The organism is Streptomyces sp. S4.7, assembly GCF_010384365.1.
Lineage (GTDB): Bacteria > Actinomycetota > Actinomycetes > Streptomycetales > Streptomycetaceae > Streptomyces.
In genome coordinates, this window is sequence record NZ_CP048397.1 from 5,713,624 (window position 1) to 5,771,294 (window position 57,671).

At 69.2% G+C, this 57,671-nt stretch carries 40 protein-coding genes, 1 tRNA gene and 3 rRNA genes (1 of these 44 running past the window's edge); 30 read left to right on the forward strand and 14 right to left on the reverse strand.

Annotation, left to right across the window (positions count from 1 at the left end; translation table 11 throughout):
- Positions 1-173: 173 nt before the first annotated feature.
- Genes SSPS47_RS25545 through SSPS47_RS25560 form a run of 4 tightly spaced genes read left to right on the forward strand, consistent with a single transcriptional unit; the run spans position 174 to position 5,048 of the window.
- Positions 174-2,408, forward strand: a complete 2,235-nt coding sequence (locus SSPS47_RS25545) for a polyribonucleotide nucleotidyltransferase (protein WP_147878811.1) — start codon at positions 174-176, stop codon at positions 2,406-2,408.
- Positions 2,405-3,784 carry a pitrilysin family protein gene (locus SSPS47_RS25550; protein WP_078074766.1) on the forward strand — a complete coding sequence of 460 codons (1,380 nt, stop codon included), beginning with the start codon at positions 2,405-2,407 and terminating at the stop codon, positions 3,782-3,784. The genes SSPS47_RS25545 and SSPS47_RS25550 overlap by 4 nt, the downstream gene beginning before the upstream one ends.
- A gap of 35 nt (positions 3,785-3,819) precedes the next feature.
- Positions 3,820-4,584 (forward strand): 4-hydroxy-tetrahydrodipicolinate reductase, encoded by a 765-nt coding sequence (dapB, locus tag SSPS47_RS25555; protein WP_164253022.1) that lies wholly within the window; start codon positions 3,820-3,822, stop codon positions 4,582-4,584.
- A gap of 5 nt (positions 4,585-4,589) precedes the next feature.
- Positions 4,590-5,048, forward strand: coding sequence for a tetratricopeptide repeat protein (locus tag SSPS47_RS25560; protein ID WP_147878809.1), 459 nt, complete (start codon positions 4,590-4,592; stop codon positions 5,046-5,048).
- Between the two features lie 207 nt (positions 5,049-5,255).
- Here SSPS47_RS25560 and SSPS47_RS25565 read toward each other — a convergent pair whose 3' ends face one another.
- The gene (locus SSPS47_RS25565) at positions 5,256-5,804 is read right to left on the reverse strand and encodes a hypothetical protein (protein ID WP_164253023.1); all 549 of its coding nucleotides are present in this window, start codon (positions 5,802-5,804) and stop codon (positions 5,256-5,258) included.
- Between the two features lie 95 nt (positions 5,805-5,899).
- The gene (locus SSPS47_RS25570; RefSeq protein WP_147878807.1) at positions 5,900-6,139 is read right to left on the reverse strand and encodes a hypothetical protein; all 240 of its coding nucleotides are present in this window, start codon (positions 6,137-6,139) and stop codon (positions 5,900-5,902) included.
- A 264-nt stretch (positions 6,140-6,403) separates the two neighbouring features.
- On the opposite strand from SSPS47_RS25570, the gene thyX reads away from it, so the two are divergent.
- The 7 genes from thyX (at position 6,404) to SSPS47_RS25605 (ending at position 16,120) form a co-directional block, all read left to right on the forward strand.
- Complete coding sequence (gene thyX / locus SSPS47_RS25575) at positions 6,404-7,141, forward strand: FAD-dependent thymidylate synthase (RefSeq protein WP_164253024.1); 738 nt, start codon at positions 6,404-6,406, stop codon at positions 7,139-7,141.
- A gap of 302 nt (positions 7,142-7,443) precedes the next feature.
- Positions 7,444-8,343: a 4-hydroxy-tetrahydrodipicolinate synthase gene (gene dapA, locus SSPS47_RS25580; RefSeq protein WP_147878805.1), complete on the forward strand. Its 900-nt coding sequence runs from the start codon at positions 7,444-7,446 to the stop codon at positions 8,341-8,343.
- Between the two features lie 206 nt (positions 8,344-8,549).
- Entirely contained in the window at positions 8,550-10,235 is a 1,686-nt protein-coding gene (locus SSPS47_RS25585) for a ribonuclease J (protein WP_078074758.1), read from the forward strand.
- Positions 10,236-10,750: 515 nt separating this feature from the next.
- A 16S ribosomal RNA gene (locus tag SSPS47_RS25590) occupies positions 10,751-12,274 on the forward strand.
- Between the two features lie 325 nt (positions 12,275-12,599).
- Positions 12,600-15,723 (forward strand): 23S ribosomal RNA (locus tag SSPS47_RS25595).
- An 81-nt stretch (positions 15,724-15,804) separates the two neighbouring features.
- Positions 15,805-15,921: ribosomal RNA gene (gene rrf / locus SSPS47_RS25600) — 5S ribosomal RNA — on the forward strand.
- The 16S, 23S and 5S rRNA genes sit together here with 1 tRNA gene alongside, the layout of an rRNA operon.
- Before the next feature lie 123 nt (positions 15,922-16,044).
- Positions 16,045-16,120, forward strand: a tRNA-Thr gene (locus tag SSPS47_RS25605).
- A gap of 61 nt (positions 16,121-16,181) precedes the next feature.
- Here SSPS47_RS25605 and SSPS47_RS25610 read toward each other — a convergent pair.
- Entirely contained in the window at positions 16,182-18,833 is a 2,652-nt protein-coding gene (locus SSPS47_RS25610) for a SpoIIE family protein phosphatase (protein ID WP_164253025.1), read from the reverse strand.
- Between the two features lie 281 nt (positions 18,834-19,114).
- On the opposite strand from SSPS47_RS25610, the gene SSPS47_RS25615 reads away from it, so the two are divergent.
- The 10 genes from SSPS47_RS25615 to SSPS47_RS25660 all read left to right on the forward strand — a co-directional run bounded on the left by SSPS47_RS25615 (position 19,115) and on the right by SSPS47_RS25660 (position 34,338).
- The gene (locus SSPS47_RS25615) at positions 19,115-24,676 is read left to right on the forward strand and encodes a HAMP domain-containing protein (protein ID WP_164253026.1); all 5,562 of its coding nucleotides are present in this window, start codon (positions 19,115-19,117) and stop codon (positions 24,674-24,676) included.
- A gap of 279 nt (positions 24,677-24,955) precedes the next feature.
- On the forward strand, positions 24,956-25,621 hold the full coding sequence (locus tag SSPS47_RS25620; RefSeq protein ID WP_164253027.1) for a response regulator: 666 nt from the start codon (positions 24,956-24,958) through the stop codon (positions 25,619-25,621).
- 208 nt (positions 25,622-25,829) lie between these two features.
- A complete protein-coding gene (locus tag SSPS47_RS25625) occupies positions 25,830-28,727 on the forward strand; it encodes a DNA translocase FtsK (RefSeq protein ID WP_164253028.1) in 2,898 nt (965 codons plus the stop codon).
- Positions 28,728-28,910: 183 nt separating this feature from the next.
- Positions 28,911-29,792 carry a helix-turn-helix domain-containing protein gene (locus SSPS47_RS25630; protein ID WP_239065045.1) on the forward strand — a complete coding sequence of 294 codons (882 nt, stop codon included), beginning with the start codon at positions 28,911-28,913 and terminating at the stop codon, positions 29,790-29,792.
- Positions 29,793-29,967: 175 nt separating this feature from the next.
- Entirely contained in the window at positions 29,968-31,500 is a 1,533-nt protein-coding gene (gene rimO, locus SSPS47_RS25635) for a 30S ribosomal protein S12 methylthiotransferase RimO (RefSeq protein WP_164253029.1), read from the forward strand.
- A complete protein-coding gene (gene pgsA, locus SSPS47_RS25640) occupies positions 31,497-32,162 on the forward strand; it encodes a CDP-diacylglycerol--glycerol-3-phosphate 3-phosphatidyltransferase (RefSeq protein WP_164253030.1) in 666 nt (221 codons plus the stop codon). The genes rimO and pgsA overlap by 4 nt, the downstream gene beginning before the upstream one ends.
- 77 nt (positions 32,163-32,239) lie before the next feature.
- A complete protein-coding gene (locus SSPS47_RS25645; RefSeq protein ID WP_203558107.1) occupies positions 32,240-32,731 on the forward strand; it encodes a CinA family protein in 492 nt (163 codons plus the stop codon).
- 109 nt (positions 32,732-32,840) lie between these two features.
- Positions 32,841-33,224: a helix-turn-helix transcriptional regulator gene (locus SSPS47_RS25650; protein ID WP_078074750.1), complete on the forward strand. Its 384-nt coding sequence runs from the start codon at positions 32,841-32,843 to the stop codon at positions 33,222-33,224.
- A gap of 195 nt (positions 33,225-33,419) precedes the next feature.
- Positions 33,420-33,890, forward strand: coding sequence for a DNA starvation/stationary phase protection protein (locus SSPS47_RS25655; RefSeq protein ID WP_164253031.1), 471 nt, complete (start codon positions 33,420-33,422; stop codon positions 33,888-33,890).
- A gap of 163 nt (positions 33,891-34,053) precedes the next feature.
- On the forward strand, positions 34,054-34,338 hold the full coding sequence (locus SSPS47_RS25660; protein WP_164253032.1) for a hypothetical protein: 285 nt from the start codon (positions 34,054-34,056) through the stop codon (positions 34,336-34,338).
- Here SSPS47_RS25660 and SSPS47_RS25665 read toward each other — a convergent pair.
- Both SSPS47_RS25665 and SSPS47_RS25670 read right to left on the reverse strand, forming a co-directional pair.
- Complete coding sequence (locus SSPS47_RS25665; protein WP_164253033.1) at positions 34,299-35,048, reverse strand: Fpg/Nei family DNA glycosylase; 750 nt, start codon at positions 35,046-35,048, stop codon at positions 34,299-34,301. The two genes, SSPS47_RS25660 and SSPS47_RS25665, sit on opposite strands and share 40 nt — an antisense overlap.
- Positions 35,049-35,153: 105 nt before the next feature.
- Complete coding sequence (locus SSPS47_RS25670; protein ID WP_164253034.1) at positions 35,154-39,845, reverse strand: ATP-dependent helicase; 4,692 nt, start codon at positions 39,843-39,845, stop codon at positions 35,154-35,156.
- A gap of 103 nt (positions 39,846-39,948) precedes the next feature.
- On the opposite strand from SSPS47_RS25670, the gene SSPS47_RS25675 reads away from it, so the two are divergent.
- From SSPS47_RS25675 to SSPS47_RS25695, 5 genes are all read left to right on the forward strand, one after another.
- Entirely contained in the window at positions 39,949-40,779 is an 831-nt protein-coding gene (locus SSPS47_RS25675; protein WP_164253035.1) for an AraC family transcriptional regulator, read from the forward strand.
- Positions 40,780-41,177: 398 nt separating this feature from the next.
- Positions 41,178-41,846, forward strand: a complete 669-nt coding sequence (locus SSPS47_RS25680; RefSeq protein ID WP_164254993.1) for an AzlC family ABC transporter permease — start codon at positions 41,178-41,180, stop codon at positions 41,844-41,846.
- On the forward strand, positions 41,843-42,154 hold the full coding sequence (locus SSPS47_RS25685) for an AzlD domain-containing protein (protein ID WP_147878200.1): 312 nt from the start codon (positions 41,843-41,845) through the stop codon (positions 42,152-42,154). The genes SSPS47_RS25680 and SSPS47_RS25685 overlap by 4 nt, the downstream gene beginning before the upstream one ends.
- Positions 42,155-42,227: 73 nt before the next feature.
- Positions 42,228-42,422 (forward strand): DUF3046 domain-containing protein, encoded by a 195-nt coding sequence (locus tag SSPS47_RS25690; RefSeq protein ID WP_147878199.1) that lies wholly within the window; start codon positions 42,228-42,230, stop codon positions 42,420-42,422.
- A 115-nt stretch (positions 42,423-42,537) separates the two neighbouring features.
- Positions 42,538-43,698, forward strand: a complete 1,161-nt coding sequence (locus SSPS47_RS25695; RefSeq protein ID WP_164254995.1) for an AI-2E family transporter — start codon at positions 42,538-42,540, stop codon at positions 43,696-43,698.
- A gap of 30 nt (positions 43,699-43,728) precedes the next feature.
- Here the strand turns inward: SSPS47_RS25695 and SSPS47_RS25700 are convergent, their stop codons facing one another.
- Both SSPS47_RS25700 and SSPS47_RS25705 read right to left on the reverse strand, forming a co-directional pair.
- Positions 43,729-44,373: a response regulator transcription factor gene (locus SSPS47_RS25700; protein WP_203557925.1), complete on the reverse strand. Its 645-nt coding sequence runs from the start codon at positions 44,371-44,373 to the stop codon at positions 43,729-43,731.
- Positions 44,373-45,728 (reverse strand): sensor histidine kinase, encoded by a 1,356-nt coding sequence (locus tag SSPS47_RS25705; RefSeq protein ID WP_164253036.1) that lies wholly within the window; start codon positions 45,726-45,728, stop codon positions 44,373-44,375. The genes SSPS47_RS25700 and SSPS47_RS25705 overlap by 1 nt, the downstream gene beginning before the upstream one ends.
- Before the next feature lie 189 nt (positions 45,729-45,917).
- On the opposite strand from SSPS47_RS25705, the gene SSPS47_RS25710 reads away from it, so the two are divergent.
- From SSPS47_RS25710 to recX, 4 genes are all read left to right on the forward strand, one after another.
- The gene (locus SSPS47_RS25710; protein WP_164254999.1) at positions 45,918-46,697 is read left to right on the forward strand and encodes an ABC transporter ATP-binding protein; all 780 of its coding nucleotides are present in this window, start codon (positions 45,918-45,920) and stop codon (positions 46,695-46,697) included.
- Complete coding sequence (locus SSPS47_RS25715; RefSeq protein WP_164253037.1) at positions 46,691-49,270, forward strand: ABC transporter permease; 2,580 nt, start codon at positions 46,691-46,693, stop codon at positions 49,268-49,270. Before SSPS47_RS25710 ends, SSPS47_RS25715 begins: the two co-directional genes overlap by 7 nt.
- Positions 49,271-49,541: 271 nt before the next feature.
- A complete protein-coding gene (gene recA, locus SSPS47_RS25720; protein WP_164253038.1) occupies positions 49,542-50,672 on the forward strand; it encodes a recombinase RecA in 1,131 nt (376 codons plus the stop codon).
- 9 nt (positions 50,673-50,681) lie between these two features.
- On the forward strand, positions 50,682-51,263 hold the full coding sequence (gene recX, locus SSPS47_RS25725; RefSeq protein ID WP_164253039.1) for a recombination regulator RecX: 582 nt from the start codon (positions 50,682-50,684) through the stop codon (positions 51,261-51,263).
- Between the two features lie 123 nt (positions 51,264-51,386).
- On the opposite strand, the gene SSPS47_RS25730 is transcribed toward recX, so the two are convergent.
- The 7 genes from SSPS47_RS25730 to SSPS47_RS25760 form a co-directional block, all read right to left on the reverse strand.
- Positions 51,387-51,797, reverse strand: coding sequence for a rhodanese-like domain-containing protein (locus SSPS47_RS25730; protein WP_203557926.1), 411 nt, complete (start codon positions 51,795-51,797; stop codon positions 51,387-51,389).
- Between the two features lie 56 nt (positions 51,798-51,853).
- Positions 51,854-52,471 (reverse strand): cysteine dioxygenase, encoded by a 618-nt coding sequence (locus tag SSPS47_RS25735; protein ID WP_164253040.1) that lies wholly within the window; start codon positions 52,469-52,471, stop codon positions 51,854-51,856.
- Between the two features lie 195 nt (positions 52,472-52,666).
- Positions 52,667-54,349, reverse strand: coding sequence for an FAD-dependent monooxygenase (locus SSPS47_RS25740; protein WP_164253041.1), 1,683 nt, complete (start codon positions 54,347-54,349; stop codon positions 52,667-52,669).
- A 173-nt stretch (positions 54,350-54,522) separates the two neighbouring features.
- Complete coding sequence (locus tag SSPS47_RS25745) at positions 54,523-55,461, reverse strand: amino acid ABC transporter permease (protein ID WP_164253042.1); 939 nt, start codon at positions 55,459-55,461, stop codon at positions 54,523-54,525.
- A complete protein-coding gene (locus SSPS47_RS25750; RefSeq protein ID WP_164253043.1) occupies positions 55,458-56,126 on the reverse strand; it encodes an amino acid ABC transporter permease in 669 nt (222 codons plus the stop codon). Before SSPS47_RS25750 ends, SSPS47_RS25745 begins: the two co-directional genes overlap by 4 nt.
- A gap of 106 nt (positions 56,127-56,232) precedes the next feature.
- Positions 56,233-57,075, reverse strand: coding sequence for a glutamate ABC transporter substrate-binding protein (locus SSPS47_RS25755; protein WP_187280360.1), 843 nt, complete (start codon positions 57,073-57,075; stop codon positions 56,233-56,235).
- A 38-nt stretch (positions 57,076-57,113) separates the two neighbouring features.
- Positions 57,114-57,671: the 3' portion of an amino acid ABC transporter ATP-binding protein gene (locus SSPS47_RS25760; RefSeq protein ID WP_078074730.1), read on the reverse strand. It continues 228 nt past the right edge of the window; only the last 558 of its 786 coding nucleotides appear in the window; its start codon lies beyond the right edge, outside the window — the gene reads right to left on this strand; its stop codon occupies positions 57,114-57,116.

The following is a 57,671-nucleotide window of genomic DNA, read 5'->3' on the forward strand; positions in this document are numbered from 1 at the left end:
GGTCCTCGGTAGTGGCCCCCGGAACGGCGCGGCGAACGCCGCCCGCGGCCCTCGCCGCCGCCCCGGGAGCTTCGATCGAAGACCGGCCCGCACCAAGGAGCGCTTCTCCGCCTGTCCCCCGCCACACGGGCGCGGGACGAAAGACGACAACGACAAGCAACGGAGAACCACTGGTGGAGAACGAGACCCACTACGCCGAAGCCGTTATCGACAACGGCACGTTCGGCACCCGCACCATCCGCTTCGAGACGGGCCGCCTGGCCAGGCAGGCCGCCGGCTCCGCCGTCGCGTATCTGGACGACGACACCATGGTGCTGTCGGCCACCACCGCTTCCAAGAAGCCCAAGGACCAGCTCGACTTCTTCCCCCTCACGGTGGACGTCGAGGAGCGGCAGTACGCGGCCGGCAAGATCCCCGGCTCGTTCTTCCGCCGCGAGGGCCGGCCCTCCGAGGACGCGATCCTCACCTGCCGCCTCATCGACCGGCCGCTGCGCCCCTCCTTCAAGAAGGGCCTGCGCAACGAGATCCAGATCGTCGAGACGATCATGGCGCTCAACCCCGACCACCTGTACGACGTGGTCGCGATCAACGCCGCCTCCTGCTCCACGCAGCTGGCCGGCCTGCCCTTCTCCGGTCCGATCGGCGGCACCCGTGTCGCCCTGATCAAGGGCCAGTGGGTCGCGTTCCCGACGCACACCGAGCTCGAGGACGCCGTCTTCGACATGGTCGTCGCCGGCCGCGTCCTGGAGGACGGCGACGTCGCGATCATGATGGTCGAGGCCGAGGCCACCACGAAGACCATCCAGCTCGTCGCCGACGGCGCGGACGCTCCCACCGAGGAGATCGTCGCCGCCGGTCTGGAAGCCGCGAAGCCCTTCATCAAGGCGCTCTGCAAGGCCCAGGCCGACCTCGCCGCCAAGGCCGCCAAGCCCACCGGCGAGTTCCCGGTCTTCCTCGACTACCAGGACGACGTCCTGGAGGCCCTCACCGCCGCCGTGAAGAGCGAGCTGTCCCAGGCGCTCACCATCGCCGGCAAGCAGGACCGCGAGGCCGAGCTGGACCGCGTCAAGGAGCTCGCCGCCGAGAAGCTGCTCCCGCAGTTCGAGGGCCGCGAGAAGGAGATCTCCGGTGCGTACCGCGCGCTGACGAAGTCCCTGGTCCGCGAGCGCGTCATCAAGGACAAGGTCCGCATCGACGGCCGCGGCGTCACGGACATCCGTACGCTCGCCGCCGAGGTCGAGGCCATCCCGCGCGTGCACGGCTCCGCGCTGTTCGAGCGTGGCGAGACCCAGATCCTGGGCGTCACCACCCTCAACATGCTCCGCATGGAGCAGCAGTTGGACACCCTCTCGCCGGTGACCCGCAAGCGCTACATGCACAACTACAACTTCCCGCCGTACTCCGTGGGTGAGACCGGCCGCGTCGGTTCGCCGAAGCGCCGCGAGATCGGCCACGGAGCGCTCGCCGAGCGCGCCATCATGCCGGTGCTGCCGACGCGCGAGGAGTTCCCGTACGCGATCCGCCAGGTCTCCGAGGCGCTGGGCTCCAACGGCTCGACGTCCATGGGCTCGGTCTGCGCCTCCACCATGTCGCTGCTGAACGCCGGTGTGCCCCTCAAGGCCCCCGTCGCCGGTATCGCCATGGGCCTGATCTCCCAGGAGATCGACGGCAAGACGCACTACGTCGCCCTCACCGACATCCTCGGTGCGGAGGACGCCTTCGGCGACATGGACTTCAAGGTCGCCGGTACGAAGACGTTCGTCACCGCGCTCCAGCTCGACACCAAGCTCGACGGCATCCCCGCCTCGGTCCTGGCCGCCGCGCTGAAGCAGGCCCGCGACGCACGCCTCCACATCCTCGATGTGATGAACGAGGCCATCGACGTCCCGGACGAGATGTCCCCGAACGCCCCGCGGATCATCACCGTCAAGATCCCCGTGGACAAGATCGGTGAGGTCATCGGCCCCAAGGGCAAGATGATCAACCAGATCCAGGAGGACACCGGCGCCGACATCACGATCGAGGACGACGGCACCATCTACATCGGTGCCGCCGACGGACCGGCCGCCGAGGCCGCCCGCGCCACGATCAACGGCATCGCCAACCCGACCATGCCGGAGGTCGGCGAGCGCTACCTGGGCACGGTCGTCAAGACCACCACCTTCGGTGCGTTCGTGTCGCTGCTTCCCGGCAAGGACGGTCTGCTGCACATCTCGCAGATCCGCAAGCTCGCCGGCGGCAAGCGCGTGGAGAACGTCGAGGACGTCCTCGGTATCGGCCAGAAGGTCCAGGTCGAGATCGCCGAGATCGACCAGCGCGGCAAGCTCTCCCTGATCCCCGTGGTCGAGGGCGAGGACGAAGAGAAGAACGACAAGCAGGACGACCAGAAGGACGAAGCCTCCCAGTGACGTTTCGTAGTTCCACGACGACGGCCCGCACCTCCTCGGAGGTACGGGCCGTCGCCCGTACCCAAACCCTCCTGGAGGGGCAGAACGGCATCGGCACCGTCCGCCGCACGACCCTCCCCGGCGGCCTGCGCGTCGTCACCGAGACCCTGCCGTCCGTACGGTCGGCGACCTTCGGCATCTGGGTACAGGTCGGCTCACGCGACGAGACGCCCACGCTCAACGGCGCCACGCACTATCTGGAACACCTCCTCTTCAAGGGCACCAAGAAGCGCAGCGCCCTCGACATCTCCTCCGCCATAGACGCGGTGGGCGGCGAGATGAACGCCTTCACGGCGAAGGAGTACACCTGCTACTACGCGCGCGTGCTCGACACCGACCTCCCCCTGGCCATCGACGTCGTGTGCGACATGCTCACGGGCTCGCTCATCGAGGCCGAGGACGTCGACGCCGAGCGCGGCGTCATCCTCGAAGAGATCGCCATGACCGAGGACGACCCGGGCGACTGCGTGCACGACCTCTTCTCGCACACCATGCTCGGCGACACCCCCCTCGGCCGCCCCGTCCTGGGCACCGTCGACACCGTCAACGCCCTGGACCGCACCCGGATCGCCCGCTTCTACAAGAAGCACTACGACCCGACGCACCTGGTCGTCGCCGCCGCCGGCAACGTCGACCACGCCACCGTCGTACGGCAGGTACGCCGCGCCTTCGAGAAGGCCGGCGCCCTCTCCCGTACGGACGCCGTCCCGGTCGCTCCGCGCGAGGGCCGCCGCGACCTGCGCACCGCCGGCCGCGTCGAGCTGCTGAACCGCAAGACGGAGCAGGCCCACATCGTCCTCGGTATGCCGGGCCTCTCCCGCACCGACGAGCGCCGGTGGGCCCTCGGGGTCCTCAGCACGGCCCTCGGCGGCGGCATGAGCTCACGGCTCTTCCAGGAGGTGCGGGAGAAGCGTGGCCTCGCCTACAGCGTGTACTCGTACACCTCCGGCTTCGCCGACTGCGGACTCTTCGGCGTCTACGCGGGCTGCCGCCCCAGCCAGGTCCACGACGTGCTGAAGATCTGCCGCGACGGGCTGGACCAGGTCGCGTCCGAAGGACTCGGCGACGAGGAGATCGGCCGCGCCGTCGGGCAGCTCTCCGGCTCCACCGTCCTCGGCCTGGAGGACACCGGCGCGCTGATGAACCGCATCGGCAAGAGCGAGCTGTGCTGGGGCACCCAGATGTCCGTGGACGACATGCTCGCGCGGATAGCGGCCGTCACCCCCGACGACGTGCGCGCCGTGGCACGCGACGTACTGGGACAGCGCCCCTCGCTGTCGGTGATCGGGCCTCTCAAGGACAAGCAGGCCGACCGCCTCGACGAGGCAGTCGCCTGACCCCCGTCCTCCCAGCCTCCTAAGGAAGCGAAGCGATGAGCACCAAACTGCGGGTGGCCGTTCTCGGCGCCAACGGCCGGATCGGCTCCGAGGCCGTACGGGCCGTCGAGGCCGCCGACGACATGGAACTGGTCGCGGCCCTCGGGCGCGGCGACAAACTGGAGACCCTCGTCGACACGGGAGCCCAGGTCGCCGTCGAACTGACCACTCCCACCGCGGTGATGGGCAACCTCGACTTCCTCGTACGCCACGGCATCCACGCCGTCGTCGGCACCACCGGCTGGACCGACGACCGACTGGCGCAGCTGGAGACGGTGCTGGCGGGCTCCCCGGAGACGGGCGTGCTCATCGCGCCCAACTTCTCCGTCGGCGCCGTCCTCACCATGAAGTTCGCGCAGGCGGCGGCCCGTTACTTCGAGTCCGCCGAGGTCGTCGAGCTGCACCATCCCAACAAGGCCGACGCCCCGTCGGGCACCGCCGCCCGCACTGCCCAGCTGATCGCCGCCGCCCGCGCCGAGGCCGGCTCCCAGCCCCAGCCCGACGCCACGGTCACGTCGCTGGACGGGGCGCGCGGCGCGGACGTCGACGGGGTCCGGGTGCACTCCGTACGGCTCCGGGGGCTGCTCGCCCACCAAGAGGTCCTGCTCGGCGGCGAGGGGGAGACCCTCACCATCCGCCACGACTCCCTGCACCACAGCAGCTTCATGCCGGGGATCCTCCTCGGCGTCCGCCGGGTGGGCCGCACACCGGGCCTCACCTTCGGCCTGGAACGCTTCCTCGATCTGAACCTGCCGGACTGACCACCGTGCGCGCCAAGATCATGTATTTCGTCATGGCCACCGTCCTCGTCGGCTTCTTCGTCCTGGCCGGTGGCCGCGGCGTCGCGCTCATCGGCATCGGTACGCCGCTGACCGTCACGTTCGGGATCGCGGTGCTGGTCCTGCCGGTGATCGGAGCCTGGTTCCTCTGGCAGAACACCCGGTTCGTCCAGCGGGCCAACCGGCTCGCCGCCGAGCTGGACGCCGAGGGCGGTCTGCCGGTCGACGAACTGGTGCGCACCGCGAGCGGCCGCGTCGACCGGGCGTCGGCCGACGCCGTGTTCGCCGCCCGCCGCGCCGAGACCGAGGACACCCCGGGGGACTGGCGCTGCTGGTTCCGCCTCGCGGTCGCCTACCGCGACGCCGGCGACACTCCCAGGGCCCGTGAGGCGATGCGCCACGCCATCGCGCTGCACGGGGCGATCCCGGCGACGGCCGCGGAGTGACGAGGAACTGAAGCCCGCGGCAGGACGAACAGAGGGCGCCGCGATGTCACGGCGCCCTCGGTCGAACAGCTCCAAGACCGATCGGCCCGGCGTGATCCGTCCCGTCAGTCCCCGGTACAAGGCGCCCGTTCGGTGCCCGATCGGCGTCCGTTCAGGGTCCGTTCCGCTGTCCGTCCTTCGGCCAACTCGCGACCACGGTGCGCCGGTTCAGCCGCGCCGGTACTCGTCGCCCCACGCCTCGACGGAGTCCGCAGCCCGGTCGAAGGCCCCGGGGCGCGACAGGAAGTCCGCGTTGTGATCCGTGAGCAACAGCCGCTTCTCGCCGTCACGGAGCACGAGCAGGAGCGCCTGCCCCTGCACCGTCCGCGGCAGCCCCAGCCAGCGCACCGGCTGCTGCACCGTACGGACCTCCACGGCCTCTCTCCACGGCACGGTCTTGGTCGTGAGCAGCCCCACGCGCCGTACGCCGTGGAGGCTGACCCACGCGCCCACCCGCAGCAGTCGCAGCGCTGCGGCGATCATCACCAGCGCGATGCCGAGGCACACGGCGGCGCCGGACGCCGCCCCGGCGAACGCGATGATCATCGTCGCGAGCAGTACGAACGAGGCGAGCAGCAGGAGCAGCGCGGACGCGCCCACCCGCCACGGTCCCGGACGGTACGGGCGGCGCCAGCTGTCGTGGTCGTCGAACGGGAGCGCGACGTCGTCGCCGGTCGCGTCAAACGCACGGTCGGCCGTCAGGAAGGGCAGGGGCACGACTGATCCTCACTCACAAGCACGCTCGATCGGGCGGTGCTGGCTGAGGTTATCGAGGAGCCCCCGGGCAGGACCACTCAGGGGGGCCGGACGGGTCAGCGGCCCTGGGACGCCGTGGGCTGCTGCGTCTGCCCGGAGGACCGACCCGATTCGAGGGACGGCAGCCCGAACAACAGCGAACCCGTGAGCCCGGCCGCGATGACCAGCCCGATGAGTGTGCGACTCATCAGCTCGGATCGGCTGATCCGTTGCCTGGGAGGTGGAGTGACGTTACTGCGGAAGCGGTCGGCCTCGGCGACGAATGCGAACGGGACGGCTTCACGCCGGCGGAACATGGGGGCGAACTCCTTGCGGTCGTGCGAGGGAAGGTCGGGCGGTGGCGGGCGAGGTGCTGCGGCGCCGCTACTGAGTCAGACGCGTGGAACGGTCATTTGGTGCCCGATTCCGCCGAACTGACGAACAACCGCACGACCTGCGGACGCGCGTCGGCTACGTCCACCCGTACGGTGCCGCGTGTGACCGGAGCCGTCGGCAGTGGCTCGAGTGCCTGGTCGTAGAGTGGGCGCCGCCCGTTGGACGTGACAGGAAGGACCCCGCCGGTGAGTGAGATCTCCGCCGAGACCAAGCCCAGCTTCCGCAGTGAGGTGACCGTCGACCTGGTGAAGCACAGCGCGGGCGACTCGGACGTCCTGTGGGCGGCTCGCGTCTCCACGGCGGGCGAGCAGTCCCTGGAGGAGCTCTCGAAGGACCCCGAGCGTTCCAAGGGCCTCATCAACTTCCTGATGCGCGACCGCCACGGCAGCCCCTTCGAGCACAACTCGATGACCTTCTTCGTCAGCGCCCCGATCTTCGTCTTCCGCGAATTCATGCGGCACCGGGTCGGCTGGTCCTACAACGAGGAATCCGGGCGTTACCGGGAGCTCCAGCCCGTCTTTTACGTCCCCGACACCTCGCGCAAACTCGTCCAGGAGGGCCGCCCCGGCAAGTACGTCTTCGTCGACGGAACCCAGGAGCAGCAGAACCTCACCGAGCGCACGATGACGGAGTCGTACCGCCGGGCGTACGAGGCGTACCAGGAGATGCTGGCGGCCGGTGTCGCCCGCGAGGTGGCCCGCGCGGTGCTGCCCGTGGGCCTCTACTCGTCGATGTACGCGACGTGCAACGCACGCTCGCTCATGCACTTCCTCGGGCTGCGCACCCAGCACGAGGCGGCGAAGGTGCCGTCCTTCCCGCAGCGGGAGATCGAGATGGTCGGCGAGAAGATGGAGGAGCAGTGGGCGCGGCTCATGCCGCTCACGCACGCCGCCTTCAACGGCAACGGCAGGGTGGCGCCGTAGGGTGTCGTGGCCCCGCAGGGCTGGCATTGCGCACAGATGTGCCACCGAGGTGCCCAGTGTCCGGATTGCGGCGTTTCGAGTAGTTCATCTAGGCTGATCAGACGGACCCGGCACTGCCTGAACCCCCGAGCAGTCAGTGCCGGGCTCCGTACACCGCCCCTCAAGGGGATTCGTCACCGCGAGTCACGGGCAGCCCCACGGCTCCCGTCATCCCAGAGCCCGCGCCGTCACCGCGGGCCCACGACCTGCCCGTGTGCCCCCGAGGGGACACGCCGAGCCGAGCAGCGAGTAGCGTGTTACCCATGGCTCCGATCTCCACTCCGCAGACCCCCTTCGGGCGGGTCCTCACCGCCATGGTCACGCCCTTCACGGCGGAAGGCGCGCTCGATCTCGACGGCGCCCAGCGACTCGCCTCCCATCTGGTGGACGCAGGCAACGACGGCCTGATCATCAACGGCACCACCGGCGAGTCCCCGACCACCAGCGACGCGGAGAAAGATCAGCTCGTACGGGCCGTGCTGGAGGCGGTCGGAGACCGCGCCCATGTCGTCGCCGGCATCGGCACCAACGACACCCGGCACAGCATCGAGCTCGCCCGCACCGCCGAACGGACCGGCGCGCACGGCCTGCTCGCGGTGACCCCGTACTACAACAAGCCCCCGCAGGAAGGCCTCTTCCAGCACTTCACGGCCATCGCCGACGCCACCGGGCTGCCGGTGATGCTGTACGACATCCCGGGCCGAAGCGGCGTCCCCATCGACACCGAGACACTCATCCGTCTCGCCCAGCACCCGCGTATCGTCGCCAACAAGGACGCCAAGGGCGACCTCGGCCGAGCCAGCTGGGTCATCGCGCAGAGCGGTCTGCCCTGGTACTCGGGCGACGACATGCTCAACCTGCCGCTCCTCGCGGTCGGCGCCATCGGCTTCGTCTCCGTCGTCGGCCACGTGGTCACACCGGAACTGCGCGCCATGCTCGACGCGCACGTCTCCGGCGACGTCCAGAAGGCCACGGAGATCCACCAGAAGCTGCTCCCCGTCTTCACCGGCATGTTCCGTACGCAGGGAGTCATCACCACCAAGGCGGCGCTCACCCTGCAGCAGCTGCCGGCCGGCCCGCTGCGTCTGCCGCTCGTCGAGCTCACGGAGCACGAGACGGCGCAGCTCAAGATCGATCTCGCGGCCGGCGGGGTAGAGCTCTGATAGAGGCATCGCCTTCACGGACACGATTCATGGACCAGGCTTCATGGATATCGGAGATTTCGAACTTCACAACTGAATAACCGAACACCGAAAGTGCAGGGCATTCCGCCCCACTCGGACAACAAGCAAGTGCAACAGCAAGTGCACGAATGTCATGCGCGCCACGTGCCTCACCGGTACGTGGCGCGTGTGGTGAGGAGAGTCTTTTGAGTCATCCGCATCCCGAACTCGGCGCCCCGCCGAAGCTGCCCAAGGGCGGCCTGCGCGTCACCCCGCTCGGTGGCCTCGGCGAAATCGGCCGCAACATGACGGTCTTCGAATACAACGGCCGGCTGCTGATCGTCGACTGCGGCGTCCTCTTCCCCGAAGAGGAACAGCCGGGCATCGATCTGATCCTGCCGGACTTCACCACCATCCGTGACCGCCTCGACGACATCGAGGGGATCGTCCTCACGCACGGCCACGAGGACCACATCGGTGGAGTCCCCTTCCTGCTCCGGCTGAAGCCGGACATCCCCCTCATCGGCTCCAAGCTGACCCTCGCCCTGATCGAGGCCAAGCTCCAGGAGCACCGCATCCGCCCGTACACCCTCGAAGTCACCGAGGGCCACCGCGAGCGCATCGGCCCGTTCGACTGCGAGTTCGTCGCGGTGAACCACTCGATCCCGGACGCGCTGGCCGTCGCCATCCGCACCCCCGCGGGAATGGTGGTCCACACCGGCGACTTCAAGATGGACCAGCTCCCGCTGGACCGCCGGCTGACCGACCTGCCGACCTTCGCGAGACTCGGCGAGGAGGGCATCGATCTGCTGCTCTCCGACTCGACCAACGCCGAGGTCCCGGGCTTCGTCCCGCCCGAGCGGGACATCTCGAACGTCCTGCGGCAGGTCTTCGGCAGTGCCCAGAAGCGGATCATCGTGGCGAGCTTCGCCAGCCACGTCCACCGCATCCAGCAGATCCTGGACGCGGCCCACGAGTACGGCCGCAGAGTCGCGTTCGTCGGCCGCTCCATGGTCAGGAACATGGGGATCGCCCGGGACCTGGGATACCTCAAGGTCCCGGCCGGTCTCGTCGTGGACGTCAAGACGCTCGACGACCTGCCGGACAGCGAGGTCGTCCTCGTCTGCACCGGCTCCCAGGGCGAGCCGATGGCCGCGCTCTCCCGCATGGCCAACCGCGACCACCAGATCCGGATCGTCCCCGGCGACACGGTGATCCTGGCGTCGTCCCTCATCCCGGGCAACGAGAACGCGGTCTACCGCGTGATCAACGGCCTGACCCGCTGGGGCGCGAACGTCGTCCACAAGGGCAACGCGAAGGTACATGTCTCGGGCCACGCCTCGGCCGGCGAGCTCCTGTACTTCTACAACATCTGCAAGCCGAAGAACCTCATGCCGGTGCACGGCGAATGGCGCCACCTGCGCGCCAACGCCGAACTGGGCGCGCTGACCGGGGTCCCCAAGGACCACATCGTCATCGCCGAGGACGGAGTGGTCGTCGACCTGGTCGACGGCAAGGCCAGAATCGTCGGCAAGGTCCAGGCGGGTTACGTGTACGTCGACGGGCTCTCGGTCGGCGATGTGACCGAGACCTCGCTCAAGGACCGCCGCATCCTCGGCGACGAGGGCATCATCTCCGTGTTCCTGGTGGTGGATTCGACGACCGGCAAGGTCGTGGGCGGTCCGCACATCCAGGCGCGCGGCTCCGGCATCGAGGACTCCGCGTTCGCCGCCGTCATCCCCAAGATCGAGGAGATCATCGGGAAGTCGGCATCGGACGGCGTCGCCGAACCGCACCAACTCCAGCAACTGGTGCGGCGATCGGTGGGCAAGTGGGTCTCGGACACCTACCGCCGGCGCCCGATGATCCTGCCTGTGGTCGTCGAGGTCTGACCTCGGTCCGACCTCAACACTGGAGCGGGGCCCCCGATTTGCTTCGGGGGCCCCGCTCCAGTAGGTTTACGGCTCCACCTGAACGGGAGCGCCGAGGCAGACACTTGCCGGGAGTCGAGTACCGGACCGGGTGGGAATTCCGACTCAGAATCTCTGATAAAGTCGGATTCGCCGAAAGGGAAACGCGAAAGCGGATATCTGAAAGCAACTCCCGCCGACCGGGAATCGGACACCGAAAGGTTCTGATAGAGTCGGGAACGCAAGACAGCAAGACCGAAGGGAAAGCCCGGAGGGGCCCGGAGACGGGACCGAAGGAAGCGTCCGTTCCTTGAGAACTCAACAGCGTGCCAAAAGTCAACGCCAGATATGTTGATACCCCGACCTCGTCCACTTGTGTGGATTGGGTTGAGGTTCCTTTGATAGAAACACAGCGAGGACGCTGTGAACGACTGGTCTTATTCCGACCGGTTGTTCCGCTCTCGTGGTGTCCACCTGACCTTCGGGTCGGGAATACATTCACGGAGAGTTTGATCCTGGCTCAGGACGAACGCTGGCGGCGTGCTTAACACATGCAAGTCGAACGATGAAGCCTTCGGGTGGATTAGTGGCGAACGGGTGAGTAACACGTGGGCAATCTGCCCTGCACTCTGGGACAAGCCCTGGAAACGGGGTCTAATACCGGATAATACTGTGCCCCTCATGGGGGACGGTTGAAAGCTCCGGCGGTGCAGGATGAGCCCGCGGCCTATCAGCTTGTTGGTGGGGTAATGGCCTACCAAGGCGACGACGGGTAGCCGGCCTGAGAGGGCGACCGGCCACACTGGGACTGAGACACGGCCCAGACTCCTACGGGAGGCAGCAGTGGGGAATATTGCACAATGGGCGAAAGCCTGATGCAGCGACGCCGCGTGAGGGATGACGGCCTTCGGGTTGTAAACCTCTTTCAGCAGGGAAGAAGCGAAAGTGACGGTACCTGCAGAAGAAGCGCCGGCTAACTACGTGCCAGCAGCCGCGGTAATACGTAGGGCGCAAGCGTTGTCCGGAATTATTGGGCGTAAAGAGCTCGTAGGCGGTCTGTCACGTCGGGTGTGAAAGCCCGGGGCTTAACCCCGGGTCTGCATTCGATACGGGCAGACTAGAGTGTGGTAGGGGAGATCGGAATTCCTGGTGTAGCGGTGAAATGCGCAGATATCAGGAGGAACACCGGTGGCGAAGGCGGATCTCTGGGCCATTACTGACGCTGAGGAGCGAAAGCGTGGGGAGCGAACAGGATTAGATACCCTGGTAGTCCACGCCGTAAACGTTGGGAACTAGGTGTTGGCGACATTCCACGTCGTCGGTGCCGCAGCTAACGCATTAAGTTCCCCGCCTGGGGAGTACGGCCGCAAGGCTAAAACTCAAAGGAATTGACGGGGGCCCGCACAAGCAGCGGAGCATGTGGCTTAATTCGACGCAACGCGAAGAACCTTACCAAGGCTTGACATACACCGGAAAGCATCAGAGATGGTGCCCCCCTTGTGGTCGGTGTACAGGTGGTGCATGGCTGTCGTCAGCTCGTGTCGTGAGATGTTGGGTTAAGTCCCGCAACGAGCGCAACCCTTGTTCTGTGTTGCCAGCATGCCCTTCGGGGTGATGGGGACTCACAGGAGACCGCCGGGGTCAACTCGGAGGAAGGTGGGGACGACGTCAAGTCATCATGCCCCTTATGTCTTGGGCTGCACACGTGCTACAATGGCCGGTACAATGAGCTGCGATACCGCAAGGTGGAGCGAATCTCAAAAAGCCGGTCTCAGTTCGGATTGGGGTCTGCAACTCGACCCCATGAAGTCGGAGTTGCTAGTAATCGCAGATCAGCATTGCTGCGGTGAATACGTTCCCGGGCCTTGTACACACCGCCCGTCACGTCACGAAAGTCGGTAACACCCGAAGCCGGTGGCCCAACCCCTTGTGGGAGGGAGCTGTCGAAGGTGGGACTGGCGATTGGGACGAAGTCGTAACAAGGTAGCCGTACCGGAAGGTGCGGCTGGATCACCTCCTTTCTAAGGAGCACTTCTCACCAGAGCCTTTCGGGGGTCTGGTCAGGGGCCAGTACGCCGGCGAATGTCCGGTGCTGGTTGCTCATGGGTGGAACGTTGACTATTCGGCACAGTGAGTTGGTTGTGTTTGCCAGTACTGTCCTTCGGGGCGTGGAACGTGAATACGGCGGATTTGCTGGGCCGGGCGCGCTGTTGGGTGTCTGAGGGTACGGGCAGTTTTTCTGCTTGTGTCTTCGGGATGCCGGCCCCGGTGAACTCCGCAGATTCTGTGGGGGTGGCGGGTGGTTGGTCGTTGTTTGAGAACTGCACAGTGGACGCGAGCATCTGTGGCCAAGTTTTTAAGGGCGCACGGTGGATGCCTTGGCACCAGGAACCGATGAAGGACGTGGGAGGCCGCGATAGGCCCCGGGGAGCTGTCAACCGAGCTTTGATCCGGGGGTGTCCGAATGGGGAAACCCGGCAGTCGTCATGGGCTGTCACCCGCTGCTGAACACATAGGCAGTGTGGAGGGAACGAGGGGAAGTGAAACATCTCAGTACCCTCAGGAAGAGAAAACAACCGTGATTCCGGGAGTAGTGGCGAGCGAAACCGGATGAGGCCAAACCGTATGTGTGTGATACCCGGCAGGGGTTGCGCATGCGGGGTTGTGGGATCTCTTTTTCACAGTCTGCCGGCTGTGAGGCGAGTCAGAAACCGTTGATGTAGGCGAAGGACATGCGAAAGGTCCGGCGTAGAGGGTAAGACCCCCGTAGCTGAAACATTAACGGCTCGTTTGGGAGACACCCAAGTAGCACGGGGCCCGAGAAATCTCGTGTGAATCTGGCGGGACCACCCGCTAAGCCTAAATATTCCCTGGTGACCGATAGCGGATAGTACCGTGAGGGAATGGTGAAAAGTACCGCGGGAGCGGAGTGAAATAGTACCTGAAACCGTGTGCCTACAAGCCGTGGGAGCGTCGCTGGCAGTACTTGTGCTGTCAGTCGTGACTGCGTGCCTTTTGAAGAATGAGCCTGCGAGTTTGCGGTGTGTTGCGAGGTTAACCCGTGTGGGGAAGCCGTAGCGAAAGCGAGTCCGAACAGGGCGGTATAGTAGCGCGCTCAAGACCCGAAGCGGAGTGATCTAGCCATGGGCAGGTTGAAGCGGCTGTAAGAGGTCGTGGAGGACCGAACCCACCAGGGTTGAAAACCTGGGGGATGACCTGTGGTTAGGGGTGAAAGGCCAATCAAACTCCGTGATAGCTGGTTCTCCCCGAAATGCATTTAGGTGCAGCGTCGTGTGTTTCTTGCCGGAGGTAGAGCACTGGATAGGCGATGGGCCCTACCGGGTTACTGACCTTAGCCAAACTCCGAATGCCGGTAAGTGAGAGCGCGGCAGTGAGACTGTGGGGGATAAGCTCCATGGTCGAGAGGGAAACAGCCCAGAGCATCGACTAAGGCCCCTAAGCGTACGCTAAGTGGGAAAGGATGTGGAGTCGCAGAGACAACCAGGAGGTTGGCTTAGAAGCAGCCACCCTTGAAAGAGTGCGTAATAGCTCACTGGTCAAGTGATTCCGCGCCGACAATGTAGCGGGGCTCAAGCGTACCGCCGAAGTCGTGTCATTCGTACACATAGCCCCAACGGGCGTGCGGATGGGTAGGGGAGCGTCGTGTGCCGGGTGAAGCCTCCGCGGAAGCGAGGGGTGGACGGTTCACGAGTGAGAATGCAGGCATGAGTAGCGATACACACGTGGGAAACGTGTGCGCCGATTGACTAAGGGTTCCTGGGTCAAGCTGATCTGCCCAGGGTAAGTCGGGACCTAAGGCGAGGCCGACAGGCGTAGTCGATGGACAACCGGTTGATATTCCGGTACCCGCTTTGAAACGCCCAGTACTGAACCAGGCGATGCTAAGACCGTGAAGCCGTCCTGGAGCCTTCGGGCAAAGGGAAGTGGTGGAGCCGTCGGACCAGACTTGCAGTAGGTAAGCGATGGGGTGACGCAGGAAGGTAGTCCAGCCCGGGCGGTGGTTGTCCCGGGGTAAGGGTGTAGGACGCACGGTAGGCAAATCCGTCGTGCATATAGTCTGAGACCTGATGCCGAGCCGATTGTGGTGAAGTGGATGATCCTATGCTGTCGAGAAAAGCCTCTAGCGAGTTTCATGGCGGCCCGTACCCTAAACCGACTCAGGTGGTCAGGTAGAGAATACCGAGGCGTTCGGGTGAACTATGGTTAAGGAACTCGGCAAAATGCCCCCGTAACTTCGGGAGAAGGGGGGCCATTTCTGGTGATGAGTCTTGCACTCTGAGCTGGGGGTGGCCGCAGAGACCAGCGAGAAGCGACTGTTTACTAAAAACACAGGTCCGTGCGAAGCCGTAAGGCGATGTATACGGACTGACGCCTGCCCGGTGCTGGAACGTTAAGGGGACCGGTTAGTCACATTTCGGTGTGGCGAAGCTGAGAACTTAAGCGCCAGTAAACGGCGGTGGTAACTATAACCATCCTAAGGTAGCGAAATTCCTTGTCGGGTAAGTTCCGACCTGCACGAATGGCGTAACGACTTCTCGACTGTCTCAACCATAGGCCCGGTGAAATTGCACTACGAGTAAAGATGCTCGTTTCGCGCAGCAGGACGGAAAGACCCCGGGACCTTTACTACAGTTTGATATTGGTGTTCGGTTCGGCTTGTGTAGGATAGGTGGGAGACTTTGAAGCTTGGACGCCAGTTCAGGTGGAGTCGTCGTTGAAATACCACTCTGGTCGTGCTGGATGTCTAACCTGGGTCCGTGATCCGGATCAGGGACAGTGTCTGATGGGTAGTTTAACTGGGGCGGTTGCCTCCTAAAGAGTAACGGAGGCGCCCAAAGGTTCCCTCAGCCTGGTTGGTAATCAGGTGTTGAGTGTAAGTGCACAAGGGAGCTTGACTGTGAGACCGACGGGTCGAGCAGGGACGAAAGTCGGGACTAGTGATCCGGCGGTGGCTTGTGGAAGCGCCGTCGCTCAACGGATAAAAGGTACCCCGGGGATAACAGGCTGATCTTCCCCAAGAGTCCATATCGACGGGATGGTTTGGCACCTCGATGTCGGCTCGTCGCATCCTGGGGCTGGAGTCGGTCCCAAGGGTTGGGCTGTTCGCCCATTAAAGCGGTACGCGAGCTGGGTTTAGAACGTCGTGAGACAGTTCGGTCCCTATCCGCTGCGCGCGCAGGAGTCTTGAGAAGGGCTGTCCCTAGTACGAGAGGACCGGGACGGACGAACCTCTGGTGTGCCAGTTGTCCTGCCAAGGGCATGGCTGGTTGGCTACGTTCGGGAGGGATAACCGCTGAAAGCATCTAAGCGGGAAGCCTGCTTCGAGATGAGGACTCCCACCCACTTGATGGGGTAAGGCTCCCAGTAGACGACTGGGTTGATAGGCCGGATATGGAAGCACTGTGAGGTGTGGAGTTGACCGGTACTAATAGGCCGAGGGCTTGTCCTCAGTTGCTCGCGTCCACTGTGTTAGTTCTGAGACAACGAACGACCGTGTTTATATCCGGTTTGTTCATGTGTTTCATTGTGTTTCGGTGGTCATTGCGTTAGGGAAACGCCCGGTTACATTCCGAACCCGGAAGCTAAGCCTTTCAGCGCCGATGGTACTGCAGGGGGGACCCTGTGGGAGAGTAGGACGCCGCCGAACAATTTTTGTGGGAATGCCCCGCACCTCTGGTGCGGGGCATTTCTGCGTTCCGGATCAGGACCCTTCCCGCGCCGGCGGTTTCCAGCACGCCCACGCTTCGGGTATGATCTCTCTCGTTGCCGCGCCCCAATAGCTCAGTCGGTAGAGCGTCTCCATGGTAAGGAGAAGGTCTACGGTTCGATTCCGTATTGGGGCTCCAGCACGAGAAGAAGGGCCCCGCCATCAGGCGGGGCCCTTCTTCGTTACCACCCGTCAGATCTTCAGTTCTTCTGCGGCTCCGGTACGCGCATCGCCAGGATCGCCATGTCGTCCGACGCCGGCTCCGCCGCGAACCTCTCCACCGCGCGCAGCACGCGCGAGGCGACCGCGCCGGCCGTGAGGCCCGTACAGCCCGTCAGTACGTCGACGAGGCCGTCGTCGCCCAGCATGCGGGTCCCCTCGCGGCGTTCGGTGACGCCGTCGGTGACGCAGAGGAGGACGTCGCCCGGTCCGAGGGTGACCATCTGCTCGTACAGCTCCAGGTCGTCCATGACGCCGAGCAGCGGCTGCGGGTCCGCGGCCGCTTCCACGCTGCCGTCCTGGCGCAGACGCAGCGGCAGCGGATGACCCGCGCACACGACCTTGAGGACCGCGCTGCCGTCCTCCTGGGGCCACAACTCCCCGTACAGCAGCGTCAGGAAGCGGCTGCGGGCGCCCTCGTCGAGGATCGCCGCGTTCAGGCGCTCCAGGACCGCCGGACCGCTGAACCCCTCGCGGGCGAGGAGCCGGAGCGCGTGCCGGGCGAGACCGGTCACCGCCGCGGCCTCCGGGCCCGTACCGCAGACGTCGCCGATGGCGAAGCCGTACGCGCCGTCACGGATCGGGAAGACGTCGTAGAAGTCGCCGCCCACCTCGTTGCCCTCGCCCGCCGCGCGGTAGATGACCTCCACCTCGACGTTGGGGACCTGGGGCAACTCCGGCGGCAGCAGGCTGCGTTGGAGGGACTGGCTGATGGCCATCCGCTCCGAGTAGAGGCGGGCGTTGTCGAGGGCGAGTGCCGCCCGGCGCGACAAGTCCTCGGCGAGTTCCAGGATTTCCTGGCGGAAGTGGTCGTCCGACGGCTTGCCGAGGGTGAGCATCCCGATCACACGGTTCCGCGCGACGAGCGGCAGCACGACGGTCTCTCCGCCAACCGCCGCGGCTGTGGCCAGTGTTGTGCCGATTCCGGAGGAGACGGGCGTCGAGGCCCCTCCCAGCTCCCTCATGGACGTACGGAGCGCGGCCTGGTGCGCGGCGTCGGCCGGGCCGGTCCAGACGCGGGCGCCCGGAGTCGGCACGGGATCCGGCGGGTCGATCTTGGAGAGCAGGGCCTTGAGGCCGTCGATGCGCTCCTCGTCCTCGTGCAGCACATAGGAGAGGTACGGGTCCGACGCCTGGTCGGCGATGGTGTAGACGGCGCACCAGGTCGCGAGGGTGGGCACCGTCATCTGCGCCATCAGCGCGAGTGTCTGGTCGCGGTCGAGGGTGCCTGCCAGCAGGTCCGATGCCTCGACGAGGAAGGAGAGCGAACCGCGCCGCAGACGTTCGAGTTCGCCGAGGCGTGCCGATTCGACGGCCAGCGCGATACGGTCGGCGGCGAACTGGAGGCGCAGCGCCTCCTCGTTGGAGTACCGGCCGGCCGATTCGGCGGCGACGCCGAGTGAACCCGTGAGCCGGCCCTCGACCTTGAGCGGCACGGTGACGACGGAGCGCATACCGGTGCCGTTGAGGAGCGGCACGGCGCCGGGGACGATGGCCAGGTCCTCGTGGACGGCGGGCATCCGGGCGGAGCCGTACCGCCCCGTGCCGGCCTCCACCGGGACGCGGGCGAATCGCTGCCGTGCCGAGGGGAGGCCCGTGGTGGCCCGTACTTCCAGTTCCGTCTCGTCGTCGGTGGCGAGCAGGAGGAAGGCGGAGTCGCCTTCGAGCATGTCGCGGGCGCGCTCGACGGTGCGCTGGAGCAGGCCGTCCAGGTCTTCCGGGGCCGGTGAGCCGATGAAGACCTCGAAGGGGTCCACGGTGCGGCTCTCTGCGCCCGCCTCGGTCGCCGGGGCGCGCTGCGGGGTCTGGATGACGGCGCGTTCGTCGTCGCGTACGAGAAGGCAGACGGTGGACGGCTCGCCGTTGGTGTCGCGCACCCGGAGGTGGGAGGCGTACACGGGAATGACCCGGCCGTCGCTGTTCCGGACGCCGTAACTGCCCTCCCAGCGCGAGAGGAGCAGCGCCTCCACGATGCCGGTGCCGATGCCCGGCGTGTGCGGCCAGGCGGCGAAGTCGGTGAGGGGCTTGCCGACGACCTGGTCGGCCGGGTAACCGAAGAGGTGTTCCGCGTCCTCGTTCCAGGTTGACACGGCGCCGGTTCTGTCGATCTGGACGACGGCGACCCTGACCCGTTCGTCGGTGACCGGGAGGAGCGCGTTCGGGATGACGGGGCCCGCGGACCGGGCGCCCACGGGGCGGTCGGGCAGATCGAGCTGGAACCAGACCTGTTTGTGCGTCGGTGTGTAGTCGACGCCCCAGCGGGACGCGAGTGCCGCGCAGAGGAGCAGTCCCCGGCCGTTCTCCCGGTCGGGGCTGCCGAGCGACAGTCCCGTGCCCTGCATCGGGATCTCGCGTTCGGGGTAGCGGTCGGAGACCTCGACCCGGACGCCGTCCCCCGTCCGGAGACAGAGCACGTCCGCCGAGGTACCGGCGTGGATGACGGCGTTGGTGACGAGTTCGCTGGTGAGAACGACTGCGTCGTCGACGACGTCCGAATACCCCCACCCCTGGAGCGTGTCCCGGACAAAGGCACGGGCGGTCGCGACGGACCGCCCTACAGGGTCGAAGCTGGCAGCCGCCCGCGCGGTGATCACAGAACTCCTCGTACGCGTCTCGACGCCCGGCTCTGCCATGATTCGGCCCCGCCCTCCCGGTGCCCGGTGGTAGTACGTTCGCCACACCGGCCCCGCCGGGCGGACGGGGACGGTTGGACAGCCGGATGCCAGGTTACTTACCTTCGCTGCGAGGGCGGATGCCGGTCGCCACTGTTTCCGCCTACCGGGGGTGGGGACGCTATGCGAAGCTGCCGAACTGTTATCGCCAGGTTCGGCCGTGGTGAAACACTGGGCAGGATTCCAGAGACAGCCTGAACAACACTCTGAGCAGTACGGTCAACCCCCGCGGGAGGGACACGGTGGAGTCTGGCGTGGCGGCGCGTGGCAACAGCACGCGCGCGAAGGGCGGACGGTCCCGGAACAACGGGGCCACCGAGGTCGATGCGGCGGCTCTGAACAGACTGCTGACGGCCCTGGTGGCGATGCGGGACGGTAACTTCCGTAAACGCCTGACCGTCTCCGGTGACGACGTGATGGCGGAGATCGCCGCCGTCTTCAACGAGGTGGCGGACCGGAATCTGCACCTCACGGGGGAGCTGGCCCGCGTACGGCGCATGGTCGGGCGGGAGGGAAAGCTCACCGAGCGGCTGGAGACGGGCGCCTGCGAGGGGTCCTGGGCCACCGCGATCGACGCCTCGAACGCGCTGGTGGACGATCTGGCGCGCCCCGTGTCCGAGGTCGGGCGGGTGCTGTCGGCGGTCGCCGAGGGCGACCTGGAGCAGCGGATGGAGCTGCGTTCGCACTTCACCGAGGGCTCGGCGGGGACGGAGCGCCCGCTGCGGGGCGAGTTCCTGAAGGTGGCCCGTACCGTCAACAGTCTGGTCGACCAGCTGTCCGCGTTCACCGACGAGGTGACGCGCGTGGCGCTGGAGGTCGGTACCGAGGGCAAGCTCGGCGGTCAGGCCAAAGTGCGTGGAATGTCGGGTTCGTGGAAGGATCTCACGGATTCCGTCAACACGATGGCGTACCGACTCACCGCTCAGGTACGTGACATTGCTCTCGTTACGACGGCCGTCGCCAAGGGCGATCTGTCGCGCAAGGTCACCGTGCATGTGGCCGGCGAGATGCTCCAGCTGAAGAACACCGTGAACACGATGGTGGACCAGCTGTCCTCGTTCTCCTCCGAGGTCACGCGCGTGGCCCGGGAGGTGGGTACCGAGGGTGAGCTGGGCGGCCAGGCGACCGTGCCCGGCGTTGCCGGCGTGTGGAAGGACCTCACCGATTCGGTGAACACGATGGCCGGCAACCTGACGAGCCAGGTGCGCGGCATCGCCGAGGTCACGACCGCCGTCGCGAACGGCGACCTTTCCCAGAAGGTCACGGTGAGCGCGCGCGGCGAGGTCGCGCAGCTCGCCGAGACGATCAACCAGATGACCGAGACGCTGCGCACGTTCGCCGACGAGGTGACGCGTGTGGCGAGCGAGGTCGGCGGATCGGGTGTGCTGGGCGGCCAGGCGCAGGTGCCGGGCGCGGCGGGCACCTGGAAGGACCTGACGGACTCCGTCAACACCGTCTTCCGCAATCTGACCACCCAGGTGCGCGACATCGCCCAGGTGACGACGGCCGTGGCGAACGGTGACCTTTCCCAGAAGGTCACCGTCGACGTGGCCGGCGAGATGCTCGAACTGAAGAACACCGTCAACACGATGGTGCGCCAGCTCAATTCGTTCGGCTCCGAGGTGACGCGAGTCGCCCGTGAGGTCGGCGTGGAGGGCCAGTTGGGCGGCCAGGCCGAGGTGCCGGGCGCGGCGGGCACCTGGAAGGACCTCACCGACTCGGTCAACACCGCGTTCCGTAACCTCACCGGCCAGGTGCGCGACATCGCCCAGGTGACGACGGCGGTCGCGAACGGCGATCTTTCCCAGAAGGTCACCGTCGATGTCGCTGGCGAGATGCTCGAACTGAAGAACACCGTCAACACGATGGTGGCGCAACTGTCGTCGTTCGCCGACCAGGTGACGCGGATGGCGCGTGACGTGGGTACGGAGGGCAGGCTCGGCGGCCAGGCGCGGGTGGACGGCGTCTCCGGCACCTGGAAGGAACTGACGGACTCCGTCAACTTCATGGCCGGCAACCTGACCGACCAGGTGCGGCAGATCGCCCAGGTGACCACGGCCGTGGCGCGTGGCGACCTTTCTCAGAAGATCGACGTGGACGCCCGGGGCGAAATCCTGGAGCTGAAGAACACGATCAACACCATGGTCGACCAGCTCTCGGCCTTCGCCGAGCAGGTCACGCGCGTGGCCCGCGAGGTGGGCACCGACGGCAGGCTCGGTGGCCAGGCGCAGGTGCCGGGCGTCGCGGGTGTCTGGCGCGATCTGACCGACTCCGTGAACGGCATGGCGGGGAACCTGACCTCCCAGGTCCGCAACATCGCGCAGGTCGCCACCGCGGTGGCGCGCGGTGACCTTTCTCAGAAGATCGACGTGGACGCGCGCGGCGAGATCCTGGAGCTGAAGAACACCCTCAACACGATGGTGGACCAGCTCTCGAACTTCGCCGAGCAGGTCACCCGGGTCGCCCGCGAGGTCGGCACGGAGGGCATGCTTGGCGGCCAGGCCGAGGTCCAGGGGGTCTCGGGCACCTGGAAGGACCTCACCCAGTCCGTCAACTTCATGGCGAACAACCTGACTTCGCAGGTCCGCAACATCGCCGAGGTCACGACCGCCGTCGCCAAGGGCGATCTTTCCAAGAAGATCACGGTCGACGCCAAGGGCGAGATCCTCGACCTCGTCACCACCGTCAACACGATGGTGGACCAGCTGTCGAACTTCGCGGACGAGGTGACCCGTGTGGCCCGCGAGGTGGGCACCGAGGGCATCCTCGGCGGCCAGGCACGGGTGCGCGGCGTCACCGGCATCTGGAAGGACCTGAGCGACAACGTCAACACGATGGCCAACAACCTGACCAGTCAGGTGCGGAACATCTCACGGGTCTCCTCGGCGGTGGCCAACGGCGACCTCACCAAGAAGGTGACGGTCGAGGCGCGCGGCGAGGTCGCCGAGCTGGCCGACACCGTCAACATCATGGTGACGACGCTCTCCTCGTTCGCCGACGAGGTGACGCGAGTCGCCCGCGAGGTGGGCACCGAGGGCGAGCTGGGCGGCCAGGCGCGCGTCCCGGGCGTCTCGGGTACGTGGAAGGACCTCACCGAGTCCGTGAACTCGATGGCGTCCAACCTGACGGGTCAGGTGCGCCAGATCGCCACGGTCACCACGGCCATCGCCAAGGGCGACCTCACCAAGAAGATCGACATCGATGCCCGGGGTGAGATCCAGGAGCTGAAGAACACCATCAACACGATGGTCGATCAGCTCTCGTCGTTCGCCGATCAGGTCACCCGGGTGGCCCGCGAGGTGGGTACGGACGGGCAGTTGGGCGGCCAGGCACGCGTCAGGGACGTCGACGGCACCTGGCGCGACCTCACCGAGTCGGTGAACGAGATGGCCGGCAACCTGACCCGTCAGGTGCGGGCGATCGCCGCCGTCGCCACCGCGGTGACCCGCGGCGATCTGAACCTGAAGATCGACGTCGACGCGGCGGGCGAGATCCAGGTTCTCCAGGACAACATCAACACCATGATCGCCAATCTGCGCGACACCACCCTCGCCAACGAGGAGCAGGACTGGCTCAAGGGCAACCTGGCCCGTATCTCAGGACTGATGCAGGGCCGCCGCGATCTCGACGACGTGGCCTCCCTGATCATGAGCGAGCTGACCCCGGTGGTCTCGGCACAGCACGGCGCGTTCTTCCTCGCCATGCCGACCGGCACCGGCACCGCCGAGCTGGGGACGGGCGGGCGCGACGGCTCGTACGAGCTGTGCATGCGCGGCAGTTACGGGTACTCGGCCGGGTCGATGCCGACCGCCTTCCGGCCCGGCGAGACCCTCATCGGTACGGCCGCCGAGGAGAAGCGCACGATCCAGGTCAACGTTCCGCCGGGCTATCTCAAGATCTCCTCGGGGCTCGGCGAGGCGTCACCGGCGTACGTGATCGTGCTGCCGGTGCTGTTCGAGGGCAAGGTCCTCGGTGTGATCGAGCTGGCGTCGTTCCAGCCCTTCACCCAGATCCAGCGCGACTTCCTCAACCAGATCGCGGAAATGATCGCGACGAGCGTCAACACCATCAGCGTCAACACCAAGACCGAGGTGCTGCTCAAGCAGTCCCAGGAGTTGACGGAGCAGCTGCGGGAGCGGTCGGCGGAGCTGGAGAACCGGCAGAAGGCGCTCCAGTCCTCGAACGCGGAGCTGGAGGAGAAGGCGGAGCTGCTGGCCCGTCAGAACCGCGACATCGAGGTGAAGAACACCGAGATCGAAGAGGCGCGGCAGGTGCTGGAGGAGCGGGCCGAACAACTCGCCGTGTCGATGCGCTACAAGTCCGAGTTCCTGGCGAACATGTCGCACGAGTTGCGTACGCCGCTGAACTCGCTGCTTATTCTGGCGAAGCTGCTCGCGGACAACGCGGAGATGAACCTCTCGCCGAAGCAGGTGGAGTTCGCGGAGACGATCCACGGCGCGGGCTCGGACCTGCTCCAGCTGATCAACGACATCCTCGATCTGTCGAAGGTCGAGGCGGGCAAGATGGACGTCAGCCCGACGCGGATCGCTCTGGTGCAACTCGTCGACTACGTCGAGGCGACGTTCCGGCCGCTGACGGCGGAGAAGGGGCTCGACTTCTCCGTACGTGTCTCCCCGGAGCTGCCGGCGACGCTGCACACCGACGAGCAGCGGCTGCTCCAGGTACTGCGCAACCTGCTTTCCAACGCCGTGAAGTTCACCGACACGGGCGCCGTGGAGCTGGTGATCCGGCCGGCGGGGGCGGATGTGCCCAACGAGATCAGGGAACAGCTGTTGGAGGCCGGTTCGCTGCGTGACGCGGACGCCGATCTGATCGCCTTCTCGGTCACCGACACCGGTATCGGGATCGCGGCGAGCAAGATGCGGGTGATCTTCGAGGCGTTCAAGCAGGCGGACGGTACGACGAGCCGTAAGTACGGAGGTACGGGGCTGGGCCTGTCCATCAGCCGGGAGATCGCCCGGCTGCTCGGTGGCGAGATCCACGCGGCGAGCGAGCCGGGACGCGGCTCGACCTTCACGCTGTATCTGCCGCTGCACGCCAGTGAACTGCCCCCGCAGGGCTACCCGCAGCTGGCTCCGGGCATCGAGCCGCAGCGCGGTGGCGGTGACTTCGCGGGCCTGTCGTCGGAGCACCCGCGGCTGGACCGGCCCGCGGCGCCCTCTGAGGCCCGTACGGGGCCCGCCGCGCTGTTCCGCCGCCGCCGCAAGGCCCTCGGTGGTCCGGAGCAGTTGAACTCGCTGTCCGGGCGGTCTGGAGGCTCGGGTGGCCCGTCCGCCGGGACACCGGACGGTGGGAACGGTTCGGCTGGCGCGGCCAACGGCGTCCGGCCGTCGGCCGGTTCGGGTGCCGACGACGCGTGGGGCGCCGACGGGCAGGACGCTCCGGAGGAGCGGCGTACGTTCTCGTTCGGCGGTGAGAAGGTGCTGATCGTGGACGACGACATCCGCAACGTCTTCGCGCTGACCAGCGTCCTCGAACAGTACGGCCTGTCGGTGCTGTACGCCGAGAACGGCCGTGAGGGCATCGAGGTGTTGGAGCAGCACGACGATGTGACGCTGGTCCTGATGGACATCATGATGCCCGAGATGGACGGGTACGCGACGACGACGACGATCCGCAGGATGCCGCAGTTCGCGGGGTTGCCGATCATCGCGCTCACCGCGAAGGCGATGAAGGGTGACCGGGAGAAGGCCATCGACTCCGGTGCTTCTGACTATGTGACAAAGCCGGTCGATCCCGATCATCTTCTGTCGGTGATGGAGCAGTGGATGCACCAGAAGTGACGCGAAAGCGGCACAGTGAGCTGCTTCGGAAGTGTCCGGCGGTTGTGCGAACCTGTGGAGGAAGGTGAGTTCCTGTGGTCGATCACGTGTGGACCACGGGTATTCGGGGAACGTTTCGAGCTCCTGTGACGTTTTTGCTACGTGCGCAGTGACATCGCGGTGACAGGGTGTGGCGACAGGCGGGGTGCGGCTACCATGACCGGCACAAGGACGGACGGCGTAAGGGAGTCGTCCCCTGGGGCGGCGCCCGGTGCACAGCCGGGGCGAGGAGGGCGGGCCATGGTGCAGAAGGCCAAGATCCTCCTGGTCGATGACCGGCCGGAGAATCTGCTGGCGCTGGAGGCCATCCTCTCCGCGCTCGATCAGACGCTGGTGCGGGCATCGTCAGGGGAGGAAGCGCTCAAGGCGCTGCTGACGGACGACTTCGCGGTCATTCTGCTCGACGTCCAGATGCCGGGGATGGACGGGTTCGAGACCGCCGCGCACATCAAGAGGCGCGAGCGGACGCGGGACATCCCGATCATCTTCCTCACGGCCATCAACCACGGCCCCCACCACACCTTCCGGGGCTACGCCGCCGGCGCGGTGGACTACATCTCCAAGCCGTTCGACCCGTGGGTGCTACGCGCGAAGGTCTCGGTGTTCGTCGAGCTGTACATGAAGAACTGCCAGTTGAAGGAGCAGGCCGAACTGCTGCGACTGCAACTGGCCGGAGCGGGCGAGGTGAAGGAACCGGCCGGTCTGCTGGCCGAGCTGTCCGCCCGGCTCGCCGCTGTCGAGGAGCAGGCCGAAGCGCTCTCCAAACAGCTGGACGACGACTCCGCGGACGCGGCGGCCGTCGCCACGGCCGCGCATCTGGAGCGCAAACTGACCGGGCTGCGCCGGGCGCTGGACGCGCTGGAGCCGGGCAGCGGCGGCGGCTCCCCGCTTTCCACACCGAACTGACCGGGATCGCCCCGGGCCCCAACGGCCTGTGGGCGGCCCGTTTTCCCGCGCGCCCGCGATACGGGCCCGTGCCCAGTCCCTCGCTCCGCTCACGCTCCTGCGGAACAGGCTGAGGGCGCGTCAGTTTCCGGCCCAGGACGCACGACACGAACGGGTGAAGCAGTGGGCACACGTGTCCGCCGCCGTTCACACCGGTAACCTCACCCCCATGGCCTCACGTACGTCCGGCAAGGGTTCCCAGGGCACGGCGGGCACCGCGAAACCGCGTGCCGGCCGTGCGAGCGGTGCCGCGAAGAAAGCGGCCCCCGCCGCCAAGGCCTCGGCGAAGAAGACGGCTCCCGCGAAGAAGCCACCTCCCAAGAAGGCTCCGGCGAAGAAGTCCGCGGCCAAACCGGCACCCAAGCCCGCACCGTCCCCGACGAACGGTGTGTACCGCCTCGTACGGGCCCTGTGGCTCGGAATCGCCCACGGGGTCGGCGCGATGTTCCGCGGCATAGGGCGGGGCGCGAAAGGGCTCGACCCCGCGCACCGCAAGGACGGCATCGCCCTCCTGCTGCTCGCCCTCGGTCTGATCGTCGCGGCCGGTACGTGGTCCAACCTGCGAGGCCCCGTCGGCGATCTCGTCGAGATGCTCATCACCGGCGCCTTCGGCCGGCTCGATCTGCTCGTCCCGATACTGCTGGGCGCCGTCGCCGTCCGCCTCATCCTCTATCCGCAGCGGCCCGAGGCCAACGGACGCATCGTCATCGGCCTCTCCGCGCTGGTCGTCGGCGTCCTCGGGCTCGTGCACATCGCCTGCGGCGCCCCGGGCCGGGACGCGGGGACCGAGGCGATGCAGGACGCGGGCGGACTCATCGGCTGGTCCGCCTCGATGCCGCTGATCTTCGCCATGGGCGAGGTCCTCGCCGTACCGATGCTGGTCCTGCTCACCGTCTTCGGGCTGCTCGTCGTCACGGCGACACCCGTCAACGCCATCCCACGGCGGCTGCGGCAGCTCGGTGTCCGCCTCGGCATCCTCGCCCCGGCGCCGTCCGACCTCGAGGACGAGGAGTGGTACGGGGAGTTCGACAACGACGACGAGCGCTACGACGACCAGTGGCGAGAGGCGCTGCCCGCGCGCGGGCGCCGTTCGGCGGCGCGGCGGAGCGAGGCGCCCGACGACTACGACCCCGACCACGCGGAGGTCGCGGCGCTGGCCCGCCGCCGGCGCCCCCGCAGGCAGTCGGTGCAGCCCGCCCACGACCGGCCCCTGGACGCCGTCGACGTCGCCGCCGCGGCCGCAGCCGCGCTGGACGGCGCCGTACTCAACGGGATGCCGCCCTCGCCGATCGTCGCCGACCTCACCCAGGGCGTCTCCGCCGACCGCACCCGCGACGCCGTGAAGGCGCGGCCGGGGGAGCGTACGCGCGGGACGTCCGGCGGCCGGTCCGGCGCGGACTCGGGCTCCCGGCCCGGCTCGCGGGAGCACTCCGTACCGACGGCGCGCGAGCCGGAGCCGCGCGACGGTGCCGCGGCGCTCTCGCCCTCCGGCGCCGTGGCCGACCTGACCAAGCCCCCGCCCACGAAGGACCGGCCCCTGCCGCCGCGCGCCGAGCAGCTTCAGCTCGCCGGCGACATCACCTACTCCCTGCCCTCGCTGGACCTCCTGGAGCGCGGCGGCCCCGGCAAGACCCGCAGCGCCGCCAACGACGCTGTCGTCGACTCGCTGACCAACGTCTTCATGGAGTTCAAGGTCGACGCGACCGTCACCGGCTTCACCCGGGGACCCACCGTCACCCGCTACGAGGTACAGCTCGGCCCCGCCGTGAAGGTCGAGCGCATCACCGCGCTCACCAAGAACATCGCCTACGCCGTCGCCAGCCCCGACGTGAGGATCATCAGCCCCATCCCCGGCAAGTCCGCCGTCGGCATCGAGATCCCGAACTCCGACCGGGAGATGGTCAACCTCGGCGACGTCCTGCGGCTCGCCGACGCCGCCGAGGACGACCACCCGATGCTGGTCGCGCTCGGCAAGAACGTCGAGGGCGGCTACGAGATGGCCAACCTCGCGAAGATGCCGCACCTGTTGGTCGCCGGCGCCACCGGCTCCGGCAAGTCCTCCTGCATCAACTGTCTGATCACCTCGGTGATGGTCAGGGCGACCCCCGAGGACGTCCGCATGGTCCTGGTCGACCCCAAGCGGGTCGAGCTCACCGCGTACGAGGGCATCCCGCACCTGATCACGCCCATCATCACCAACCCGAAGCGGGCCGCCGAGGCGCTCCAGTGGGTCGTGCGGGAGATGGACCTGCGCTACGACGACCTCGCGGCGTACGGCTACCGGCACATCGACGACTTCAACCAGGCCGTACGCAAGGGCAAGGTCAAGGCCCCACAGGGCAGCGAGCGCGAGCTGACGCCCTACCCGTATCTGCTGGTGATCGTGGACGAGCTGGCCGACCTGATGATGGTCGCGCCGCGCGACGTCGAGGACGCGATCGTCCGTATCACCCAGTTGGCCCGCGCCGCCGGCATCCATCTGGTGCTCGCCACCCAGCGCCCCTCGGTCGACGTCGTCACCGGTCTCATCAAGGCGAACGTGCCCTCGCGGCTCGCCTTCGCGACCTCCTCGCTCGCCGACAGCCGGGTCATTCTCGACCAGCCGGGCGCCGAGAAGCTGATCGGCAAGGGCGACGGGCTGTTCCTGCCGATGGGCGCCAGCAAGCCGACCCGTATGCAGGGCGCCTTCGTCACGGAGGAAGAAGTCGCGGCAGTCGTCCAGCACTGCAAGGATCAGATGGCCCCCGTCTTCCGGGAGGACGTCGTCGTCGGCACGGCCAAGAAGAAGGACATCGACGAGGACATCGGCGACGACCTCGATCTGCTCTGCCAGGCCGCCGAGTTGGTCGTCTCCACGCAGTTCGGCTCGACATCGATGCTTCAACGGAAGTTGCGCGTGGGTTTCGCCAAAGCGGGCAGACTCATGGACCTGATGGAATCGCGGAACATCGTCGGTCCCAGTGAGGGTTCCAAGGCGCGTGATGTGCTGGTGAAGGCAGACGAGCTGGACGGAGTGCTCGCGGTGATCCGCGGCGAGCCCGCTCCCGAAGGAGCTGACGGGAATTGACGGAACCCGAGGCGATCCGAGAGATATCCGAAGCAACCCTTTTCCCGGGTCGGACGTCAACGTGGAGAGGGAGACACCCCGGTGTCCCGTCGACACGCCGTCCGGCCGTTCAGATGGCGTACAAAGTGCATCCGCCCGGTTGCCCCACCCTTTCGTACCACCCCTAGACTGAACATCCAGCAGGTGGCTACACGCTCGAAAGGCACCCCCGTGTCCATCGGCAACTCCCCCGAAGACGACCAGCCTTCCGCCGTCGACCCCGCTGAGGACGAGCGGCCCGCGACCGAAGAGCACAAGCCTTCGGTCGGTCACGTCCTCCAGAAAGCACGCGCCGCCGCAGGTCTCACCATCGAGCAGGTCAGTGCCTCCACCCGGGTGCGCGTTCCCATCGTGCAGGCGATCGAGGAGGACGACTTCTCGCGCTGCGGCGGCGACGTCTACGCGCGCGGGCACATCCGCACGATCGCGCGCTCCGTCGGGATCGATCCCGAACCTCTCGTCGGGCAGTACGACGCCGAGCACGGCGGGCGCCCGTCGCCCACGCCCGCCGCCCCGCTGTTCGAGGCCGAGCGGATCCGCCCCGAGCGGCGCCGGCCCAACTGGACGGCCGCCATGGTCGCCGCGATCGTCGCGGTGATCGGTTTCGTCGGCTTCACCATGTTCGACGGTGCCGACGACGAGGGGCAGGGCAAGCGGATCGCCGAAGGCCCGGCACCCGAGAAGACGACCTCCGAGCCGAGCACCAAGAAGCCCGCCGACCCGAAGCCCGACCCCTCGGACAGCGCCATCGCCGCGGCCCCGGCCGACAAGGTGACGGTCAAGCTGTCCGCGGTCGAGGACAAGAGCTGGATCTCCGCCAAGTCCCCCAACGGTGAACTGATCTTCGACGGACTGCTGCTCAAGGGCGAGTCCAAGACCTTCCAGGACGACGAACAGATCGACTTCATTCTCGGCAACGCCGGAGTGATCGACATCTTCGTCAACGGCAAGCAGGTCGACGAGGACTTCAAGCCGGGCCAGGTCGAGCGCCCCTCGTACACGAAGGGCGACCCCGAAGCGGGCTGACGCCGCGGCCGGCGCCGAGAGGCGCCGGCGGGCACCGGTCGAGCCCAGGGGCGGTGCACGGCAGCACGGCGGTGAGGTGCGTGGGGAGGCCTCCCGAATGTGCTCCACCACCCCCGGGCCGTCCGGCCAACCCTGCGCGCCAGGCGGGCGGCCCGGACAAAGTAGTCTTGAGCCCATGCCCGAACGCCGTACCGTCGCCCTTGTCACGCTTGGCTGCGCCCGTAACGAGGTGGACTCGGAGGAGCTTGCAGGCCGCTTGGCAGCGGACGGCTGGGAGCTCGTCGAGGAAGCCGCCGACGCGGACGTCGCCGTTGTCAACACCTGCGGCTTCGTCGAAGCCGCCAAGAAGGACTCCGTCGACGCCCTGCTGGAAGCCAACGATCTGAAGGATCACGGCAGAACCCAGGCCGTCGTCGCCGTCGGCTGCATGGCGGAGCGGTACGGCAAGGAGCTCGCGGAATCGCTCCCCGAAGCGGACGGCGTACTCGGATTCGACGACTACGCCGACATCTCCGACCGCCTCCAGACCATCCTCAACGGCGGTATCCACGCCTCGCACACACCTCGCGACCGGCGCAAACTGCTCCCGCTCAGCCCGGCCGACCGGCAGGGCGCCACCGGTGTGGCCCTGCCCGGCCACGGCGCCGGGACCGCTCCTCCTGCAGAGGCGGTCATCCCGGCCCCCGCCGATCTGCCGCAGGGACTCGCGCCGGCCTCCGGTCCGCGCGCCCCGCTGCGCCGGCGCCTCGACAACAGCCCCGTCGCCTCCGTGAAGCTGGCCTCCGGCTGCGACCGGCGCTGCTCCTTCTGTGCCATCCCCTCCTTCAGAGGCTCCTTCATCTCGCGCCGCCCCTCCGACGTGCTGGGCGAGACCTGCTGGCTCGCCGAGCAGGGCGTGAAGGAGATCATGCTCGTCTCCGAGAACAACACCTCCTACGGCAAGGACCTCGGCGACATCCGCCTCCTGGAGACGCTGCTGCCCGAACTCGCCGCGGTCGACGGGATCGAGCGGGTACGGGTCAGCTACCTCCAGCCCGCCGAGATGCGCCCCGGGCTCATCGACGTACTGACGTCGACGCCGGGCGTCGCCCCGTACTTCGACCTGTCCTTCCAGCACTCCGCGCCCGCCGTGCTACGCGCGATGCGCCGCTTCGGGGACACCGACCGCTTCCTGGAACTGCTGGAGACGATCCGCGGCAAGGCCCCGCAGGCCGGTGTGCGCTCCAACTTCATCGTGGGCTTCCCCGGCGAGACGGAGGCCGACTTCGCCGAGCTGGAACGCTTCCTCACCGGTGCGCGGCTCGACGCCGTCGGTGTGTTCGGTTACTCGGACGAGGACGGCACCGAGGCGGCGACCTACGACCACAAGCTGGACGAGGACGTCGTGGCCGAGCGGCTGGCGCACCTGTCGCGGCTGGCCGACGAGCTGACGTCGCAGCGCGCCGAGGAGCGCCTGGGAGAGACCCTGACGGTACTCGTGGAGTCTCTCGGCTCCCCGGACGACTCCGAGGAGGGCGCCGTGGGCCGGGCCGCCCACCAGGCGCCCGAGACCGACGGCCAGGTGATCTTCACATCGCGCGAGGGTCTCGTTCCCGGTCGTATGGTCGAGGCGAAGGTGGTCGGCACCGAGGGCGTGGACCTGGTGGCGGAGTACTGCGGCTTCACCGGGGACGAGCCCCGGAGCCCCGGTGAGGAGGCAGCCAGATGACCGGAGTCCCGGCATCGGCCGAGGGCGGCCAGGGTAGGCCGGCGCCCGGCGGCAAGCTGGGGGCTGCGGCCGTCAATCAGGCCAGTATCTGGAACATCGCCAACATCCTCACCATGATGCGGCTGGTGCTCGTACCGGCCTTCGTGATGCTGCTGCTCCAGGACGGCGGGTACGACCCGGCCTGGCGCGCGTGGGCGTGGGCCGCGTTCGCCGTGGCCATGATCACCGATATCTTCGACGGGCACCTGGCCCGTACGTACAACCTGGTCACCGACTTCGGGAAGATCGCCGACCCGATCGCCGACAAGGCGATCATGGCGGCCGGGCTGATCAGCCTCTCCGCCCTCGGGGACCTTCCTTGGTGGGTGACCGGGGTCATTCTCTTCCGTGAGCTCGGGATCACGCTGATGCGGTTCTGGGTGATCCGGCACGGAGTGATTCCGGCCAGTCGCGGCGGCAAGATGAAGACCCTGGCGCAGGGCACGGCGGTCGGTATGTACGTCCTGGCGCTGACCGGGCCGCTCGCGACGCTGCGGTTCTGGGTGATGGGGATCGCGGTGCTGCTGACCGTGCTGACCGGCCTGGACTACGTCCGCCAGGCGATCGTGCTGCGACGGCAGGGACTGGCGGCCGAGCGGGACCTCGCGGAGAGGACTTCGTGACGTCGGAGACGTCGGTGACGACCGCCGGGAAGGATGCGGCGGCCGGAGACGTTCCCCCGAGGGAGGTGGCCGCCCGGGTGCTCGATGTGCTCGCGCGCCGGGGGAGCACGCTCGCCGTCGCCGAGTCGCTCACGGGCGGTCTGGTGGCGGCGGAGCTGACATCCGTTCCCGGGGCCTCGCGATCGCTCCGCGGGTCCGTCACGGCCTACGCGACGGACGTGAAGCGCGATGTCCTCGGCGTCGACGGAACACTTCTGGCCCAGCGTGGCGCGGTGGATCCCGAGGTCGCACGGCAGATGGCCGTCGGCGTACGGGGCGTGCTGGGCGCCGACTGGGGCGTCTCGACCACGGGGGTCGCGGGACCGGACCCGCAGGACGGACAGCCGGTGGGCACCGTCTATGTGGCCGTGAGCGGTCCGCACGGCGGCGAGAAAGTGGCCGCACTGCGGTTGAACGGTGACCGGGCGGAAATCCGTAGAGAGAGTGTACGGAGCGTGCTGGAACTGCTTTCCGGCGAACTGACCGGGAACGGGCGGACACAGGATACGGAACGGAACGGGGGGACTTGATGTTTGCAGCCCTGAGTGAACACGACTTCGCTCCCCGCACGGCCGCAGCGGGAGGCGGTACGGTGGGGCGAGAAGGATGCGGCTACGCGGTCCGAGGAGGGAGCCACCGATGATTCTGCTCCGTCGCCTGCTTGGTGACGTGCTGCGTCGGCAGCGCCAGCGCCAGGGCCGTACTCTGCGCGAAGTCTCCTCGTCCGCCCGAGTCTCGCTCGGCTATCTCTCCGAGGTGGAGCGGGGGCAGAAGGAGGCGTCTTCCGAACTGCTCTCCGCCATTTGCGACGCGCTTGACGTACGGATGTCCGAGCTCATGCGCGAAGTGAGCGACGAACTGTCGTTGGCCGAGCTGGCCGCGTCCGCAGCGGCGAGCGAGCCGGTGCCCGCGGCGGTACGTCCGATGCTCAATTCCGTCTCCGTGACGTCGGTGGCAGGTGTGCCGACGGAGCGGGTGACCATCAAGGCGCCAACAGAAGCGGTGAATGTCGTCGCCGCCTGATACGAACGGTGTGACCGAGGCCTGAGCCCCGGACGGTCCCAGTGGCCGGCCGGGGCTTCTGCTTTGCCCGTTCACGGTCACGACTCCGCCTGCCGCCCGTTTGCCGGTCAGGGTGATGCCATTGCCCCGAAATGAGCCTTTTGGGGTCTTGTGCGAAGGTGGGCATACGTGCGAACAGAACTGGAAGGACGCCCCATGTCTGTCGTCAAGAGCTCACTGCCCGAGGCGGATCTGAAACTGGTCGGCGAGGCCCTCCAAGGCGCGCTCGTCGACCTGCTCGACCTCTCACTGGTGGCCAAGCAGGTGCACTGGAACATCGTGGGACCGCGCTTCCGGTCCGTACACCTCCAGCTCGACGAGGTCGTCACCACGGCCCGGAGCCACTCGGACACCGTGGCGGAGCGTGCCGCGGCGATCGGGGTGACCCCGGACGGCCGTGCGGCGACGGTGGCGGCCCAGAGCGCGGTCGGCACCGTGGCCGACGGCTGGATCAAGGACGCGGACGCCGTACGGACGCTGGTGGACGGCCTCGGCGCGGTGATCGTCCGGATGCGGGAGCGGATCAGGGTGACCGACGAGCCCGATCCGGTCACCCAGGACATCCTGATCGGGCTCACGGCCGATCTCGAAAAGCACCACTGGATGTTCCAGGCGGAGAGCGCGTAGGCGCGTGAGCCGGGTTCGGGTCCAGGTACGGGCGCGGCGGGTGCGCCGGGCGGTGTGCGTCGGGGTGTGCCCCGGCGGCGGTCCGATATGCGCCGTGCACGCCTCCCGTGCGCCCTTTCGGCGGATACGCGGGCCGGTCTAGCGTCGGTCCGAGGAGGCGGCCATGGCACGGCGACGGATCCTTCTGCCGGCTCTCGCGGCCGGCGGGCTCTGGTGGTGGGCCGTACTGCGGCTCGCCCTCGCGCCGGAGCACGCCGGGGTCATCGAGGGGGCGGTGGCGGCGGGCGGCTGGGGGCTGAGCCTGCTGCCGGTGCACGCGGCGGCCCGTCCGTCGGTGCGGCCGGGGAAGGGCGCCGCGGTGCTGGAGCATCCGGGCAGCCCCGAAGGGGCGGGCGGCCCGGACGGTTCTCAGGGGACGGGTCCCAGCTGGCAGCGTGGGCACCAGTAGACGGGGCGGTCGTCGTCCGTCTTGCTGATGGGGGTGCCGCAGCGACGGCAGGGGAGGCCGCCGCGGCCGTACACGTACAGATGACGGCGCGAGCGCTCCCGGTTGGCCTCCAGGAGTTTCTTCGCGGCCGTCACCAGCCGCTCGGGCGACGGCAGGTCCCCGATGGGCAGCCAGGGGGTGGTGCGGGTGAGGAAACACGTCTCGCACCGGAAGACGTTGCCGATGCCCGCGAGATTGCGCTGGTCCAGCAGCGCGTCCCCGACGGTGCGGGCCGGTTCGGCGAGCAGATTGCGCAGGGCGGTCTCCGGATCCCAGTCGGGCCCGAGGAGATCCGGGCCCAGATGCCCCACCACACGCTCCTCGTCCGCCGTCCGCAGGAGTTCGAGCACCGGGAGCCGGTAGCCGACGGCCGTGCGTTCGGCGTTGCCGAGGATCGCGCGGATCTGATGGCCGGGGCCGCCGCGCCAGCGCTCGTCGGCGCCGTACACCCGCCAGGCCCCGTCCATCCGCAGATGAGAGTGGAGGGTGAGGCCGCCGTCGATGCGGGTCAGGAGATGTTTGCCGCGCGGGGTGACGTCGAGGACCGTCCGGCCGGTGAGGTCGGAGGTCGCGAACCGGGGGACACGGAGGTCGGACCGGGTCAGCAGCCGCCCGGCGAGGGCGGTGTGCAGGCGCCGGGCGGTCTGCAGGACGGTGTCACCTTCGGGCATGTTTCCATCATGCGCGAGACGGGCACCGTGACGAGCGGCGTACGGGGTGTGGCGTGCGCGGATGTACGGCGACCGGCCCTCGTCGCCGCGGCGGCGGGACCGGGCTCAGGCCCGAAGACGCAGGCCCCTCGGGGTGGCGTGGAATCCCGCAGACTCCAGGACGCGGCCGACGGGGGAGGTCAGCGCCTGTTCCCCGTTGGCCCGCTCCACCGTGACCGTACCGAGCGCGCCGGCCCGGGCCGCCGCCGCCAGGGCCTCGGCGGCCGAGCGCAGCGCCACGTCGTCGTCGGCGTCCGCACGGTCCGGATCGGACGGGGCGGCGGGATCGCCGGGCCAGGCGAGGAGGGTCCTGCCGCCGCGTTCCATGTACAGCGTCAGTGCGCCGTCGACGAGGACCACCAGGGAGCCCGCCTTGCGGCCCGGTTTGTGGCCCGCGCCCGAAGGCGGGTCCGGCCAGGGCAGCGCCGCTCCGTACGCGTTGGCGGGGTCGGCGGCGGCCAGCACCACGGCACGCGGCGAGGGGTCGGACGCGGCGCGGTCACGGGCCGTGGAGGCCGCGCGGAGGCGGTCCACCGCCCCGTCCATCGCGAACTGGGCCGCGCCCAGGCCCTCGACGACATAGCCGCGACGTGCATGACCGCTGTCCTCGAAGGCGGAGAGCACCCGGTACACGGCCGAGAAGCCGCCCTCGATGCCCTCGGCGGCGACGGCTCCCCGGGTCACCACACCGTGGCGGTCCAGGAGCGTGCGGGCCAGGGCGTGGGCGCGGCGTGTGGCGTCCGGGTCGGGGACCGGGAGCAGCGACCAGCGTCCGCTGACGGTCGGCGGTCCCGTACGGGAGGCGGGCCGGGCCGCGGCGGTGAGGGTTCCGTAACGCCCGCGCGGGACGGTGCGTCTGGCGCGGTGGGCCGTCGCGCCCGCCGTACGCCCGGAGCCGAGCAGTGAGCGCAGCGGCGCCAGGGTGTCGTTGGTCAGCCGCCCCGACCAGGCCAGGTCCCAGACCGCGTCGGCCAGTTGGGGATCGGTGACATCGGGGTGGGTGGTGGCCCGCACCTGGTCGGTGATCTGACGGAAGAACAGCCCGTAACCGCCGGACAGGGTGGTGAGGACCGACTCGTGCAGCGCCGTCAGCTCAAGAGGGTGCGGCGGTGGGAGCAACAGTGGTGCGGAGTCCGCCGGATAGAGGGAGATCCAGCCGTCCTTGCCGGGAAGGGCCCCGGCTCCGGCCCACAGGACCTCGCCGGTGGTGGTCAACTCGTCCAGGAGCGTCGGCGCGTAGCCCGCGACCCGGGAGGGGAGCACCAGCTTCTCCAGCGCGGACGCCGGGACGGACGCGCCCTGCAACTGCTCGATCGCGCGGGCCAGTCCGTCGATGCCGCGCACGCTGTGGCTGCCCAGATGCTGCCACTGCGGCAGGAACGTGGCGAGCGCGGCGGGGGGCACCGGTTCCAGTTCGTGCCGCAGCGCGGCGAGCGACCTGCGGCGCAGTCGGCGCAGCACCGTGGCGTCGCACCACTCCTGGCCGATCCCCGACGGGTGGAACTCGCCCTGGACGACGCGGCCCCCGGCGGCGAGGCGCTGGAGCGCGCCCTCGGTGACGGCGGGGCCGAGTCCGAAGCGGTCGGCGGCCCCGGAGGAGGTGAACGGGCCGTGTGTGCGGGCATGGCGCGCCAGGAGATCGCCGAGGGGGTCCTTGACCGGCTCGGTGAACGCCTCGGGGACGCCGACGGGCAGGGCGGTGCCGAGCGCGTCACGCAGCCGGCCCGCGTCCTCGATCGCCGCCCAGTACTCGGCGCCGCCGATCCGGACCCGGATGGCGCGGCGGGCCGCGGCGAGCTCCGCCGGCCACCCCGGCTCCGATCCCCGCTGCGCCAACTCGGCGTCGGTGAGCGGCCCCAGGACCCGGAGCAGGTCCGCCACGCCCTCCACGTCCTTGACGCGGCGGTCGTCGGTGAGCCACTGGAGCTCGCGCTCCAGCTCCTCCAGGACATCGGCGTCCAGCAGTTCGCGCAGCTCCGCCTGGCCGAGGAGCTCGGCCAGCAGGCGCGAGTCCAGGGAGAGCGCGGCGGCGCGGCGCTCCGCGAGGGGGGAGTCGCCCTCGTAAAGAAACTGCGCGACGTACCCGAAGAGAAGCGAGCGGGCGAACGGCGAGGGCTCGGTGGTCGTGACCTCGACCAGCCGGACCCGGCGGGATTCGATGTCACCCATCAGCTCGGTGAGACCGGGCACGTCGAAGACGTCCTGAAGACATTCCCTCACGGCTTCCAGGACGATGGGGAACGAGCCGAACTCGCTTGCCACCTGGAGCAGTTGGGAGGCCCTTTGACGCTGCTGCCAGAGCGGTGTGCGCTTTCCGGGACTGCGGCGCGGCAGCAGCAGGGCGCGCGCCGCGCACTCACGGAAGCGGGCGGCGAACAGCGCGGAGCCCCCCACCTGATCGGTGACGATCTGGCCGACCTCGCCGCCCTCGAAGGCGACATCACCCGCGCCGACCGGTGCCTGCTCGCTGTCGTAGGCCGGATCGGGCGCCATCGGGTCCTGGTCCAGAAGATCCAGGCTCAGCAGATCGGCGTCGGGCAGCCGGAGCACGATGCCGTCGTCGGCGTGCATGACCTGGGCGTCCATCCCGTACCGCTCGGAGAGCCGGGCGCCGAGGGCCAGCGCCCACGGCGCGTGGACCTGGGCACCGAACGGGGAGTGGATGACGACCCGCCAGTCACCCAGGTCGTCGCGGAACCGCTCCACAAGGATCGTCCGGTCGTCGGGGACGTGGCCGCAGGCACGGCGCTGCTCGTCCAGATACGCCAGGACGTTGTCCGCAGCCCATGCGTCGAGGCCGGCGGCCACCAGCCGCAGCCGGCCGTCCTGCGGGGACAGCGCGCCGACCTCGCGCAGGAACGCGCCCACCGCGCGGCCCAGTTCGAGCGGACGGCCCAACTGGTCGCCCTTCCAGAAAGGAAGCCGGCCCGGCACGCCGGGAGCGGGGGAGACGAGCACCTGGTCGCGCGTGATGTCCTCGATACGCCAGGAGGTCGTGCCCAGCGTGAAGACGTCGCCGACCCGCGACTCGTACACCATCTCCTCGTCCAGCTCGCCCACCCGGCCGCCGCCGCGGCCCTTGCCGCTGCCGGAACCGGCGCCGGAGGATCCCGCGAGGAACACACCGAAGAGGCCGCGGTCGGGGATGGTGCCGCCCGAGGTGACGGCGAGGCGTTGCGCACCGGGGCGGCCCGTGACCGTACCCGTCACGCGGTCCCACACCACACGGGGGCGCAGCTCGGCGAACGCGTCCGAGGGATAGCGGCCCGCGAGCATGTCGAGGACGGCGCTGAACGCCGACTCGGGCAGCGAGGCGAAGGGCGCCGCACGCCGGGCCAGGGCGAGCAGGTCGTCGGCCTGCCAGGTGTCGAGCGCGACCGTCGCGACGAGCTGCTGCGCCAGCACGTCCAGCGGGTTGGCGGGGATCCGCAGGGCCTCGATCGAGCCGGTGCGCATCCGCTCGGTGACGACGGCGGCCTGCACCAGATCGCCCCGGTACTTGGGGAAGACGACGCCCGTCGAGACCGCCCCCACCTGGTGGCCGGCGCGGCCCACGCGCTGGAGACCGGAGGCCACGGACGGGGGCGACTCGACCTGGATGACGAGATCCACCGCGCCCATGTCGATGCCCAGCTCCAGGCTGGACGTCGCCACGACGGCCGGCAGCCGGCCCGCCTTGAGGTCCTCCTCGACCCGGGCGCGCTGTTCCTTGGAGACCGAGCCGTGATGGGCGCGGGCCAGCAGGGGCGGTGCGCCCTTGGCGGCGCCCGACTCGGCCATGATCTCGGCCGGGGAGTGCGCCTCGGGCATGGCCTCGCCCGTGGCCCGTTCGTACGCGATCTCGTTGAGCCTGTTGCACAGACGCTCGGCGAGACGGCGGGAGTTGGCGAAGACGATCGTCGAACGGTGTGCCTGGACGAGATCGGCGATCCGCTCCTCGACGTGCGGCCAGATCGACGGCTTGTCGCCGCCGTCCGCGCCGGATCCTCCGCTGTCGGCGGCCGGGGAGCCGCCCAGCTCGCCGAGATCCGCCACGGGGACGACCACGGACAGATCGAACTCCTTCCCGGAGGGAGGCTGCACGATCTCGACCCTGCGCTGCGGGGACAGATAGCGGGCGACCTCGTCCACCGGACGGACCGTGGCCGACAGCCCGATACGGTGCGCCGGGCGCGGCAGCAGCTCGTCGAGCCGTTCCAGGGAGAACGCCAGATGGGCGCCGCGCTTCGTCCCGGCGACGGCGTGGACCTCGTCCAGGATCACCGTCTCCACACCGGCCAGCGCGTCGCGCGCCGACGAGGTCAGCATCAGGAAGAGGGACTCCGGGGTGGTGATCAGGATGTCCGGCGGTCTGGTGGCCATCGAGCGGCGCTCGGCGGCGGGGGTGTCGCCGGAACGGATGCCGACCCGGATCTCCGGCTCGGGCTGCCCGAGGCGGACGGACTCCTGCCGGATGCCCGTGAGCGGGCTGCGCAGATTGCGCTCCACGTCCACCGCGAGGGCCTTGAGCGGCGACACGTACAGCACCCGGCAGCGCTTCCGGGCCTCGGCCGGCGGCGGCACCGAGGCGAGGCGGTCCAGGGCGGCGAGGAAGGCGGCCAGGGTCTTGCCGGAGCCGGTCGGGGCGACGACCAGCACGTCCGAGCCCTCGCCGATGGCACGCCAGGCACCCTCCTGCGCCGCGGTGGGCGCGGAGAAGGCCCCGGAGAACCAGCTACGGGTCGCGGGGGAGAACGAGTCGAGTGCGGTGCCAGCCATCCCCCCATCGTGCACCCGGCCACTGACAATCGCCCGGACCAGCGGAAAGGGGTGGACGAAAACCGGGAGGTGGGGAGGGGCACGGCCGGTGCAGACTGGGGGCATGGCGGCTCGGGAGCAGGCACGGCACTGGCGCTACTCGGAGCTGCCCGGTGTCGACCTCCTGCGGGCCAAGTACATCGACAAGACCTTCGTCAGGCACACCCACGAGACGTTCGTCATCGCCGCTGTCACGGACGGCGTGGATGTGTTCCACCACGGCGGCAGCGACCAGTACGCGGGTCCGGGCAGCCTCGCGCTGGTCAACCCCGACACCCCGCACACCGGCCACGCGCGGGGCCCCGAGGGCTGGCAGTACGGAGCCGTCTACCCGTCGCCCGACCTCGTCGCGGAGATCGCGGCCGAGACGACACACATCCGAGGCACCCCCGGTTTCGCCGCCCCCGTCGTCGAGGACCCGTACACCGTCCGCCTCGTCCACCAGGTGCTGCGCGCCGCCGACGAGGGAAACGCCCTCGCCGCCGACACATTGCTGCGGGTCGCCGTCACCCGCCTCCTGCGGCTGAACGGGGGCACACTGCCGCGGCGTACGGTGCGGGGCGCGGGCGCCAGGACGGCGGCACGCGCGCGTGCCGTGCTGGAGGGGCGGATGGCCGACCCACCCTCGCTGGAGCGGCTCGCCGCCGAACTGGGCACCAGCCCGTTCGCCCTGCTGCGGGCGTTCCGGGACACCTACGACATGCCGCCGCACACCTGGCTCACCGACGCGCGGGTGCGCCGGGCTCGGCATCTGCTGGACGAGGGGACGGCTCCCGCCGAGGTGGCCGGCCTCGTCGGGTTCACCGACCAGCCGCACCTCAACCGGCATTTCAGCCGGATCGTGGGGGTGCCGCCGGGCGCGTACCGCAGGGAACGGACGCCGCGCGGCGCCTGAGCGGGCGCGACCTTCTTCGATCTGCCGAACCCGCCGCGCAAGAACGTACAAGACGGGGCCCGAGCCCGCCCCGTAGCGTCTGCGACGTGGCAGAACAGACAGCATCCGCAGACATACCCGACACGGCGGGGACACCCGGCCGCTCGGCCCCGGAGCCCATGACCCGAGCGGGAACAGCGGCGAACGGGGTGGCGGCCGGGGCCGCCGCCGGGGCAGGCCCGGAACCAGGGCAGGGCGCCGGGCACCGTACAGAAGCAGGTGCCGGGAACGGCGCGGGGGCGGTGGACGTGGCCGAGGCCGGCGCAGGGCGCGGCGGCGCGGCCGCCCGTACGGCGACGGGGGCCGAGGCCGACGGCGGGGCGAGCGGCGAACCGCAGGAGAAGCCGGACTCGGCCGTCATCCGCGACGCCCTGGGCGTCGGTGTCGCCGTCGGCCTCTCCGGCTTCGCCTTCGGCGTGACGTCCGCCGGGGCGGGCCTCACCCTCCTACAGAGCTGCGCGCTCAGCCTGCTGGTCTTCACCGGCGCCTCGCAGTTCGCACTCGTCGGCGCGCTGGCGGCCGGCGGCAACCCCCTGACCGCCGCGGCCGGTGCCTTCTTCCTCGGCGTACGGAACACCTTCTACGGCCTGCGCCTGTCCCAACTCCTGGCGCTGCCACGATTCGTACGCCCCTTCGCCGCCCAGTGGGTCATCGACGAGACGACGGCCGTCGCGCTCGCGCAGCCCACGCGGCGCGCCGTGCGCATCGGCTTCACCGTCACCGGGCTCACCCTCTACGTGCTGTGGAACCTCACCACGCTGCTCGGCGCGCTCGGCGCCGAGGCCATCGGCGACACCGACGCGTGGGGGCTCGACGCGGCCGGCCCCGCCGTCTTCCTGGCGTTGCTCGCCCCCATGCTGCGGACCACGACCAAGCGCGCGGTCGCCGGCGGCGCCGTCGTCCTCGGGCTCGGCTTCCTGCCGGTGCTGCCCGGCGGGGTGCCGGTGCTCGTCGCCGCACTCGCCGCACCCGCGGTCCTCTGGTTCGAGGGCCGCAGGACCACCGACCCGAAGGGAACGAGCCGATGAGTGTCTGGATCGCCATCGGACTGACCGCGGTCGGCTGCTACCTCGTCAAACTGCTCGGGCTGCTCGTACCCGCCGGCGCGCTGGAGCGCCCCCTCGTCCAGCGACTGTCGGCGCTCCTGCCCGTCGCGCTGCTCGCCGCCCTCACGGCGCAGCAGGCGTTCAGCGGCGCCGACGGCGCGCTGGTCGTCGACGCCAGAGCGGCCGGACTCGCCGCGGCGGGACTCGCGCTGGTGCTGCGCGCCCCGTTCCTGGTCGTCATCGCCGCGGCCGTCGCGGTCACCGCCGGGGTGCGTGCCCTCGGCGGCTGACACCGGGAGCATCGGCCCCGTCTTCACGGCGGACCGATCCGGCCGCACTCCCTGGGAGCGGGATACTGAAGTCATGCGGTTGACGATTTTCTGGGAACGGATGGCGGACCACTTCGGCCCCGCGTACGCGGACTCCTTCGCGCGCGACCATGTGATGGCGGAGCTCGGCGGCCGTACGGTGCACGAGGCCCTCGCCGCCGGGTGGGAGGCCAAGGACGTCTGGAGGGCGGTCTGCGCCGCCATGGGCGTGCCCGCGGACAAACGGTGACGTACATGTGGGCGACACTGGCTCCGTGGCACTGACCGACGAAACAGCCCAGGAACCTCAGCCGTCCGCCCCGCCGCCGCCTCCCGCGGCGGGGAACGGTGACGAGACGGCCCGCATGCCCCGCTGGCTGCCGCGTGCCATGGTGCTCGCACTCACGCTCATCGCCTGTTTCCAACTGGGCAGTTGGGCGTTCCACCAGCTCCTCGGGCTGTTGATCAACATCCTGATCGCCTTCTTCCTGGCCCTGGCCGTCGAGCCGGCCGTCAGCCGGATGGCGACCCGCGGCATACGGCGCGGACTCGCGACGTTCCTGGTCTTCTTCGCCGTACTGATCGCGAGCGTCGGCTTCGTGGTGCTGCTGGGCTCGATGCTCGCGGGCCAGATCATCGAGATCGTCGACGAGTTCCCCAGGTACCTCGACTCGCTCATCAACTGGATCAACCAGAGCTTCCGTACCGAGCTGTCACGGGTGGCCGTCCAGGACAGCCTGCTCCACTCCGACTGGCTCCAGAGATACGTCCAGAACAGCGCGAGCGGTGTGCTCGACGTCTCCACCACCGTGCTCGGCGGCCTCTTCCGGCTCCTGACGATCTTCCTGTTCTCGTTCTACTTCGCCGCCGACGGGCCGAGGCTGCGGCGCACCGTGTGCTCCGTCCTGCCCCCGGCCAAGCAGGTCGAGGTGCTGCGTGCCTGGGAGATCGCGGTCGACAAGACCGGCGGCTACATCTACTCGCGCGGACTGATGGCGCTCATCTCCGGCGTCGCGCACTACATCCTGCTGGAGATCCTCGGAGTCCCCTACGCGCCGGTGCTCGCCGTGTGGGTGGGCCTCGTCTCGCAGTTCCTGCCGACCATCGGTACCTACCTGGCCGGCGCCCTGCCGATGCTGATCGCCTTCACCGTCGACCCCTGGTACGCGCTGTGGGTGCTCGGATTCGTGGTGATCTACCAGCAGTTCGAGAACTACGTCCTACAGCCCAAGCTCACCGCCAAGACGGTCGACATCCACCCCGCCGTGGCCTTCGGCTCGGTCGTCGCCGGTACGGCGCTGCTCGGCGCCGTCGGCGCGCTGATCGCCATCCCCGCGGTCGCGACGCTGCAGGCGTTCCTCGGGGCGTACGTGAAGCGCTACGACGTGACGGACGACCCGCGCGTGCACGGCCACCGGCGCCGGGGCAGCGGGCGGACGCTGGCGCGGATACGCCGGACCCTGCGACGCGGCAGCGCACGCCTGCGACCGCAGCCCCGGTCGCCGCGCCCCGGGGGCGACGCCTGACGGCCCCCAAGGGGCCCCGGGGGCCGGGTGTCAGCCACGCAGATAGGCGAGCACCGCAAGGACGCGGCGGTTCGTCGCGTCCGTCAGGGAGAGGTCCAGCTTCGTGAGGATGCTGCCGAAGTGCTTGCTCACCGTCCCCTCACCGACATGCAACGCCGCGGCGACGGCCGCGTTGGACCTGCCCTCCGCCATCAGCGCCAGTACTTCCTGCTCGCGCGGCGTCAGCCTCGACAGAGGGTCGCGGCGGTGCCTGAGCAACTGCCGTACGACCTCCGGGTCCACCACCGTGGCCCCCTCGGCGACGCGGCGGACGGCGTCGACGAACTCCTCGACGTGCCCGATCCGTTCCTTCAGCAGATAGCCGACGCCGGTGCCGTCCGAGGAGTCGAGCAGCTCCTCGGCGTACGCGCGCTGCACATACTGGCTCAGTACGAGGACGGGCAGCTCCGGCCGCCGCTCGCGCAACTCCAGCGCGGCCCGCAGCCCTTCGTCGGAGAAGCCCGGCGGCATGCGCACGTCCGTCACCACGATGTCGGGCCGGTGCTCGGTTACCGTCGCGATCAGCTCGTCGGCGGTCCCTGCCCCGGCGACGACCTTGTGCCCGAAACGTTCGAGCAGACCGGTGAGTCCGTCCCGCAGGAGCACGCTGTCCTCGGCCAGCACGATGCGCAACATCAGATCCTCGTTCGAGTGGCAGTGCGGGAGGCTGGGGCGGTGGTCGTGCCGGGCGCCGCGGCCGTGTCGGTGGCGGCGCGGGCGGGCGGGCAGGGGATCCGTACGCGGAACTCGGTGGGACCGCCGACGGGGCTGGCGACCGCCAGATGCCCGTCCAGGACCGAGATACGGTCCGCCACGCCCTGCAGACCGGAGCCGCCGGAGAAGTCCGCCCCGCCCGCCCCGTCGTCCCTGACCTCCACGACCAGCTCGCCGCCGGCGATCCTGCCACACACCTCCGCGCGGCCGGCGCCGCTGTGCTTGGCGACGTTCGCCAACGCCTCGCAGACCGCGAAGTACACCGCCGTCTCGACCGCCTCGGGCAGCCGCCCCGGCAGCTCGAAGCGCACGTCGACCGGCACCGTCGACCGGTCGGCGACGTCCTCGACCGCGTCCTTCAGCCCCCGGTCGGTGAGCACCTGCGGGTGAATGCCCCGGATCAGCTCCCGGATCTCCACCAGCGCCGTGCTCGCCTCGTCGTGTGCCTTGGCCAGGAGGCCGCCCAGGGGCTCGCCGGAGTTCTCCAGCCTCGCCAGGCCCAGCGTCATCGACAGGGCCACCAGGCGCTGCTGCGCACCGTCGTGGAGGTCACGCTCGATCCTGCGGCGTTCCGCCTCGAAGGCGTCCACCAGCCGCATCCGGGACCGGCCGAGCTCCTGGATCCGGGAATCGACGGTGGCGTCACGGGAGGACAGCAGCTGCCTGGCCAGTGCGGCGCGCCCGGCCGCCACCACACCCAGCGGATAGGCCAGGACGGGCAGCAGGAGCGCGCCGGCCAGCGCCGCCGCGAACGCCTGCGGATAGGAGTCGGCCAGCCAGATCTTCATGACGCGGACCTCCTCGCCCCCGCCGACCGTGGCCATCACCACGGGCGTGGACAGCAGGCCGCCGCAGAGGCCGAGCACCGTTCCCAGGGCCAGCGCCTCCAGCGGCCACAGCACGAACGCGCACAGCAGCGCGTAGCCCAACTCCCGCCACGTGTTCGGCTCCTTGAGACGGACGCGGACCCAGGCGGCCAGGCCCGTACCGTCCGGTTCGCGGTGCGGATCGGGGAGTACGACGGGGTCGACCAGCCGCAGCCGGCGGCGCTCCATCGCGGCCAGCGGGATGCCCGCGAGCGCCGACATCAGCAGCAGTGGGATGCCGACGACGACCACCGCCAGCGCGCCTCCCACGACCGCCAGCAGAAGCAGGGACACCAGGGTCGCCAGACCGACGCACACGCCGCTCAGCAGATACGCCGCGGAGCGCCACGGCCAGGGGCCGCGGAGATAACGGGGCGCGCGGAGCGCCTGCCAGAGACCGGGGGAGTGCATGGACGCACGGTAGGCGGGCGCCGTACGGGGCTACCACCCAGCCAGCTCCACCATTCGCCCCGTACGCAGCCCCACCCGCCCCTTCCAGCTCGCCGGGGGGTGGAGCCAGCTCCACCACGGGCATGCCGTCCTGCTGTGATGTGCGCGGCGTCCGGCGCGACTTGAGTGATCACCATGAAATACGCAGCCATGAACGACGCCGCGAGCAGCGCCGCCGCGCCGCTCGTAACCGCCGGCAGCGGCGCGGCCGTCCGGCTCAGCTCCGTCACCCGCTCCTACGGGAAGGGCGCTGCGGCGGTGACCGCGCTCGACCGGGTCACCCTCGACATACCCAAGGGCACCTTCACCGCCGTCATGGGGCCCTCCGGTTCCGGCAAGTCCACGCTGCTCCAGTGCACGGCCGGACTGGACCGGCCCACCAGCGGGACCGTGATGCTCGGGGACCGCGACCTGACCGCGCTCAGCGAGAACAAGCTGACCCTGCTGCGGCGCGAACGCATCGGCTTCGTCTTCCAGGCGTTCAACCTGCTGCCCTCGCTCACCGCCGAGCAGAATGTGGCGCTCCCGCTGCGCCTGGCCGGCCGCAGACCGAAACGGGCCGCCGTACTCGACGTGCTGGAGCGGGTGGGACTGCGCGACCGCGCGGGGCACCGGCCCAGCGAGCTCTCCGGCGGCCAGCAGCAGCGCGTGGCGCTCGCCAGGGCGCTGGTCACCCGCCCCGACGTGCTCTTCGGCGACGAGCCGACCGGGGCGCTGGACTCGCGGACGGGCCGGGAGGTGCTGACCCTGCTGCGCGGCATGGTCGACGGCGGACAGACGGTGATCATGGTGACGCACGACCCCATGGCGGCGTCGTACGCGGACCGTGTGCTCTTCCTGGCGGACGGCAGGGTGCGGGGCGCTCTCGACTCGCCGACCGCGGACCTGGTCGCGGAGCGGATGACCGCCCTGGCGGTGGCCCCGTGCTGAGGCTGACGCTTCTCGGCATGCGGGCCCGCTGGGTCACCTTCACCGGATCGTTCGCCGCGCTCGCCCTCGGCGTGGGGCTCATCGCCGCCACGGGGCTCGCGCTCGCGGCCACGTTCGACGCCCCGCACCGGGGGCCCGAGCGCTTCGCCGCGGCCCCGGTGGTCGTCAGGGCCTCCGACATCCTGCGGGTGTCCACACCGATCGGCGAGCGTACGCAGCGGCTCGCCCGTCCGCGGGCGGTACCGGAGGGCCTGGCCGCCGAACTCACGCGGCTCGGCCGTACGGTCGCGGACCGGACGTTCCCCGTGTCGTTCGTCGGCGCTTCTTCGGGAGCTCGCGCCGACGGCGCCGACAGCGCCGGTGCCCGTGGGGACGACGGGGCGGTCGGGCACCCGTGGTCGGTCGCGGCGGCCACGCCGTACCGGCTCATGGACGGCCGCGCCCCCGCCGCGCCGGGGGAGATCGTCGTCGCCGTGGCGGCCCGCTCGGGGCCCCGGGCCGATCACGGTGTCGAGGTCGGCGACCGGGTCGGGGTCGTCACCCCGGCCGGGGCCGACAGCCGCACCGTCGTCGGGACCGTGGGCGCCACGGAGTTCGAGACCGCGGTGTTCTTCACCGACACCGAGGCCGCCCAACTCTCGCCCCGTATCGACGCGTTGGTGGTTCACGCGGACGCGGCGGACGTCCGCAGGGCCGTACGCGCGACCGCCGGCGGCACCGCCACCGCCACCGGCACCGGACCCGGCTTCGAGGTCCTGACCGGCGATGCGCGGCGCGCGGCCGATCCGGACCCGGACCGGGACAGCGAGGCCCTGGTCGCGGTCAACGCGCTGCTGGGCACGGCGGCGGGCATCACCTGCTTCGTCTCCGTCTTCGTCGTGGCGTCGACCTTCGCCTTCGCCGTGGCCCAGCGCAGACGCGAGTTCGGCCTCCTCCGTACGGCGGGGGCCACCCCGCGACAGATCCGGCGGACGGTGTTCGCCGAGGCGGTCCTCGTCGCCGTACCGGCCTCGGCGTTCGGCTGCCTGCTCGGCGCCGTCGGCGCGCCGCCGCTCGCCGCGTGGATGGTCGACAGCGGGATCGCGCCGTCCTGGTTCGCGATCGGCGACCACACCTGGCCGCTGCACACGGCCTTCTGGACGGGCCTGTGCGTGGCGACGGCCGGCGTCCTGACGTCCTCCTGGCGGGCAGGACGGATCAAGCCCACAGAGGCGCTGCGCGAGGCCGCCGTCGACAACCGGGCGATGCCCACGAGCCGTTGGCTGCTCGGAGCCCTCGTCCTGCTGGCGGGTCTCGGGCTGCTCGCGTGGTCGCTGGCCACCGATCCCGGCGAGGCGCTCAAGAGGAAGACCTACATCACCCGGCCGATGCTGCTGATCGTCGGCTTCGCCCTGTACGCGCCGGTGTTCGTGACACCACTGGTCAGGCTCGTCACCTGGCTGCCCGCCCGGCTGCCCGGGGCCACCGGCCTGCTGGCGCGGGAGAACGCGGCCACCGGGGTCCGCCGTACGGCGGCCGTCGCCGCTCCCGTACTGATCACTGTCGCGCTCGCCGCGTCCCTCCTCGGTACGACGGCGACGATCAACGAGGCCAAGGCCACCGAGGCCGCGGCGCAGACTTCCGCCGACTACGTCATCGCGGCGCCGGGTGAGGACGGTGCGCTGCCCGCCCCGTTCGTGGCACGGGCACGGAGCATCCCCGGCACGGACGTGAGCGCCTCGCGCTCCACCGCCGTGACCGTGCTGGAAGAGGGCGTCGCCCTCGTCGGATCCGAGGCCAGAGCCGTGGACCCGGCCGATCTGACGGCGGTGTCCCGGCTGCCCGTGGTGTCCGGCCGAGTGGCCGATCTGGACGACGGCGGCATCGTCGTCAACGAGGAGTGGCGGACCCGCACCGTCGGACAGCGGGTCAGGGTCTGGCTGGCCGACGGCCGCGAGACGACACTGCGGATCGTGGCGGTGCTCCGGACCGGCACCGGGAGCAACGGGGCGTACGTGACCCCGCGCAACGCCCCCGGTGCCACGGTCGACCGCGTCGACGTCGAACTGCGTGACGGCGCGGACGCCACCGCCGTCGACACCGCGCTGCGCGAGGCGGGGCGGGCGACGGAGACGACCGTCCTCACGAAGGACGCCTGGACGGCGCTGAGCCATCCGCGCTCCAGCGAGAGCACCCGCCTGGGGATGCTGCTGATCCTTGGGATCGCCCTGCTGTACACGGGGATCGCGCTGGCGAACACCCTGGTCATGGCGACGTCCGACCGGGTCGGCGATCTCGCGGTGCTCCGGCTGACCGGGGCGACGGGGCCGCAGGTGCTCCGCCTGGTCGCGGCGGAGGCGCTGGTGGTCGTGGCCGTGGGTTCCCTCCTCGGCGCCGCCGTGGCCGGCCTGAACCTCCTCGGCGTACGGGGCGCCCTCGCGCTGCTCTCCGTCCGGTCGCCCCTGATCGTGCCCTGGGGGAGTGTGGGGGCGATGGTGGCGGCGAGTGCCGTGCTGGCGGTGGCGGCCGCCGTCGTCCCCGCGATGGCGGCGCTGCGCACGAGGCCGGTCGCACTGGCGGGGTCGCGCGAGTAGCCGCCCCCCGCCCCACCCGCGACGAGTCCATCCACCGGCACTCGGCCGCTCCCTCTCGACTCCTCGGCTCCGTGTCCGCTCGGCGACACCCCCGCGAGATCGCTTGACACCAAAATCGAACAAGCATTCTCATGGGGGGTTCGGGCCGGTTGTTCGAGGTGCCGGAGGCCGGAGTTTTCCACAGGCGGGAGGACGTCGAGGCCCATTGTCAGTGGCAGGGGATAGCGTCTTCGATGTGAAGCGATCGACACAAGCAAATCGGGTGGAACCCATGGCAGGATCCGACCGCGAGAAGGCGCTGGACGCCGCTCTCGCCCAAATTGAACGGCAATTCGGCAAGGGCGCGGTGATGCGCCTCGGCGAGCGGCCGAACGAGCCCATCGAGGTCATCCCCACCGGGTCGACCGCACTCGACGTCGCACTCGGAGTCGGCGGCATCCCGCGCGGCCGTGTGGTGGAGGTGTACGGACCGGAGTCCTCCGGCAAGACGACGCTGACGCTGCACGCGGTGGCGAACGCCCAGAAGGCGGGCGGCACGGTGGCCTTCGTGGACGCCGAGCACGCGCTCGACCCGGAGTACGCGAAGAAGCTCGGCGTCGACATCGACAGCCTGCTGCTGTCCCAGCCCGACAACGGCGAGCAGGCCCTGGAGATCGTGGACATGCTGGTCCGCTCCGGTGCGCTCGACCTCATCGTCATCGACTCCGTCGCGGCCCTGGTGCCGCGAGCGGAGATCGAGGGTGAGATGGGCGACTCGCACGTGGGTCTTCAGGCGCGGCTGATGAGCCAGGCGCTCCGGAAGATCACCAGTGCGCTCAACCAGTCCAAGACCACGGCCATCTTCATCAACCAGCTCCGCGAGAAGATCGGCGTGATGTTCGGCTCGCCGGAGACCACGACCGGTGGCCGGGCGCTCAAGTTCTACGCCTCGGTGCGGCTCGACATCCGTCGTATCGAGACGCTGAAGGACGGCACCGACGCCGTCGGCAACCGCACCCGCGTCAAGGTCGTCAAGAACAAGGTCGCGCCGCCCTTCAAGCAGGCCGAGTTCGACATCCTGTACGGCCAGGGGATCAGCCGCGAGGGCGGTCTGATCGACATGGGCGTGGAGGAGGGCTTCGTCCGCAAGGCCGGCGCCTGGTACACGTACGAGGGCGACCAGCTCGGCCAGGGCAAGGAGAACGCCCGCAACTTCCTCAAGGACAATCCCGATCTCGCCGACGAGATCGAGAAGAAGATCCTGGAGAAGCTGGGAGTCGGCGTCAAGCCCGAGGCGCCCGCGGGCGAGACCGGAGCGGACGCGGCGGGTGCCGCCGCAGGTGCCCCGGCCGACGCGGCGAAGACAGTGCCGGCTCCTGCCACCAAGGCCAAGTCGGCCAAGGCGGCGGCGGCAAAGAGCTAGTTCGGCGCCGTGCCTTACGCGAAGAGGCGGCGAACTGAGCGGCAGGGCGGCAGCCCCGACTCGTCGAGGGCCGAGAAGGAGCTGCCGTCCCAGGACCCGGCGGAGCGGGCGCGGGCGATCTGTCTGCGCCTGCTCACCGGGACCCCGCGCACCCGGAAACAGCTTGCGGACGCGTTGGAGAAGCGGGAGATCCCCGAAGACGTCGCGGCCGAAGTCCTCTCCCGCTTCGAAGATGTGGGACTGATCAACGACGCGGCGTTCGCCGACGCCTGGGTGGAGTCCCGGCACCACGGCCGGGGCCTGGCCCGGCGAGCCCTGGTGCGTGAGTTGCGCACCAAGGGGGTGGACTCCGACCTGATCGACGAGGCGGTGGGGCAGCTCGACTCCGAACAGGAGGAGGCGACCGCGCGGGAGCTGGTCGCCCGCAAGCTCCGCTCCACCCGTGGCATGGAGCGCGACAGGCGGGTGCGCAGGCTCGCGGGCATGCTGGCCCGCAAGGGATACCCGCAGGGTGTGGCCCTGCGGGTGGTCAAGCAGGCACTGGAGGCGGAGGGCGAGGACACGGAAGGGCTGGACGAGGGCCTCTACTGAGGCGGGCATCTCCTGAGGACCGGTGAGCCGGGACCGTCAGGCGGCCGAAGAAGGAAGAACGACGAACGAATCCCGGCCCGCGCGGGGGGTCGGCCGGGTATCGGGTCGAGACGGCCGACCGGCTCAGTGCGAGACCGGCAGCCCTTCCGCCTTCCACGCCTGGAAGCCGCCGACGAGGTCCGTCGCGCGGTGCAGTCCCAACTGCCGTAGCGAGACAGCCGCGAGACTCGACGCGTAGCCCTCGTTGCAGATCACCACGACGTGCAGATCGTGGCTCGTGGCCTCCGCCGCCCGATGGCTGCCCAGCGGGTCGAGACGCCACTCCAGCTCGTTGCGCTCGACGACCAGCGCGCCGGGTATCAGTCCGTCACGGTCCCGCAGTTCCGCGTACCGGATGTCGACCAGCAGTGCTCCGTCCGCCGCGGCGGCGAAAGCCTCCCGCGGTTCGATCCGGTCGAGTTCCTCACGGACCCGGTCGAGCAGTTCGTCGATTCCCACAGGTTCCACAGGTCCCACAGGGGCCTCAGGTGTCACAGACGCCTCAGGTGCCGTGTGCGCACCGGGGTGCGTCCGATCGATCGGCTCCCGGCTCACTGCCACTCCTGCGGACGCTCGACCTGCTCCAGGCGGAGCACCGCGCCGGTGCGGCTGTAGCGGCGCATCAGCGGCAGCGGCGGATAGTAGGCGTGCACCGAAACGGCGTGCTCCGAGCCCGACTCGTTGCGCACCTCGTGCACATGGTGACTGCCGAAGGCCCTGGCGTCGCCCTTCGTCAACTTCCGCTCCCGGTCGACCCCTTCGGCCAGTTCCAGCGTCTTCCAGCCCTCGGTGGGCAGCCTGGCCGCGAGCGAGTCCTCCTGGAGCGCGCCCTCCGCCGTGGCGAAGGCGCCGTACGAGCCGCCGTGGTCGTGCCAGCCGGTCCCGGTGCCGGGCGGCCAGCTGATGATCCACGCCTCGCTGCCGGCGGGGCCGTCGAGACGGATCCACGTACGGCCGTCGGGATCGAGGGGAAGCGTGGAGACGAGTTCGGTGTCGGCCGCCGTACGCCGTACGAAGTCGAGCAACTCGGTCTGCGTCGGCACGCCGGAGACCGCCGCCGCGCCGCCGCCCGATGTGCCGGGTGCGACCGTCTGAGTGTCAACAGCCTTGGAAACGACGGCAGTTGGCGCTGGAGCGGTGGGCGCGGGGGTGTCGAGAGAAGCAGCCATGAAAACCGTCCTGGAAGTTCGCGGGGACGCGCCGTCATGTGCCGACACGACGAGCGCTGCGAGAAGGGGGCGAAATCAGCAGGACGGACGACACACACAGCCCGCATAGCGGACCAGGTCCATATGGACCCTCCGCCACAGGCGCACATCGGTGTCAGTCACGTTCCGGAGTACACCATGTGATCCCGACGACGGTCAATTGATGTTCGCTGTCCGGTCCCGGCCACCGGGGCGATCCGGCGCCGGAGAGGCCTCTGGCGCGCCCCCACGTGCGGCGTCGGCCGCCGCGTACAGCTCGTCGGGCCGTACGCCGCCGAAGGCCGCGACCAGATGGCCGTCGGGCCGCACCAGCAGCACCGAGTGCGCCGACGCCCCGGGATAGCTCTCCGTGACCAGCAGCTCGGCCGGCGACGGCAGGGCCGCGACGGCTTCGGCGAGCCGCGGCATCACGCCCGCGGTCAGCCAGTGCCGCCGGTCCCACACACCCGTCCCCGGCGCGACCAGCACCACCAGCACCCTGCCCCTGCCGAGCCGGTCCCGTAGCCGCACGGTCATGCCGTCGGGCGCCGTCACGAGCACGTCGTCGACGGGCGCCCCCGTCCGGGTGTCGACCGTCGCGTGCGCCTCGGCGTACGGAGGTGCGAGAGGGGAGTGCGGGTACGCGGGGGGCGCGCCCATCGGCCCCTGCCCCAGATGCCCGTCGGCGAGGAGAGTGTCATGGCCGCGTGCGGTACCAGGAAGATACGTACGCAGACCGCCGCCGCCGCGAAGTATCGTCAGCGACTGATCGGCCGCGCGCAGCCGCGCGGCGACGGCGGTACGGCGTTCCGCCTGATAGCTGTCGAGCAGCGTATCCGACGCCCCGTGGTGCCAGGCGTGCGCCAGCTTCCAGCCCAGATTGTCGGCGTCCCGCAGTCCCTCGTCGAGGCCCTGAGTGCCGAGCGCGCCCAGCAGGTGCGCGGCGTCCCCCGCGAGGAAGGCCCGGCCGACGCGCCAGCGCCGCGCGAGCCGGTGGTGCAGCGTGTACACGCCGGTGTCGAGCAGGTCGTAGGGCGGAGTGTCGCCGCACCAGCCGGTCAGGGTGTCCCGTACCCGCGCCACCAGCGCCTCCGGCGTGACCAGTTCGCCCCGGGCGGGCAGCAGCCAGTCCAGCCGCCACACGCCGTCCGTGAGCGGCCTCGCGGACACCTCCTGGCCCCCGCTCCGCCACGGCGGCTGACGGTGCAGCACGGCCTCGCCGGGCCAGGGCAGTTCGACGCGGAGTGCGGCGACCGCGTGCCGCTCCACCGCCGTACGGCCCGGGAAACGGACACCCAGGAGCTTGCGGACGGTGGACCTGGCGCCGTCGCAGCCCACCACATGACTTCCGCGCCACCAGGTCGCGCCGGGGCCGCGCGTGTGCACCGTGACGCCACGGGCGTCCTGCTCCAGCGAGTCGAGCCTGCTGTCCGGCACCAGCCGTACGAGGTCGTGGCGGGCGACGGCGTCCCTCAGACCGCGCGTGAGGGCATGCTGCGGGAGGTGTAACGGCGACGGGAGAGACGGACCGCCACGTTCCGCGCCGTCGCCGTCCGGACCACTGGTCCCACTGGCACCACCGGACTCGGCGGCATCACCGAGCCGTAGCTGCCGCATCTGCTGCTTGCGCCGCAACTGTCGCCAACCGACCCACCGGGCGCCTTCGTCACGGAGCGTGGAGCAGCCCAGCCGTACCATCAGAGCGGCAGTGTCGGGCCGCAGAACCGCCGTACGGGCCGGTCGCGGATCGTCCTTGCCGGCCCCCTCGTCCAGCACGACGGCGGGAACGCCCTGAGTGGCGAGACAGAGGGAGAGCGCGAGCCCCACGGGGCCCGCGCCGACGACGATCACCGGGTCCACGGCGCGACCTCTCCGGCCCGTACGGTCATGCGGCGAATGGCGGTTGGAACCCGCAGAGCGATCACAGAACGTATGCAACCTACTGCGGGTGCCCCCGTCAAGTGACGGGGGCAGCGACGCCGCGCGCCGCTGCCCCCGTCGGGTCGGTGGCCCCGTCCCCGGGGCCGTCGTGGCTAGCCGCCCCCGCCACCCGTATCGCCGGTGGCGCGGTCCGTCTTGCTCATCGGGCCCAGCCCCGCCGGCGTACCCGTGGCACCAAGATCGTCCATGGTCGCGCCCGTCAGGACGGCCCCGGTGCTCCTCTTCGCACGGCGCAGCCGCTTCTCCAGCCAGGACGCGAACGTCGTAAGGAGGAGATTCAGCAGGATGAAGATCACCGCGACGACGATGAAGCTCGGGATGACGTTGCCGTAGTTCGCGGCCAGCGTCTTGCGGGCACTCAGCAACTCGGTGAAGCTGAGCAGCGCGCCGCCGAGCGCCGTGTCCTTCACGATGACCACGAGCTGGCTCACCAGCGCGGGCAGCATCGCGGTGACCGACTGCGGCAGCAGGATCGCGCGCATCGTCTGGCCCTTGCGCAGACCGATCGCCTTGGCGGCCTCCGTCTGCCCCTTGGGCAGCGACAGGATGCCCGCGCGGACGACCTCCGCCAGCACGGACGCGTTGTACAGCACGAGGCCCGTGACGACCGCGTACAGCGGACGCGTGTCCGTGCTGATGTCGGTGTACTCCGCGTACAGCTGGTTCGCGAACACCATCAGGATCAGCACGGGGATGGCGCGGAAGAACTCGACGACCACACCGGCCGGAGCCCTGACCCACCGGTGGTCGGAGAGCCGCGCGATACCGAAGAGGACTCCCAGCGGCAGCGCGATGACCAGCGCGAGTCCCGCGGCCTTGAGGGTGTTGACGAGGCCCGGCAGCAGATACGTCGTCCACGCCTGCGACTCGGTGAAGGGGCTCCACTTCGCCCACTCCAGCTGCCCCTTGTCCGACATGGCGGAGTAGATCCACCACACGCCCAGGGCCAGGACGACCAGGAACAGCACCGAGTAGACGATGTTGCGCCGCTTGGCGCCGGGACCCGGCGCGTCGTACAGAACGGAAGTCATCGCTTCACCGCCACTCGCTTGCCGAGCCAGCCGAGGATGAGGCCGGTCGGCAGTGTCAGGACCACGAACCCGAAGGCGAAGATCGCCGAGATGAGGATCAGCTGCGACTCGTTCTCGATCATCTCCTTCATCAGGAGGGCCGCTTCGGCCACACCGATGGCCGCGGCCACCGTCGTGTTCTTCGTCAGGGCGATCAGCACGTTCGTGAGCGGCCCGATGACGGAGCGGAACGCCTGCGGAAGAACGATGAGGGACAGGACCTGGGTGAAGTTCAGCCCGATGGCCCGCGCCGCCTCCGCCTGCCCGACAGGCACCGTGTTGATGCCGGACCGGATGGCCTCACAGACGAACGCGGCCGTATAGGCGGTCAGTCCGAGAATGGCCAGCCGGAAACTCAGCGCGTCGAAGTCGTCCGCCGCGCCGAGCGTGATGCCGAAGACGTCGGCGAGACCGAGGGAGGCGAAGACGATGATCACGGTGAGGGGAATGTTCCGCACCACGTTCACGTAGACCGTGGCGAAACCGCGCATCAGCGGAACCGGGCTCACCCGCATCGCCGCAAGTATGGTGCCCAGGACGAGGGAGCCGATACCGGAGAAAACGGCGAGCTTCACCGTGACCCAGAACGCCCCTAGCAGGTCGTAACCTTCAAGAAAGTCGAACACGATCTCCCGCGCTCTCGCGTTTGTTGATGGCGTGGCGCGCCACCCTCACGGGGCGGCGCGCCACATCTGCGCCGAATGAGCCGAACGGAACCGGCGGCCCGCTGATTCAGCTGACGATGTTGCCGATCTTCGGGGCGGGCTCGTTCTTGTAGTCGGCCGGACCGAAGTTGTCCGCCACGGCCTTCTCCCAGGCGCCGTCCGAAACCATCTTCTCCAGGGCGGCGTTGATGTCGTCGACGAGCTTGGTGTCGCCCTTCTTGACGCCGATGCCGTAGTTCTCGTTGCTCAGGCTGAGACCGGCGAGCTTGAACTTGCCCTTGTTCTGGTCCTGCGAGGCGTAACCGGCGAGGATCGAGTCGTCCGTGGTCAGCGCGTCGACGGCGCCGCTGGCCAGTCCGTCGATGCACTCCGAGTACGTGGCGTTCTGCTTCAACTGGGCCTTCGGCGCGAAGTCGTTCTTCACGTTCTGCGCGGACGTGGAGCCCGTCACGGAACAGAGCTTCTTGCCGTTGAGGTCCGCGCCCTTGGTGATGTTGTCGTCGGCGCGGATCAGCAGGTCCTGGTGGGCGAGCAGATACGGGCCGGCGAAGTCGACCTTCTGCTTGCGCTCGTCGTTGATCGAGTAGGAGGCCGCGATGAACTTCACGTCACCGCGCTCGAGCGCGGTCTCACGGTCGGCGCTCGGGGTCTCCTTCCACTCGATGTCCTTCGCCTCGTAGCCGAGCTCCTTCGCGACATACGTCGCGACGTCGACGTCGAAGCCCGTGAAGGAACCGTCGGGCGTCTTCAGACCGATACCGGGCTGGTCGAACTTGATACCGACGGTGATCTTCTTGCCACCGCCGTCGCCCTCGCTCGAGGAGTCGCTGTCGCCGGAACCACACGCGGTCGCGGTCAGGGAAAGGGCCAGCACGGAGGCGGCAACAGCACTTGCTTTACGGAGATTCATGGTCAACATCCTTCGTTGTCTCGAAAGTTACGGGCAGCTCAGTGGTGCAGGATCTTCGACAGGAAGTCCTTGGCGCGGTCGCTGCGAGGATTGGTGAAGAACTGCTCCGGCGTCGCCTCTTCGACGATCTGGCCGTCCGCCATGAAGACGACCCGATTCGCGGCGGACCGCGCGAAGCCCATCTCGTGGGTCACCACGACCATGGTCATACCGTCACGTGCGAGCTGCTGCATGACTTCGAGCACCTCGTTGATCATTTCCGGGTCGAGCGCCGAGGTCGGCTCGTCGAAGAGCATCACCTTGGGCTCCATGGCCAGCGCGCGGGCGATCGCCACACGCTGCTGCTGGCCACCGGAGAGCTGCGCGGGATACTTGTCCGCCTGGTTGGCCACACCCACGCGGTCCAGCAGGGTCCGTGCGAACTCGTCCGCGGCCCGCTTGTCCTTCTTGCGGACCTTGATCTGTCCCAGAGTGACGTTCTCCAGAACCGTCTTGTGCGCGAAGAGGTTGAAGGACTGGAAGACCATGCCGACGTCGGCGCGCAGCCGGGCAAGCTCCTTGCCCTCGGCCGGCAGCGGCTTCCCGTCGAGCGAAAT

Coding starts and splice junctions, on each gene's coding strand:
- dapB (WP_164253022.1), top strand. CDS start 3,820: ATGAGCACCAAACTGCGGGTGGCCGTTCTCGGCGCCAACGGCCGGATC.
- SSPS47_RS25570 (WP_147878807.1), bottom strand. CDS start 6,139: ATGTTCCGCCGGCGTGAAGCCGTCCCGTTCGCATTCGTCGCCGAGGCC.
- dapA (WP_147878805.1), top strand. CDS start 7,444: ATGGCTCCGATCTCCACTCCGCAGACCCCCTTCGGGCGGGTCCTCACC.
- SSPS47_RS25610 (WP_164253025.1), bottom strand. CDS start 18,833: ATGGCAGAGCCGGGCGTCGAGACGCGTACGAGGAGTTCTGTGATCACC.
- SSPS47_RS25620 (WP_164253027.1), top strand. CDS start 24,956: ATGGTGCAGAAGGCCAAGATCCTCCTGGTCGATGACCGGCCGGAGAAT.
- SSPS47_RS25625 (WP_164253028.1), top strand. CDS start 25,830: ATGGCCTCACGTACGTCCGGCAAGGGTTCCCAGGGCACGGCGGGCACC.
- rimO (WP_164253029.1), top strand. CDS start 29,968: ATGCCCGAACGCCGTACCGTCGCCCTTGTCACGCTTGGCTGCGCCCGT.
- pgsA (WP_164253030.1), top strand. CDS start 31,497: ATGACCGGAGTCCCGGCATCGGCCGAGGGCGGCCAGGGTAGGCCGGCG.
- SSPS47_RS25650 (WP_078074750.1), top strand. CDS start 32,841: ATGATTCTGCTCCGTCGCCTGCTTGGTGACGTGCTGCGTCGGCAGCGC.
- SSPS47_RS25655 (WP_164253031.1), top strand. CDS start 33,420: ATGTCTGTCGTCAAGAGCTCACTGCCCGAGGCGGATCTGAAACTGGTC.
- SSPS47_RS25660 (WP_164253032.1), top strand. CDS start 34,054: ATGGCACGGCGACGGATCCTTCTGCCGGCTCTCGCGGCCGGCGGGCTC.
- SSPS47_RS25665 (WP_164253033.1), bottom strand. CDS start 35,048: ATGCCCGAAGGTGACACCGTCCTGCAGACCGCCCGGCGCCTGCACACC.
- SSPS47_RS25670 (WP_164253034.1), bottom strand. CDS start 39,845: ATGGCTGGCACCGCACTCGACTCGTTCTCCCCCGCGACCCGTAGCTGG.
- SSPS47_RS25675 (WP_164253035.1), top strand. CDS start 39,949: ATGGCGGCTCGGGAGCAGGCACGGCACTGGCGCTACTCGGAGCTGCCC.
- SSPS47_RS25685 (WP_147878200.1), top strand. CDS start 41,843: ATGAGTGTCTGGATCGCCATCGGACTGACCGCGGTCGGCTGCTACCTC.
- SSPS47_RS25690 (WP_147878199.1), top strand. CDS start 42,228: ATGCGGTTGACGATTTTCTGGGAACGGATGGCGGACCACTTCGGCCCC.
- SSPS47_RS25695 (WP_164254995.1), top strand. CDS start 42,538: ATGCCCCGCTGGCTGCCGCGTGCCATGGTGCTCGCACTCACGCTCATC.
- SSPS47_RS25700 (WP_203557925.1), bottom strand. CDS start 44,373: ATGTTGCGCATCGTGCTGGCCGAGGACAGCGTGCTCCTGCGGGACGGA.
- SSPS47_RS25705 (WP_164253036.1), bottom strand. CDS start 45,728: ATGCACTCCCCCGGTCTCTGGCAGGCGCTCCGCGCGCCCCGTTATCTC.
- SSPS47_RS25710 (WP_164254999.1), top strand. CDS start 45,918: ATGAACGACGCCGCGAGCAGCGCCGCCGCGCCGCTCGTAACCGCCGGC.
- recA (WP_164253038.1), top strand. CDS start 49,542: ATGGCAGGATCCGACCGCGAGAAGGCGCTGGACGCCGCTCTCGCCCAA.
- SSPS47_RS25735 (WP_164253040.1), bottom strand. CDS start 52,471: ATGGCTGCTTCTCTCGACACCCCCGCGCCCACCGCTCCAGCGCCAACT.
- SSPS47_RS25745 (WP_164253042.1), bottom strand. CDS start 55,461: ATGACTTCCGTTCTGTACGACGCGCCGGGTCCCGGCGCCAAGCGGCGC.
- SSPS47_RS25755 (WP_187280360.1), bottom strand. CDS start 57,075: ATGAATCTCCGTAAAGCAAGTGCTGTTGCCGCCTCCGTGCTGGCCCTT.